The sequence below is a fragment of the Roseivirga sp. UBA838 genome, from assembly GCF_002296035.1.
Classification (GTDB): Bacteria; Bacteroidota; Bacteroidia; order Cytophagales; family Cyclobacteriaceae; genus Roseivirga; species Roseivirga thermotolerans.
On the sequence record NZ_DBHC01000032.1, the window covers coordinates 57,672 to 111,999 of the forward strand.

The 54,328-nt window shown below is 43.8% G+C and carries 49 protein-coding genes, 1 tRNA gene and 1 riboswitch (1 of these 51 running past the window's edge); of the genes, 22 read left to right on the forward strand and 28 right to left on the reverse strand.

All coding sequences use genetic code 11. From position 1 onward, the window contains the following. A protein-coding gene (locus B3O12_RS10740; protein WP_286756288.1) for a VPS10 domain-containing protein crosses the window boundary here: on the reverse strand, positions 1–2,719 show its 5' portion. The gene continues 401 nt to the left of window position 1, outside the view; 2,719 of the gene's 3,120 nt are visible here — the first part of the coding sequence; it begins with the start codon at positions 2,717–2,719; the stop codon falls past the left edge of the window. A 100-nt stretch (positions 2,720–2,819) separates the two neighbouring features. Here B3O12_RS10740 and B3O12_RS10745 point away from each other — a divergent pair, with 100 nt between their 5' ends. Both B3O12_RS10745 and B3O12_RS10750 read left to right on the forward strand, forming a co-directional pair. After that, complete coding sequence (locus B3O12_RS10745; RefSeq protein ID WP_286756290.1) at positions 2,820–3,326, forward strand: RidA family protein; 507 nt, start codon at positions 2,820–2,822, stop codon at positions 3,324–3,326. Between the two features lie 145 nt (positions 3,327–3,471). Further along, positions 3,472–5,274 carry a M61 family metallopeptidase gene (locus B3O12_RS10750; RefSeq protein WP_286756291.1) on the forward strand — a complete coding sequence of 601 codons (1,803 nt, stop codon included), beginning with the start codon at positions 3,472–3,474 and terminating at the stop codon, positions 5,272–5,274. A gap of 254 nt (positions 5,275–5,528) precedes the next feature. Here B3O12_RS10750 and clpB read toward each other — a convergent pair whose 3' ends face one another. Then, positions 5,529–8,144 (reverse strand): ATP-dependent chaperone ClpB, encoded by a 2,616-nt coding sequence (clpB, locus tag B3O12_RS10755; protein WP_286756292.1) that lies wholly within the window; start codon positions 8,142–8,144, stop codon positions 5,529–5,531. 153 nt (positions 8,145–8,297) lie between these two features. Here clpB and B3O12_RS10760 point away from each other — a divergent pair, with 153 nt between their 5' ends. Together B3O12_RS10760 and rlmN are read left to right on the forward strand one after the other, a co-directional pair. After that, positions 8,298–8,720, forward strand: a complete 423-nt coding sequence (locus B3O12_RS10760; RefSeq protein ID WP_286756293.1) for an acyl-CoA thioesterase — start codon at positions 8,298–8,300, stop codon at positions 8,718–8,720. 17 nt (positions 8,721–8,737) lie between these two features. Then, a complete protein-coding gene (gene rlmN, locus B3O12_RS10765; protein ID WP_286744210.1) occupies positions 8,738–9,784 on the forward strand; it encodes a 23S rRNA (adenine(2503)-C(2))-methyltransferase RlmN in 1,047 nt (348 codons plus the stop codon). Positions 9,785–9,903: 119 nt separating this feature from the next. Here rlmN and B3O12_RS10770 read toward each other — a convergent pair whose 3' ends face one another. The 4 genes from B3O12_RS10770 to B3O12_RS10785 are packed head-to-tail and all read right to left on the reverse strand — an operon-like array spanning position 9,904 to position 13,831. Beyond that, positions 9,904–10,812, reverse strand: coding sequence for a rhomboid family intramembrane serine protease (locus B3O12_RS10770; RefSeq protein WP_286756294.1), 909 nt, complete (start codon positions 10,810–10,812; stop codon positions 9,904–9,906). Position 10,813: 1 nt separating this feature from the next. Further along, a complete protein-coding gene (locus B3O12_RS10775; RefSeq protein ID WP_286756295.1) occupies positions 10,814–11,611 on the reverse strand; it encodes a rhomboid family intramembrane serine protease in 798 nt (265 codons plus the stop codon). Between the two features lie 5 nt (positions 11,612–11,616). Continuing rightward, positions 11,617–13,461 carry a DNA mismatch repair endonuclease MutL gene (gene mutL / locus B3O12_RS10780; RefSeq protein ID WP_286756296.1) on the reverse strand — a complete coding sequence of 615 codons (1,845 nt, stop codon included), beginning with the start codon at positions 13,459–13,461 and terminating at the stop codon, positions 11,617–11,619. A gap of 13 nt (positions 13,462–13,474) precedes the next feature. Further along, positions 13,475–13,831 carry a hypothetical protein gene (locus tag B3O12_RS10785; protein ID WP_189628520.1) on the reverse strand — a complete coding sequence of 119 codons (357 nt, stop codon included), beginning with the start codon at positions 13,829–13,831 and terminating at the stop codon, positions 13,475–13,477. An 82-nt stretch (positions 13,832–13,913) separates the two neighbouring features. Here B3O12_RS10785 and B3O12_RS10790 point away from each other — a divergent pair, with 82 nt between their 5' ends. From B3O12_RS10790 to B3O12_RS10800, 3 genes are read left to right on the forward strand one after another with little or no spacing between them, the layout of a single operon-like run. Beyond that, positions 13,914–16,832, forward strand: coding sequence for a glycoside hydrolase family 3 N-terminal domain-containing protein (locus tag B3O12_RS10790; protein ID WP_286744205.1), 2,919 nt, complete (start codon positions 13,914–13,916; stop codon positions 16,830–16,832). A 43-nt stretch (positions 16,833–16,875) separates the two neighbouring features. Then, positions 16,876–18,018 carry an N-acetyl-alpha-D-glucosaminyl L-malate synthase BshA gene (bshA, locus tag B3O12_RS10795; protein ID WP_189628522.1) on the forward strand — a complete coding sequence of 381 codons (1,143 nt, stop codon included), beginning with the start codon at positions 16,876–16,878 and terminating at the stop codon, positions 18,016–18,018. Continuing rightward, a complete protein-coding gene (locus tag B3O12_RS10800; RefSeq protein WP_286756297.1) occupies positions 18,015–18,800 on the forward strand; it encodes an NAD(P)H-binding protein in 786 nt (261 codons plus the stop codon). The genes bshA and B3O12_RS10800 overlap by 4 nt, the downstream gene beginning before the upstream one ends. Here the strand turns inward: B3O12_RS10800 and B3O12_RS10805 are convergent. The 6 genes from B3O12_RS10805 to B3O12_RS10830 form a co-directional block, all read right to left on the reverse strand. Further along, a complete protein-coding gene (locus B3O12_RS10805; protein ID WP_189628524.1) occupies positions 18,797–18,952 on the reverse strand; it encodes a hypothetical protein in 156 nt (51 codons plus the stop codon). The two genes, B3O12_RS10800 and B3O12_RS10805, sit on opposite strands and share 4 nt — an antisense overlap. Positions 18,953–19,104: 152 nt before the next feature. Continuing rightward, a complete protein-coding gene (locus B3O12_RS10810) occupies positions 19,105–19,527 on the reverse strand; it encodes a DUF1761 domain-containing protein (RefSeq protein WP_286756298.1) in 423 nt (140 codons plus the stop codon). 26 nt (positions 19,528–19,553) lie between these two features. Next, the gene (locus B3O12_RS10815) at positions 19,554–20,000 is read right to left on the reverse strand and encodes a hypothetical protein (protein ID WP_189628526.1); all 447 of its coding nucleotides are present in this window, start codon (positions 19,998–20,000) and stop codon (positions 19,554–19,556) included. 47 nt (positions 20,001–20,047) lie between these two features. Then, on the reverse strand, positions 20,048–20,941 hold the full coding sequence (locus B3O12_RS10820; protein WP_189628527.1) for a MerR family transcriptional regulator: 894 nt from the start codon (positions 20,939–20,941) through the stop codon (positions 20,048–20,050). Positions 20,942–21,014: 73 nt separating this feature from the next. Further along, positions 21,015–21,761: an energy transducer TonB gene (locus tag B3O12_RS10825; RefSeq protein ID WP_286756299.1), complete on the reverse strand. Its 747-nt coding sequence runs from the start codon at positions 21,759–21,761 to the stop codon at positions 21,015–21,017. Continuing rightward, complete coding sequence (locus tag B3O12_RS10830) at positions 21,758–22,321, reverse strand: RNA polymerase sigma factor (RefSeq protein WP_286744193.1); 564 nt, start codon at positions 22,319–22,321, stop codon at positions 21,758–21,760. The genes B3O12_RS10825 and B3O12_RS10830 overlap by 4 nt, the downstream gene beginning before the upstream one ends. 229 nt (positions 22,322–22,550) lie before the next feature. Between B3O12_RS10830 and B3O12_RS10835 the strand changes: the two genes are divergently transcribed. Further along, positions 22,551–23,648: a vWA domain-containing protein gene (locus B3O12_RS10835; protein WP_286756300.1), complete on the forward strand. Its 1,098-nt coding sequence runs from the start codon at positions 22,551–22,553 to the stop codon at positions 23,646–23,648. Position 23,649: 1 nt separating this feature from the next. After that, positions 23,650–25,173, forward strand: coding sequence for a magnesium chelatase (locus B3O12_RS10840; protein WP_286756301.1), 1,524 nt, complete (start codon positions 23,650–23,652; stop codon positions 25,171–25,173). A gap of 125 nt (positions 25,174–25,298) precedes the next feature. Here the strand turns inward: B3O12_RS10840 and B3O12_RS10845 are convergent, their stop codons facing one another. Next, the gene (locus tag B3O12_RS10845) at positions 25,299–26,693 is read right to left on the reverse strand and encodes a TlpA family protein disulfide reductase (protein WP_286756302.1); all 1,395 of its coding nucleotides are present in this window, start codon (positions 26,691–26,693) and stop codon (positions 25,299–25,301) included. A gap of 157 nt (positions 26,694–26,850) precedes the next feature. On the opposite strand from B3O12_RS10845, the gene B3O12_RS10850 reads away from it, so the two are divergent. Beyond that, a complete protein-coding gene (locus B3O12_RS10850) occupies positions 26,851–27,498 on the forward strand; it encodes a helix-turn-helix domain-containing protein (RefSeq protein WP_286756303.1) in 648 nt (215 codons plus the stop codon). 3 nt (positions 27,499–27,501) lie between these two features. Continuing rightward, positions 27,502–28,053 carry a YSC84-related protein gene (locus B3O12_RS10855; protein WP_286756304.1) on the forward strand — a complete coding sequence of 184 codons (552 nt, stop codon included), beginning with the start codon at positions 27,502–27,504 and terminating at the stop codon, positions 28,051–28,053. A gap of 117 nt (positions 28,054–28,170) precedes the next feature. On the opposite strand, the gene B3O12_RS10860 is transcribed toward B3O12_RS10855, so the two are convergent. The 4 genes from B3O12_RS10860 to B3O12_RS10875 are packed head-to-tail and all read right to left on the reverse strand — an operon-like array spanning position 28,171 to position 30,997. After that, positions 28,171–28,494 (reverse strand): heavy metal-binding domain-containing protein, encoded by a 324-nt coding sequence (locus tag B3O12_RS10860; protein WP_189628535.1) that lies wholly within the window; start codon positions 28,492–28,494, stop codon positions 28,171–28,173. 45 nt (positions 28,495–28,539) lie between these two features. After that, a complete protein-coding gene (locus tag B3O12_RS10865; protein ID WP_286744181.1) occupies positions 28,540–29,046 on the reverse strand; it encodes a cupin domain-containing protein in 507 nt (168 codons plus the stop codon). Positions 29,047–29,096: 50 nt separating this feature from the next. Further along, a complete protein-coding gene (locus B3O12_RS10870) occupies positions 29,097–30,110 on the reverse strand; it encodes a phosphotransferase enzyme family protein (RefSeq protein WP_286744179.1) in 1,014 nt (337 codons plus the stop codon). Further along, the gene (locus tag B3O12_RS10875; RefSeq protein WP_286756305.1) at positions 30,107–30,997 is read right to left on the reverse strand and encodes a nucleotidyltransferase family protein; all 891 of its coding nucleotides are present in this window, start codon (positions 30,995–30,997) and stop codon (positions 30,107–30,109) included. The genes B3O12_RS10870 and B3O12_RS10875 overlap by 4 nt, the downstream gene beginning before the upstream one ends. Positions 30,998–31,202: 205 nt before the next feature. On the opposite strand from B3O12_RS10875, the gene B3O12_RS10880 reads away from it, so the two are divergent. The 3 genes from B3O12_RS10880 to B3O12_RS10890 all read left to right on the forward strand — a co-directional run bounded on the left by B3O12_RS10880 (position 31,203) and on the right by B3O12_RS10890 (position 36,068). Continuing rightward, entirely contained in the window at positions 31,203–33,266 is a 2,064-nt protein-coding gene (locus B3O12_RS10880; protein ID WP_286744259.1) for a sodium:solute symporter family protein, read from the forward strand. A 748-nt stretch (positions 33,267–34,014) separates the two neighbouring features. Beyond that, positions 34,015–35,364: a PhoH family protein gene (locus tag B3O12_RS10885; RefSeq protein ID WP_189628539.1), complete on the forward strand. Its 1,350-nt coding sequence runs from the start codon at positions 34,015–34,017 to the stop codon at positions 35,362–35,364. 284 nt (positions 35,365–35,648) lie between these two features. Beyond that, positions 35,649–36,068, forward strand: coding sequence for a hypothetical protein (locus B3O12_RS10890; RefSeq protein ID WP_286744174.1), 420 nt, complete (start codon positions 35,649–35,651; stop codon positions 36,066–36,068). Between the two features lie 61 nt (positions 36,069–36,129). On the opposite strand, the gene B3O12_RS10895 is transcribed toward B3O12_RS10890, so the two are convergent. The 8 genes from B3O12_RS10895 to B3O12_RS10930 form a co-directional block, all read right to left on the reverse strand. Then, on the reverse strand, positions 36,130–37,416 hold the full coding sequence (locus B3O12_RS10895; protein WP_189628541.1) for a serine hydrolase domain-containing protein: 1,287 nt from the start codon (positions 37,414–37,416) through the stop codon (positions 36,130–36,132). Between the two features lie 106 nt (positions 37,417–37,522). Then, positions 37,523–38,293, reverse strand: coding sequence for a DUF547 domain-containing protein (locus B3O12_RS10900; protein ID WP_286756306.1), 771 nt, complete (start codon positions 38,291–38,293; stop codon positions 37,523–37,525). Between the two features lie 124 nt (positions 38,294–38,417). Continuing rightward, positions 38,418–39,122 carry a diphthine--ammonia ligase gene (locus B3O12_RS10905; RefSeq protein ID WP_286756307.1) on the reverse strand — a complete coding sequence of 235 codons (705 nt, stop codon included), beginning with the start codon at positions 39,120–39,122 and terminating at the stop codon, positions 38,418–38,420. 12 nt (positions 39,123–39,134) lie between these two features. Next, entirely contained in the window at positions 39,135–39,794 is a 660-nt protein-coding gene (locus tag B3O12_RS10910) for a hypothetical protein (RefSeq protein WP_286756308.1), read from the reverse strand. A gap of 9 nt (positions 39,795–39,803) precedes the next feature. Continuing rightward, positions 39,804–41,675 (reverse strand): TonB-dependent receptor plug domain-containing protein, encoded by a 1,872-nt coding sequence (locus B3O12_RS10915; protein ID WP_286756310.1) that lies wholly within the window; start codon positions 41,673–41,675, stop codon positions 39,804–39,806. Next, positions 41,662–42,672: an ABC transporter ATP-binding protein gene (locus B3O12_RS10920; RefSeq protein ID WP_286756311.1), complete on the reverse strand. Its 1,011-nt coding sequence runs from the start codon at positions 42,670–42,672 to the stop codon at positions 41,662–41,664. The genes B3O12_RS10915 and B3O12_RS10920 overlap by 14 nt, the downstream gene beginning before the upstream one ends. Then, a complete protein-coding gene (locus B3O12_RS10925; RefSeq protein ID WP_229838489.1) occupies positions 42,672–43,724 on the reverse strand; it encodes a FecCD family ABC transporter permease in 1,053 nt (350 codons plus the stop codon). The genes B3O12_RS10920 and B3O12_RS10925 overlap by 1 nt, the downstream gene beginning before the upstream one ends. A 17-nt stretch (positions 43,725–43,741) precedes the next feature. Then, on the reverse strand, positions 43,742–44,941 hold the full coding sequence (locus B3O12_RS10930) for an ABC transporter substrate-binding protein (protein ID WP_286756313.1): 1,200 nt from the start codon (positions 44,939–44,941) through the stop codon (positions 43,742–43,744). A 28-nt stretch (positions 44,942–44,969) separates the two neighbouring features. Next, a riboswitch (cobalamin riboswitch) is annotated at positions 44,970–45,168 on the reverse strand. Between the two features lie 26 nt (positions 45,169–45,194). Between B3O12_RS10930 and B3O12_RS10935 the strand changes: the two genes are divergently transcribed. Further along, positions 45,195–45,842: an FKBP-type peptidyl-prolyl cis-trans isomerase gene (locus tag B3O12_RS10935; RefSeq protein ID WP_286744156.1), complete on the forward strand. Its 648-nt coding sequence runs from the start codon at positions 45,195–45,197 to the stop codon at positions 45,840–45,842. A gap of 6 nt (positions 45,843–45,848) precedes the next feature. Here the strand turns inward: B3O12_RS10935 and B3O12_RS10940 are convergent, their stop codons facing one another. From B3O12_RS10940 to hflX, 3 genes are all read right to left on the reverse strand, one after another. Continuing rightward, positions 45,849–46,130, reverse strand: a complete 282-nt coding sequence (locus B3O12_RS10940) for a hypothetical protein (RefSeq protein WP_286756314.1) — start codon at positions 46,128–46,130, stop codon at positions 45,849–45,851. Positions 46,131–46,411: 281 nt separating this feature from the next. Beyond that, positions 46,412–46,483: transfer RNA gene (locus B3O12_RS10945), tRNA-Arg, on the reverse strand. Positions 46,484–46,552: 69 nt separating this feature from the next. Further along, positions 46,553–47,749: a GTPase HflX gene (hflX, locus tag B3O12_RS10950; RefSeq protein WP_286756315.1), complete on the reverse strand. Its 1,197-nt coding sequence runs from the start codon at positions 47,747–47,749 to the stop codon at positions 46,553–46,555. A 154-nt stretch (positions 47,750–47,903) separates the two neighbouring features. Here hflX and rfbC point away from each other — a divergent pair, with 154 nt between their 5' ends. The 7 genes from rfbC to B3O12_RS10985 all read left to right on the forward strand — a co-directional run bounded on the left by rfbC (position 47,904) and on the right by B3O12_RS10985 (position 54,134). Continuing rightward, complete coding sequence (rfbC, locus tag B3O12_RS10955; RefSeq protein ID WP_189628552.1) at positions 47,904–48,449, forward strand: dTDP-4-dehydrorhamnose 3,5-epimerase; 546 nt, start codon at positions 47,904–47,906, stop codon at positions 48,447–48,449. Continuing rightward, on the forward strand, positions 48,446–49,183 hold the full coding sequence (locus B3O12_RS10960; RefSeq protein WP_286756316.1) for a tyrosine-protein phosphatase: 738 nt from the start codon (positions 48,446–48,448) through the stop codon (positions 49,181–49,183). Before rfbC ends, B3O12_RS10960 begins: the two co-directional genes overlap by 4 nt. A gap of 1 nt (position 49,184) precedes the next feature. Next, on the forward strand, positions 49,185–50,171 hold the full coding sequence (locus B3O12_RS10965; RefSeq protein ID WP_286756317.1) for an NAD-dependent epimerase/dehydratase family protein: 987 nt from the start codon (positions 49,185–49,187) through the stop codon (positions 50,169–50,171). 104 nt (positions 50,172–50,275) lie between these two features. Continuing rightward, positions 50,276–51,679 carry a tetratricopeptide repeat protein gene (locus B3O12_RS10970; protein ID WP_189628555.1) on the forward strand — a complete coding sequence of 468 codons (1,404 nt, stop codon included), beginning with the start codon at positions 50,276–50,278 and terminating at the stop codon, positions 51,677–51,679. Further along, positions 51,680–52,447 (forward strand): phosphosulfolactate synthase, encoded by a 768-nt coding sequence (locus B3O12_RS10975; RefSeq protein ID WP_189628556.1) that lies wholly within the window; start codon positions 51,680–51,682, stop codon positions 52,445–52,447. Positions 52,448–52,450: 3 nt separating this feature from the next. After that, positions 52,451–53,389 carry a DUF368 domain-containing protein gene (locus tag B3O12_RS10980; protein WP_286744141.1) on the forward strand — a complete coding sequence of 313 codons (939 nt, stop codon included), beginning with the start codon at positions 52,451–52,453 and terminating at the stop codon, positions 53,387–53,389. A gap of 1 nt (position 53,390) precedes the next feature. Continuing rightward, positions 53,391–54,134 carry a shikimate dehydrogenase family protein gene (locus tag B3O12_RS10985; protein ID WP_286756318.1) on the forward strand — a complete coding sequence of 248 codons (744 nt, stop codon included), beginning with the start codon at positions 53,391–53,393 and terminating at the stop codon, positions 54,132–54,134. Positions 54,135–54,328: the final 194 nt, after the last annotated feature.

Here is a 54,328-nt window from a genome sequence, read left to right on the forward strand (position 1 = left end):
GCAGTTTGTCAATTTTTTCTCTCAAACTATTCAAAAGGCGTTGTTGCTCGCCATACTGGGCGGGGGTTGCTTCCCATCTTGGATCAGGCTCAACCACCAGCTCTTTTTTCACCACCTCACCTCCGTAGGTCATCACCATGGTATACTTACCCGGTGCCACCCGATGACCTCCTGCTCCAAGCCCCATAAACACCCCTTCTACTCCTTCCGGATTCAACACTGAAAGATTCCAGTTAAGCCGATTCATGCCCGATTTTTTACGGAGCTTCTCCTGATTTTTATCGGCATTGCTGGCGAAAGTTCTTACCACATTGCCTTCTGCATCGCTAAACTCAACCTGCAAATCGACAGTATCCTTATTGTCTCTGATATAGTACATAATAGAGAAGCCCGGATAAGGATTTTGGCCTATGCTGGCATTTCCTGTTCTGAAGGCATTGTCTCGAATGGCATTTTCCGGCTGATAGACGTAGAAGTCTGCACTTTTTGCCTTATCTAACTCATACAAAGGATTGAGATCGTCAAGCACCCAAAAAGCCCTGCCTTGGGTAGCCACAATCATGTCATTTTCTCTAATCATCAAATCTGTAATTGGAACAACCGGCAAGTTTAATTGAAACTTGCTCCAACTCAGCCCCCCATCGAAAGAGACATAAAGGCCTGTTTCTGTTCCTGCATATAGTAAGTCCTTTTTGTTAGGATCTTCACGAACAACACGCACGTGAGCATCTGGTTCAATACCTTTCACAAGCCGGGTCCAGGAAACTCCATAATCGGTAGACTTGAATATGTGTGGGGTGAAGTCATTGAACTTGTATCGGTTATAGGCAACATATACTGTTCCCGGTTCGTGAGGCGATACTTCAATCTGGTTGACCATACCTTCTTCTACATTCGGTATGCTAATGTTCTTCCAGTTCTTACCTCCGTCTGTGGTCACATATAAAAGGCCATCATCTGCCCCTGTGTAGATTACATCTGGTGTATGAGGAGACTCCGCCACATAATATATGGTGTGGTAAATTTCTCCACCGGCACCCTCATTGGTAATTGGCCCACCTCCCCAGCTGATGTGGGTGGAATCATTTTTGGTAAGATCTGGGCTTATTTCCTCCCAGGTAATTCCTCGGTTACTGGTTTTTAGTAGTTTATTTCCGGCATGATAAATAACACCCGGGTTGTGCCTGGAGGCAATGATGGGCGCATTCCAATTGAATCTGTACTTAATATCGGCCGGATTGGTACCTAAGCCCTGAAAAGGGTAGGCCATAACATCTTTGGTTTGCCTGGTTTTGGCATTCCACTCATCGATAATGCCCTGGTAACAACCTGAATAAACATACTTAGGGTCGTCCGGATCGAAAGCTGAATATGCGCTCTCGCATCCACCAACTGCAAAGAAATCATTATTAGTAATACCTCCGCCATCTACACGAGAGGCAATGGATACGGAGCTATTGTCTTGCTGCCCACCATATATTCTATATGGAAACTGGTTATCTACATTTACTCTATAAAACTGGGCAGTGGGCTGATTGCTTTGGGTAGACCAATTTTTTCCTCCATCAATGGAAACATTAGCACCACCATCGTTGGCGTTGACCATGTATTGAGGGTGTATGGGGTTAACCCATAATTGATGGTTGTCTCCATGGGGAGTATTGAGATTCACAAAAGTTCTACCATTGTCGGTAGACTGTACTAGTGGTGCATTCATTATATACACACTTTCTTCATCGGTAGGGTGCGCCAAAATGTGCATATAGTACCACGATCGGGCTCTTAACAATCGGTCGGGATTAATCAGTCGCCAGCTTTTACCTCCGTTGTCCGATCGGTACAAGCCACCATTATCGGCTTCAATAATAGCCCACACTTTATTGGGGTTGGCTCGTGAAACAGAAACTCCAATTTTGCCCATAATGCCTTTGGGAAGACCTTCGGTAAGTTTGCTCCAAGTAAGCCCCCCATCGGTAGACTTATAAATACCGCTGCCCGGCCCCCCGCTTTGCACTTTCCAGGGAAATCTTCTATGATCCCAATAAGCTGCATAAATAATTCTTGGGTTGGTCATGTCCATACTCAGGTCGCTAACACCCGAATTGGCATCTACATAATGTACTTTAGTCCAGGTTTTACCACCATCTGCCGAACGATAAATACCTCTGTCTTCTGTTGCCCCATATGGGCTGCCCTGCGCTCCAACAATTACTAAATCAGGATTTCTCGGGTCTACTACAATTTTTGAAATATGCAGGGTCTTCTCCAGCCCCATGTGTGTCCAGGTCTTTCCACCATCGGTAGATTTATACACCCCATCTCCATGGGAGGTCATAACACCTCTTACGGGAGCCTCACCCATTCCCACATAAACCACATTAGGGTCTGATTCTGCCACCGTAATAGCGCCAACCGAGGCAGTATTGAAAAATCCATCAGATACATTGAACCAGCTTTCACCAGCATTTTCAGTTTTCCAAACGCCACCCGTAGCACCCATAAAGTAGGTCATGGGGTCTTGAACAACTCCTGCTACGGCAGTTGCTCGCCCACCTCTAAAGGGACCAACCAAGCGAAACTCCATAGCGTTGTAGAGCTCAGATGCATACATTGGACCATCGGGTTCCGTTTTGTTCTTTTTTCTTTTCTGAGCCTGTCCATTAGTAGACAAACACAAGAGGCAAGCAATTAGCCACAAGAGAGGGCGTAAGGTTTTCATGATGAGTTTGTTTAAGGTTGAGCGTTTAAGTTAAGGATAGCGCTTCACATTTACCAAGCAGAAATTGCTGGCTTGTCTTTGTATATTGGTAAAAAAACTCATGAGGCTTAAAATCCTATTTCCACTCATTCTCAGCTTTGTTCTACTAGGCTGCTCTTCTCCACAACAGCAAACGTTATCTACTTCGGTCGAACGTTTTGAGCGCGAAGGATCTTCTATCTTAAAAGGTGTGAAAGTACCGGCAGGAGCCGATATGTATTTTGCCAGCGGTATTGTGGCCAACCCAAAAGATGCCAGCCTACCCAATGGCGATCCCAACAGGTTTGGCGACACCTACGAGCAAAGTGTGAGTGCTTTAAAGCGAATTGAAGCATATTTAGGCGAAGAGGGCCTAAGCCTGAAAGACGTGGTTGCTATGAAAGTTTATGTAGCACCCGATCCGCAGAATGACCACAAACCAGACTTTGACGGTTGGTTTAAGGCTTATGCCGAATTCTTCAACAATGAGAGCAACCCCAACAAAGTGGCTCGGTCGACCATTGGGGTATATACTTTGGTGAACCCGGATATGTTGATCGAAATTGAGGTGAGGGCGGTTTACCCTTAATGCCTTTCGTCACCCTGAGTTTATTTAAGGGGTTTAGAACGAGATGCTGAAACAAGCCTTCATATCGTCAGACAAGTTCTGCATAACGTTATCAACTAAAATTCTATTTTAGCAAACCCAATATCCAGTTCAAGACAAAAATAAAATGAAAAAACTACTGCTTACCACTTTTCTAATTTCCTGCTTCACCAACTTCCTGTTGTCTCAGACCTACAACTTGTACGAAATTTCTTTTGACAACCGGGTTCATCATGAAGCCAGAATAAAGGCCAAATTTTTAAAGCTGGAGAATAAGGTTCTGGAAGTACGTATGAGCCGCAGCTCTCCCGGGCGTTATGCGGTGCATGAGTTTGCCAAGAACGTCTATTCCGTAAGGGCCACAGACAGTAAAGGCAATGAACTACCGGTAACAAGACCCAATCCACATCAATGGAATGTATCGGGTCATGATGGTACAGTTATTTTTGAATACACCCTTTATGCCAACCGGGCAGGTGGTACCTACTCAGGCATTGATGAAACTCATGCTCATCTAAACATTCCGGCTACGTTTGTTTGGGCAAGAAATATTCGCCATCGTCCGGTCCGGGTAAAATTCAATCTGCCCGAAGGTTCTAACTGGAAGGTAGCGACCCAAATGAAGGATCTGGGCAATAATACCTTTGAAGCAAAGGATACATATTACTTTATGGACAGCCCTGTAGAAGCTGCAGATCTTCATATGCGTGAGCGCAAAATAGATGGTCAAAATATCAGGTTAGCTTTGCACACTACTGCTACTGCTCAAGAAGTAGATGCTTATTTTGAAGAAGTAATGAAGATAGTGGAACAACAAAAAGCTGTATTCGGTGAGCTTCCGAGGTTCGATTACGGTGAATATACTTTCCTTTCTTGCTATGTTCCCAATGCCAGTGGCGATGGCATGGAACACCGAAACTCTACCTTTGTAGTGAGTAGCAAACCCCACGATCGCCCATTGGGCAACACCTCTATGGGAACTATGTCTCACGAGTTTTTTCATGCCTGGAATGTGGAGCGCATTCGCCCTGCCTCGCTGGAGCCCTTTGATTTTGAAGATGCCAACATGAGTGGCGAACTTTGGTTTGCTGAGGGTTTCACCAGCTATTACACCAACCTTTTCCGAGCCCGGTCGGGCAACATGAGTGCCGAAGACTATGTAAACGGACTGGGAGGCGCGGTCAACTATGTGATGAATGCTCCGGGTAGAAAGTATTTTAACCCTATTGAAATGAGTTATAGAGCTCCTTTTGTGGATGCCGCTTCTTCTATAGACCCAGATAATAATGCCAATATTTTTATTTCATATTACACCTATGGTTCTGTACTTGGCTTGGCCTTAGACATGATGCTAAGAACCCAAGACAATGGCAAATCGCTCGATGGCTACATGAGGCATGTGTGGCAAACTCATGGTAAAACAGAGATAGGTTACAGCGTGCGAGACCTGGAAGCACGCCTGGAGGAATATGCTGGAGAGGTATTTGCTAAAAGCTTTTTTGCCCAATACATCTTTAAAAGCGAAATGCCGGACTACGCTGGTCTCTTCCATAAAATGGGAGTTATTTTCGAAGACCCCAACCCGAACAGCCCAACGCTTGGTGCCTTCGTACGAGTGAACAATGGTGTTGGTCGTATGGTACAAAATGCCATAGTAGGTAGCCCAATGTACGAGGCCGGTATTGAGAGCGAGGATGAGATAATTAGTATTGATGGCAAGCCTCTGGCCGATTTTAAAGGACGAAATATTGATGAACTAATTGGAGACAGAAAGCCGGGAGATGTGGTAGAGGTAGAAATAGACCGATGGGGTAAGCGAATGACAAAAAAAGTGACACTTGCCGCAGATAAAAACTTGCGCACCCGATGGGATAATAATGCCGATGCCGCTGCTCAAAAAAGAAGAGAGGAGTGGTTAAAGGCTAAATAGTACAGAGTATTGGGTACAAAGTACCCGGGACAAAGGCTCTGGAGTAATTCAGAGCTTTTTTTGTTATCCAATAATCTCCGCAGAAAATAAAAAAGCCGTCTGACCGCTCCAAGCGGCCGGACGGCTTCATTTAACTTCCATTGCAGAAGTAACGGGTCATTATGATGTTGTTCATGTTGAGCGAAGCCGAAGCATCAGCCAAATACCACCTGGCCGATCCCTCTGTTACACTCAGGATAGAAAAAGAGCGGACCCTAAAGCTCCTCCACCTTCTCAATATTTACAAACTCAATTTCCTTATCGGGGTTGAGTTCAACACTCACTACCGAATCTTTGGTAATCTTGCCGGCTAATATCTGCTTACTCAGTTCATTCAACACTTTTCGCTGAATCACTCGTTTCAATGGCCTGGCACCAAACTGTGGATCCCAACCAAGTTCTCCCAGATAATCAAGTACTTCATCAGTCGCCTCAATTTCAACTCCATTTTCATGCAACTGTTTTTGAATGAGTCCGAACTGGATTCTAACAATCTGACGGATATTGTCTTTGTTCAGTGGCATAAACATAATGGTCTCATCGATCCTGTTGAGGAACTCCGGTCTCACTGATTTCTTCAGTAAGTCGAACACCTGAAGCTTGGTTTCATCGATAATGTCCAGCACATTCTCTTCATTAATCCTTTCAAAGTTTTCCTGAATAAGACCTGAACCAATATTGGTAGTCATAATGATGATGGTATTCTTAAAGTTCGCCACACGGCCTTTGTTATCCGTCAATCTTCCATCATCTAGCACCTGCAAAAGAATGTTGAAAGCGTCCGGGTGAGCTTTTTCAATCTCATCGAGCAGAATGACAGAGTATGGCTTTCTGCGCACGGCCTCTGTGAGCTGACCACCTTCATCGTAGCCCACATAGCCCGGAGGTGCTCCAATCAATCGCGATACGGCATGGCGCTCCTGATACTCTGACATATCGATTCGCACCATATTGTTCTCATCGTTGAACAGGTATTCCGCCAGTGCTTTGGCCAGCTCCGTTTTACCAACCCCTGTTGTGCCGAGAAATATAAAGGAACCAATCGGGCGTTTAGGGTCTTGCAATCCGGCACGGCTTCTTCGCACTGCATCAGACAGAGCGGCAATCGCCTCTTTCTGACCGGCTACTCTTTTGCCCAGTTCTTCCTCCAGGTGCAGTAATTTATCGCGCTCAGATTGAAGCATCTTAGAAACCGGAATGCCAGTCCACTTGGCAACTACTTCCGCAATATCTTCAGAATCTACCTCCTCTTTGAGCAGAGATTTTTCACCCTGCATTTCTTTCATCTTTTGTTTATACTCCTCGAGCTTTCGTTCGGCCTCAGTAATTTTACCATAGCGTATCTCGGCTACTCTGCCAAAGTCTCCTTCACGTTCGGCTTTCTCAGCTTCAGACTTATACCTGTCTATATTCTCTTTTTCGGCCCTAATACCAACAATCACTTCTTTCTCATTCTCCCACTTGGCCTTGAGGCTATCGCGCTTTTCTGAAAGTTCGGCTATCTCTTTCGAGAGCACAGATTCTTTGTCTTTATTCTTCTCTCTGCGAATAGCCTCCCGCTCAATTTCCAACTGCATAATCTTGCGGTTCAGTTCATCCAGTTCTTCAGGAAGCGAGTCAATCTCAATTCTCAGTTTAGAGGCGGCCTCGTCCATCAGGTCAATGGCCTTATCCGGAAGAAATCGGTCTGAAATATATCTGCTGGAAAGTTCCACCGCAGCGATCACCGCATCGTCCTGAATTCTCACCCCATGGTGAACCTCATATTTCTCTTTAATGCCTCGCAAGATAGAAATGGCGTCTTCCTGGTTGGGTTCATCTACAATTACCGACTGAAACCTTCGCTCAAGAGCCTTGTCTTTTTCGATATATTTCTGGTACTCTTTGAGTGTTGTGGCCCCAATAGCATGGAGTTCTCCCCTGGCCAAGGCGGGTTTTAACAAGTTGGCGGCATCCATGGCCCCTTCACCACCGCCTCCGGCACCAATCAAAGTATGAATCTCATCGATAAAAAGAATAATCTCTCCATCAGAATCCTGCACTTCCTTGATCACCGCTTTGAGCCTTTCTTCAAACTCTCCTTTATACTTGGCTCCTGCCACCAACAAACCCATATCCAGAGAAATCAGGGTTTTGCTTTTCAGATTTTCAGGCACGTCACCATCTACTATGCGCTGAGCCATACCTTCTACAATGGCGGTTTTACCAACTCCGGGTTCGCCCAGTAAAATAGGGTTGTTTTTGGTGCGTCTGGAAAGAATCTGCAGCACTCTTCTTATTTCCTCATCGCGGCCAATCACCGGATCGATTTTTCCGGAACGCGCCAATTCGTTCAAATTCTTAGAATACCTATTGAGTGACTGATATTTGGCTTCGGCATTAGGGTCTGTTACCGAATTGCCACCCCTCAGCTCTTTAATAGCCGCAACCAAGTGCTTTTCTGCAAAACCAAGCTCCTTGAGTAGAATACCTACTTTTTCCTTCCCTTTGAGCAAGCCAAGCATAATGTGCTCAATAGCTACAAACTCATCGCCAAACTCCTTCAAATGATCCAAAGCCTTAGTCAAAGCAGCGTGGGCATCGCTCGATAAGTAAGGCTGTTGACCACTCACTTTCGGGTAGCTATTAATTATCTCCTCAAGCCGAGCATCCAACTGCCCCTTGTTTATGCCTAACTTCTTTAATAAGAATGATACTACATTCTCATCGGTTAGCAGTATGGCCTTCAGAAGATGGCCTGGCTCAATGGCCTGCTGTTGATTTCCGCTGGCTATCTCTGCTGCCTTCTGAATGGCTTCCTGCGATTTGATTGTATATTTCTTAAAATCCATTGTTCTATTTTTTTCTCCTCCATGAGCATCTATGCTCGTGGGCACTGCATCAAATGATAATCCAAGCCAATAAATCGGAAATTATGACCGAAAAAATGGCCCCAAAGGCTCTAATTCGGCCATATTGTCTTAGATTCGCAGCAAAATAGTACTATGGCCCGAGTTAAAATTGAGCTACCCGACCGCTTCATTTTCAAGACCTCTATTCTGGTAAGAATTTCTGATATAAACTATGGCGGCCATTTGGGCAACGACAGAATATTGGCCATGATGCAAGAGGCTCGCTATCAATTCTTCAACTCTTTGGGTTATAAAGACGAGAAAAGTATTGAAGGCATGGGCACTATTCAGGCCGATGCGGCTGTGGTCTATAAAGGAGAGGCCTTTCATGGCGACCAAATAGACATCCAATTGGCTATTGACAACATTACAAGAAAGAGTTTTGATGTGTACTACCACCTTTGGTGTGGTGAGAAAGAAATTGCGCAAGCAAAAACGGGTATTGTAATGTTCGACTATGACCAGGGTAAGGTGTGTAATATACCCGAGGGCTTTCTGGCTAAGATTCAAAACTAGAGTGCTACCTTTGTAGCATGCAAACTCCCGCTAAGAAGCAAGACATACGCAAACTAAGCCTGGAAGAAATTCAAGACTTCTTTGTTTCTATTGGCGAAAAACCATTTCGTGCCAAGCAGGTATATGAATGGCTTTGGAAGAAATCGGCCAAAGATTTTGACCAAATGACCAACATTTCGCTTTCTATCCGGGAGCTACTCAAGGAGCGGTTCGAAATAAAGCATATTAAGGTAGATCAGATGCAGCGCAGTGCTGACGGCACCATTAAAAATGCTGTAAAACTGCACGATGACCTGATTGTTGAATCGGTACTTATTCCTACAGAAACCAGAATTACCGCCTGCATCTCTTCTCAGGTAGGCTGCAGCCTCGACTGTAACTTCTGTGCCACGGCCAGGCTAAAGAGAATGCGCAACCTGAGTGCCGATGAGATATACGACCAGGTGGTGGCCATTAAAGAAGAAGGAGAGCTGTACTTCGACCGTCCCCTGACCAACATTGTGTATATGGGCATGGGCGAGCCCCTGCTCAACTATAAAAATGTGCTGGAATCTATAGAAAAGATTACCTCTCCGGAGGGTCTGGGCATGTCTCCAAGAAGAATTACGCTTTCTACAGTTGGCATTCCAAAAATGATCAAGCAGTTGGCCGATGATGAAGTACGGTTTAACCTGGCGGTTTCATTGCACTCGGCCATTGATGAAACTCGTACGCGCATGATGCCTATTAATGAAAAAAGCAATTTGGCCGAGCTGGCCGAATCGCTTCAATACTGGTACAGTAAAACCAAGCGCAAAGTAACCTTTGAGTATGTGGTTTGGAAAAACATTAATGATGACGAAAAGCATGCCCGCGCTTTGGCAAAGTACTGCGGCAAAGTGGCTTCTAAGGTAAACATCATTGAGTATAACCCGATTGATGATGGAGAGTTTCAACAAGCAGACCCGGCCAGCCTGGACATGTACAAACGGGTTTTGGAAGAGAAGGGAATCGTTGTAAATGTGCGCAGAAGCCGTGGAAAAGACATTGATGCGGCCTGTGGACAATTGGCAAATAAGAGTTAGAAGCAGGAAATCCTGAAGCTCTACCTGGGAGGATGGTCTTTAGAAATTAGATAAACCAACGGTCAACCTATATCAGAACAAGACAAAGACTTCGATACCCGTTAGCCGATAACTATTAACTAGTCTTTGCTGGCATTAAAAAGCTTCTGTTTCTCTTCTTTGGTTAGAGCATCGTAGCCTTTTTCAGAGATTTTATCCAGAATAGCATCTATTTCTTCCTGTGCACTTTTAGACTTAGCCTTCTTCTCTGATTTACCCGAGGTTTTAGAGCTTGTACTTCGTCTGGTGTTTTTGTAGCTCACCTTAATTTTTGGCTGCGGTTTGAAGAGACTCTTCACCCATACCATAAAACTCACAATTGGCCTGCTCCAGTCATTGCCTCTTTGCAACTGCCTAACGCTTATATAACCTACCAGTGCGCCCCCTAAGTGAGCTATTTCTCCCCCTGCATTCGAACCGGTGCTTTGTATAAATGAAAGTAGAACTATTGCTGCCGCAATGTATTTTAGGCGAACGGGCCCGAGAAGCAACAAGTGAACAGTATAGTCGGGGTAAAATGTGGCCGCACCAACCACTATTGCAATAACTCCTGCAGAAGCTCCCAGTAGATAGGAGCTGTCTACCACACTCTCAAAATATGGAAGAAAATTATAGGCGACTAGGTACAGAACACCTCCGCCAATACCGCCCCAAACATATAGACCTAGTAATTTATTCTGACCTATGTACTCACTTATGATTCTACCGAACCAGTACATACACAGCATATTCCAAAGAATGTGAAAAAACTGTTTGTGGAAGAAAAAGTAACTAATTATGGCCCAGGGTTGTCTCCACAATTCATCGGTATTGGAGGGTAACATAAGGTGGTTCGATATTGCAAAGTAAGCTGATCGCTCTCCGACCAAGGTGAGCAATATCCCAAGCACCCCTACACCCACAAAAATCACCACATTAATGATGATAATCTGGTTAAGAATATTGCCCGACCTGAAGGCAATCTTAAAATCGTCTAAAATGCTATTCATGTTAGTAGAAATCTCTCCTCTGCTTTTTCCAATACCTCACCATAAAGAAGGCAATCAGTGCTCCTCCGATATGGGCCAAGTGAGCCACGTTGTCGCCCGGAGCCCGCTGTAACTCTGCAAAAACTTCGTAAAGAATATAGACAGTGACCAAATACTTGGCCTTGATGGGAAACGGTATAAACAATAAGAAAAGTTCGGTATTAGGAAAGAATAGGGCAAATGCAGCCAAAATTCCGAAAACCGCACCCGAGGCGCCTACCATATTGTATTGACCGTAGAGTCTGTAAAGTTGCTCGGCAAGTGAAACCGATTGCCTCTCCAATTGTTGAGAGTTCGGGTTTCTTGAGTAATCATCTACAAACTCATAAATCTGAGGATTAAGGTTGTCTCCATGATCAATCAGTAGCCTATTAAAATCATCCGGGTTTGGATTTAGAATATAAGCATTGACATCTCTGTGCACAGCACTGACTTCTACATAATTTACCGCAGTATAAAAAAGCCCGGCACCTATACCGGTAACCATATAGAGTATTAAAAATTTCTTAGCCCCTAAAAACTGCTCTAACAATGGCCCAAAGATGAACAAAGCAAACATGTTACCGAAGATGTGCATGATACTCTCGGTACTATGCAGAAACATGTAAGTAACAAACTGAAAGGGCTTAAATTCTGGTGCCGAAATGTAATACAAGCCAAAATAATCGCCTAGGTCAATCTTAAAAAACCCTTGAATAAGAGCTATTCCTATATTAATAATCAGTAAATTCTTTACCAGAGGTGTAAGTCTTCCAAACATAAGTTCTAGTTAAAAAACTGGTCTATCTTATCTAATTCCAGAATGAACGTTGTCTTTCTGCCATCGGGAGAATAATTAGGGCTTTTGCAGGCAAAGAGCTGGTCTATTATAGAGCTCATCTCTTCGGCACTGAGAGTACTACCTACCTTAATAGATGAACGCTTAGCAATAGCCCGGGCTATATTCTCATCATTTGATATACTCAATTCCGACTGGTTTAGTTTAAACTGCTCTATAAAGCCTTCGAACAACGCCTTTTCATTCACCGATTTTAAATCGGCCGGAACTCCATTTATTACTATGGAGTGGTCTCCAAAGTCGGCAAATTCAAAGCCAATCGCATTCAACTCTGCCTGAATGTCATGTACCAAGGCAAAGTCGGCCGCATTGAGCTTAAGGGTTTGCGGAAAAAGCGCCTGTTGTGACGCCCCGTTTCTTCTGGATATGTGATCTAAAAACTTTTCGTATAAAATGCGCTCATGGGCGGGTTGTTGGGCTATGAGCATAAGCCCCGATTTTACCTGAGTGGCAATATACTTTTTATGTATCTGAAAATAAGACTTCTCCGGTTTAGCCACAGGCGTACGCTCCGAAATCGAGTTGGCCGCACTGCCCAGAGTTATCGTACTTTGAGTCTCCGGGTGTATTTCCATTTGGCGGTTACTTTCCTCCTGTTGAGAAATTTCCGTTTTCAAACCTTCATAGAGCTTTTCCCAATGGCTGGCATTGGTCTTGCGCTCAAAGGTTTTGAACTGTGCATAGTCCCTCTCAGCGGCCTTCCCACTTTGTTCAGGAGGAGAATTTTGGGGCCGAAAGCTTGCAAAATTCACATCGTGTGAGAAGTCAATAGCCGGGGCAATGTTGTGGGTTCCCAACGCCTGCTTAACTGCCGCCCTCACCACAGCATAGACGGTGCGCTCATCGTCAAACTTAATTTCTGTTTTGGTAGGGTGTACATTAATATCGATATGCCTGGGGTCTATTTCAATAAATAGCGTATAAAACGGAAAGCTACCTTCGGGCAATAACTGCTCAAAGGCTGTCATTACGGCATGGTTGAGATAGTTGCTTTTAATAAAGCGGTTATTAACAAAGAAGAACTGCTCTCCTCTTGTTTTCCTGGCAAATTCGGGTTTGCCCACATAGCCATGTACTCTCAGTAAGTCGGTGGTCTCCTCACAAGCAGCCATTTGGTCTTGATATTTTTTGCCGAATATGCCCACCACCCTTTTACTAAGCTTTCCTGCCGGCAGTTTATACACCTCCATATCGTTCTGATACAACGACATGGCCACCTCGGGGTTGGCCAAGGCTACGCGCTGAAACTCATCGACAATATGCCGCATTTCGACCGCATTCGACTTGAGAAAATTTCTACGGGCCGGCACATTAAAAAAGAGGTTTTTCACGCAGGTAGAAGTACCCACAGGCGTAGAAACCGGTTCCTGTTTTTTGATTTCAGAGGCTTCTATCTGTATGAGGGTACCCAGTTCATCTTCTTGTCTTCTGGTTTTGAGCTCTACCTGACCCACGGCAGCTATCGATGCCATAGCCTCTCCCCTAAAACCCATGGTTTTAATAGCAAAAAGATCTTCGGTAGAGCGGATTTTTGAGGTAGCATGACGTTCAAAACACATGCGCGCATCAATGTGCGACATACCCACACCATTGTCTACTACCTGAATAAGCGCTTTTCCTGATTCCTTTATGATGAGCTTAATATCTGTTGCCTTGGCATCAATGGCATTCTCCAACAGTTCCTTCACTACAGAAGCAGGTCGCTGAACAACCTCTCCGGCAGCTATCTGATTGGCTATGTTATCAGGAAGTAATTTAATTATGTCGGACATCTATCGCAGGGCGTTATCGCTTAAAACGCCTCCAAAGATAGAACGGAATGGTTAGTAAGACCAGATAAAAGATTTCTATACCCACATAAACGTAGCCGGCAATCATCATCACCAATATTACCATTATGAGCAGACGGAGCATTACCGTTTGGTCTACACCACTGCCGGTGGCATGCTTCATGTTTTTGCGAAAAGAACCTTCTATTTTCGATTTATAGCCCGGATCTATGGTTTCAGTATCGCTCAAACCCATCTCCGCTTTTATGCGGGCGGTACGGTTCTCGATGTCCTCTTTAATAGGATCGTAGTAACGCGGTTCGATGTGAAACCTCTGATATCTGGCTTTTTTGAAGAGTCCTGGTAAGTTCATTATAATCAATACTGCCCCCTCAGCGTTCTGTTAATACGTAAAAATATAGTTTATTTGTTCTTACTAAAAGCCTAACGCCTTCATGTTTAAAAAAGTTATTCTACACCTTTTTGTTTGTAGCCTCTCTGTAAGTGCGCTTTCGGCACAAAAATTTTATCATACCATAGACACTGTAGCACAACAGGCCTGGGCCGATAGTGTATTTCAGTCGCTTAGCCCGGAAGAACGCATTGGGCAGTTATTTATGGTAGCGGCCTATTCCAACAGAGATCAAAAGCACGTAGAAGAAATACGCGGGCTCATTGAAGAGTACAACATTGGCGGACTTATCTTCTTTCAAGGAGGCCCATACCGTCAGGCTAAACTTAGCAATGAGTACCAGGCACTGGCCAAGGTACCACTGGCAGTAGCCATGGATGCAGAATGGGGTGTTGGTATGCGACTGGACAGTGTGTATGACTTTCCTAAACAAATGACACTTGGTGCTATTCGGGACAGAAAGTGGATTTACGAAATGGGTAAAGAAGTAGCCAATCAGTTCAAAATCATGAACATGCACATCAATTTTGCTCCGGTGGTAGACGTCAATGTAAACCCCAAAAACCCGGTAATTGGCTATAGATCTTTTGGCGAGACTAAAGAAGAAGTGGCCCTCAGAGGCATTGAGTACATGAAAGGCCTGCAACACCATGGTATTATGGCCAATGCCAAGCACTTTCCCGGCCATGGCGATACGGAGGTAGACTCTCATTATGATTTGCCGGTGATCACCCATTCGAAAAACCGAATGAGCGAAACTGAACTCTATCCTTTCAAAGCCCTTATGAACGACAGTCTAATGAGCGTAATGGTAGCTCATTTGCAAGTTCCTGCCTACGATAGTTCGGAAAACACACCCACTACTCTTTCTAAAAATGTGGTAACCGACCTGCTAAAGGGGGAGCTTGGCTTTGAAGGCCTGGCATTTACCGATGCCATGAACATGCAAGGGGTAGCTAAATATTACGATGCAGGCGAAGCCGATGTAAAGGCTCTTCAGGCCGGAAACGATGTAATTCTGTTTCCTCTCGATGTACCCAAAGCCATAAAGCAAATACAAAAAGCCTTGAAAAAGGGCACCCTCACTCAGGCCATGCTCGATGAGAGGGTAATGAAAATACTTAAAGCCAAGTATTGGTTTGGCTTAAATGAGTATAAGCCCATTGATACAGCTAACCTTAGCAAACGCATAAATAACGATTATGCCATTGCTCTGAACAAATTGCTCTATCAAAAAGCCATAACAGTTGTAGACAATAGCGATTTACTCATACCCACTATAAGCGTAGACAAAAAGTCGTTTGCCAGCATAAGTATTGGAGAAACTAATGCCGATGTTTTCCAGAACATGCTGAACAGGTACACAAAGGTTACCCCTTTGAGTTTTGACTCGCTCAGCAACCAGGCCCTAGACTCGGCTGCCCAATTTAGCCAGGTAATTATCGCCTATCAGGGCATAACCAACTCGCCACGCAACCAACATGGTGTAGACACTCAGACAGTAGAATGGATAAAGGCCTTACAGAAAAAGACCAATGTAATTGTGGTGGTAATGGGCAATGCCTACTCCCTCCAATATTTTGAAGGGGTTAAAAACCTGATTTGTACCTATGAAAACAATGATATTACGCAACAAGTAGCCCCACAAATAATTTTTGGTGCTTTGCGGGCAGAGGGCAAGCTACCCATTACGGCAGGCTCCAGCTTTAAAGCAGGTACTGGCATCGAAACACTCACCACCGGCCGGTTGAGCTATGGCCTTCCGGAAGAAGCAGGCATGAGTTGGGACTCACTGCGCAAAATTGACGGCTTGATTGAGCAAGCTATTAAAAACAAGGCCACTCCGGGGGCTCAACTACTCATTGCCCGAAAGGGTAAGGTGGTTTATGAAAAACAGTACGGTTTTCAAACCTACAACGAAGAGCGGCCTGTTGACCAGCATACCATCTACGATATTGCCTCAGTAACCAAGGTGGCCGCCACTACCCAAATCTTAATGCGTCTATACGATGAAAAGAAGCTGGACATTAATAAACCGCTGGGTTACTATTTGAAAGAACTAAAAGGCACCAATAAAGAAGGGCTTATTATACGAGACGTTCTTGCCCATCAGGCCGGCCTTAAACCCTACATCCCCTTTTGGGAGAAAACGGTTACCAAAGGACAGCTCAATACCGATTATTTTACGGATGCCCGGGGACCAAGCCATAACTATCGTATACAGGAACACAATCTGCCCGTTTCGCTCAACGACTCCATTTGGAAATGGACCGTAGAATCGAGCCTGCGCGAGCTCCCCAAAAAGAAAAAGAAATACGACTACCTCTATTCTGACCTGGGTTATACCCTCATTTTTCGCCTTGTGGAAAAGTTAATCGATGAGCCGGTAGAAGACTACCTCATGCGCGAGTTTTATGCCCCTTTGGGAATGAGCCGTACTATGTACCAACCCCGAAGCAAGGGGTATTATAAAGATGTAGCCCCTACGGAAGTAGACTCTTATTTTAGAAACACCATAGTTTGTGGCGATGTGCACGACCAAAACGCCACATTAATGGGTGGCATTGCAGGCCATGCAGGCCTCTTTAGTACGGCAAACGACCTGGCCATCTTGTTGCAAATGAACTTGCAAATGGGATATTATGCCGGCAAAAAATACTTTGAGCCCTGGACTATACCCATCTTCACCACTCCTCAAAGTGTAGAAAACCGCAGAGGCATGGGTTGGGACAAACCCATAACGGGTACAGAAGAAGGCCCTACCAGCAAATTTGCCTCTGCAAGTACCTTTGGTCATACAGGCTTTACCGGTGCTGCCATTTGGGCCGATCCGGCCGAAGAATTGGTTTTTGTCTTTCTGTGCAACAGAACATATCCGGACAGCTCTAATTTTAAACTGATAGAAGAAAATATACGCACCAGAATACAAGACATGGTCTATCAATCCATTTTGGAACCTTAGGCACACTTTGTGAGTTTAACCACCAACTGCTTAGAGAAACTTAATGAAAATCGGAATTGTATGTTACCCCACCTTTGGTGGTAGCGGGGTTGTAGCTACTGAACTGGGCAAAGGGCTGGCTAAAAAAGGGCATGAAGTACACTTCATTACCTACTCTCAACCCACTCGCCTTGATTTTTTCAACGAAAACCTGTTTTACCACGAGGTAAATATTCGTTCTTATCCACTCTTCAAATACCCCCCTTATGAGCTGGCTCTAGCCAGTAAGATGGTAGATGTGGTAAAATTCGAAAAACTGGATTTACTTCATGTGCACTACGCTATTCCGCACGCCTCGGCTGCCGTTTTGGCAAAGCAGATATTAAAATCTGAAGGCATTGAAATTCCCATAGTCACTACCTTACACGGGACCGACATAACCCTGGTGGGTAAAGACCCTTCTTATGAACCGGTGGTTACATACAGCATAAACCTCTCTGATGGTGTAACTGCGGTTTCTGACGACCTAAAAAAAGACACCTACAAACACTTTAATATTCAGCGAGAAATTAAGGTAATCCCCAACTTCATCGATCTGGAAAAATTTCAGCGGCAGCGAAAAGATCATTTTAAAATGGCCATTTGCCCCAACGGAGAGAAGTTGATTGTGCACACATCCAACTTCAGAAAAGTAAAACGGGTTGATGATGTGGTGAGAATATTTAAAAAAGTATCCGAAACCGTTCCGGCTCGCTTGCTACTAGTGGGCGATGGGCCGGAAAGAGGCCATATAGAAGGGCTTTGTCGCGAACTCGGAATTTACGATGAAGTACGGTTTTTAGGAAAACTAGAGGCGGTAGAAGAAGTACTTTCTGTAGCCGACTTATTTTTAATGCCTTCTGAAAAAGAAAGCTTTGGTTTAGCAGCTCTCGAAGCCATGGCCTGTCAGGTTCCTGTTATTTCTTCTAATGCCGGAGGAATTCCTGAGTTGAACATAAACGGTCAAACGGGCTTTACCTCTAACATTGGCAACATAGAAGAAATGACCCAAAATGCCTTGCACGTGTTGAGCGAAGAACACCTGGAAACGTTTAAGCGAAATGCTTTAGAAAGAGCTAAAGAGTTCGACATTGTGAAAATACTCCCTATCTATGAAGAGTATTATAGTCACATTGCATCCACCGTGTTTTCTGCGGCAGGCCAATGAAGATAGGCATTATAGGTTGTGGTTGGCTGGGGCTTCCACTGGCAAAGCACCTGGTGGCCTCAGGCCACTCGGTAACAGGCAGCACTACCAGCCAAAACAAACTCCCGATACTGGCAGCAGAGGACATAGAACCTGTCTTGTTAAAGCTTGACCCTATGCCAGTAGGCGAACATTTTCAGAAGCTGCTATTGGCTGATGCCCTCATTATTAATATTCCTCCGGGGAGAAAAAAGAATCCTCCTCACTTCTATGAGGAGCAGATAAAGTACCTGAAATACATGCTGGCCAATAGCCCGGTTGAGCAAGTACTGTTTATTAGCTCAACCTCCTTTTATCCAAACACCAACGGTACCGTAAGTACCCGCACAGCCCCAGACTTTGCAAGAGGCTCTTCTCTGGCCGTAGTCCAGGCCGAAAAACAAATACAACAAATTGGACAACGCCTAACTATTCTTAGATGTGGGGGCTTAATGGGAGATGATAGAATTCCGGGTAAGTGGTTTGCAGGGAAGCACACCACCGGTAGAGATACTCCGGTAAACTACGTGCACCAACAAGACGTAATTCGAGTAGTTACGGCTATACTGAACAAAAGCATTTCCCACGACCCTATAATGAATCTGGTTTCTCCCGAGCATCCAACCCGAAGGCAGGTTCACGAAGCCATGGCTCGCAAATACAATTTTGCACCACCTGTTTGGGAAGAACCGCATACAATACCTTTCAAAAGGGTGGAGAGTAATTTCAGCAATTTTGGTTTAAAATCGCCTTTGGAGTTTTAAGCAGCTTCTATCAGCTTCAAAAAAGCCTCCCCTTTCTTTAACTGCTGACAAGCCTTAATTTGATTGAGCCTCCTCTTAATTTGTTCGTACCGATCGAACTCTTGAATAGCTTCCTGAAAACCTCTTTGGTACACCTTGGGGGAAAGTACCATTCTTTTACCATTGACTGCCATCGTTTCTTAACTAGAATAAGCTGCTGAAAGTTTTCCTAGGCACTCAACGAAAGATTGGCAAAAAAAGGTTCAAAAGGGAAATATAAAATAAAGGCCACCTGCAATTCATCCGTTACAGATGGCCAAAGTACTTATTGCCAGGCCGCCAGTATAACACCAACTATGGTATAAGCCACAATATGATAGCCTGAATCGATAAACATAAGGGCAGCCGACTTTTGAGCAAATAAATAGTTCATACAAATAGTGGGCAATAGAAAGAAAACACCCGTCATAGCGCCATACATAGCACCGGTAGAAACGGTCATCGGGTTGTTAGGGTCTGTGCCAAAACCAAAAAAGAATATGGCCATACCCACAGAAATTATGAGGGCCAAAACAAACGAGATTCCAAAGGTTTTGCCCATGTTGGCATTCTTTAGTTCCTCTTCAGAAAGGCCAACGCCTTTTTGCCAGGCCTTACCGAAAATTGGGCCATACCAGATAGCCCCCAAGGCGAAAAATGCAACGGCCGCTACTACAACAGCCAGCCAATTAATAGCAGATAAATCCATAATGATATGATTTAGTTAAAGATGATTCACTTTTTAATTTGAACACCCGAGTAAAAGTCGTCTGACTTACCATCGGTGTCCCAATCCAGGAAGCCTTCAAACAGCCCCTTCCCATCTTTCCACTCAAAATAATAGCTGGTCGTTAAGCCTTGAGAGGTTAAAAAAAGCGAATCACCTTTCAATGCCCACTGACCAGAGGTTTTCTGCAATAAAGTACCATCCAATTCGGTGTAAACCGACTCATAGGTTCCATCTGCCTTGTAAGTTGTGCGTATTGGTTGAATCTGAAGAATCTCTTCCCATTGACCGGCCGGCACAGAAAAAATTGAATCAGGTGTTCCGTCCAGCGCATCGATATCCACTCGCAACGACTCATTGTACCATTCGCCCAATAAGTATTCTTCACGGTTGTTGCTCGAACAGGCTGCTAGAACCAATGCCAGCAACCCTAGAAATTTTGACCTTTGACCCATTTCTAAAAATTTAGGGAATATACGGATTTCAGCCGATTATACCCTATTTAGTCCGTTAGCATTTCAATTAAGTCGTTCGCTTCAAGAATTAGCAGAACATTCTTTGGGTACTCCAACTCTTCCATAAAGTAGGGATTCCCGCTAATGAGAATTTGCTTATCGCCAAACTTCTCGGAGAGTTCATAAATATAAGCCTGAGTATCTAGTTTAGATGCCGGGGCTTTTACAAACGTAAATAGCACATCCGGCTTTGTGATCTGAGCCACCTGCTGCAAATCTTTGAATGGAATATCGGCCCCGAGATAGATACACTGCTTGCCCCTGTTTTTTAGAATGTATGTAAAAAGTAGAATGAGCAAGTCGCTAAATTCCGATTTGGGCAAAAACAGCAAATACTTCTCAGAAGACTTAGAGCGCACAATCAGAGAGTCTATGGCCACTATAATTTTCTGCCTTATGAGCTGGTATATAAAGTGTTCCTGGGCTGTAGAAACTTCTCCAATTCGCCACATCACACCAATTCTTTTGAGAAACGGATATATCACCTTAATGAGCACCTCTTCAAAACTGCGCTGTAAAAGGCTACTACTCATTATTTTTTCGAAACGTTGCTCATCTAACTCCAACATGGCCAAAACCAATTCATTGACGGCCGCATTCAGCATGTTATCTTCTTTGGAGTTTAGCCCCTTCCCGGCTACTTCTTTCAAATGCGCATTAAACTCGGCTCCGGTCATGGCGCAGATTTGCGAAATTCTAAATCCATGTTCGAGCAGGAGAGTTACATTGAGCAGGTACTTGAGCTGGTCTTCATCGTAATAGCGAATATTGGTTTCCGTGCGTTTGGGGGTAAGCAATTGATAGCGCTGCTCCCAAATACGTATGGTATGGGCTTTTATGCCTGAAAATTTTTCTAAATCCTTGATTGAGTACTTGATCATAGGTAGCTCCCAAGTGACAATATAGACAGAAGTCTACCTATTTATCAAGAAAATGGTAGGTTAGAGAAGCCTTCTACTTAATTTCAAACTTAATGTCGATCTGAAAAAAGCCCTCCTGGGGTTTACCGTTGTAGCTGGCCGGCCTCCATTTTTTATAGGATCTAATTACGCGTATGGCCTCAGAATCAAAAGCTTTACCCAGCGACTCCAACACTTTGAAGTTTTCCGTCTGTCCTTCTTCATTCACTTTAAAAAGAAGTTTCACATAACCCTGAATGGAATCTCCCAAGTGCTGAATAGGATACTTCAGCTGGCTATGGATATGGCTCATTAGTGCATCGGTATCTGGCAAAGGGCTAGCCCTAATCAGTATGTTCTTATCCACCAAATGATTGTCGTTCTGTGTAGGGCTTTGTCTGGGTATTTTTTTATTGCTTCGTGTATTAGTTGCAGCAGGCACTGATGATATGGTATCGGCCAAAACAGAAGGCTGAACTCCCGAACTATCGACAACCACTGGTTCTTCGGTAGCTACCGTATCTGCAGGGATCACAAAAGGCGTTTCGGTCATTATCTCCGGTTCGGGGGTTGTTTTTTGAAACAGCTCCGGATAAACCACATAGGTTGAAGTAGCCACTACAGCCACAGAAACCGTACTTACTACAGCCGATTTAACAGCTGCCGTACCTTTGAGTACTGCAGAAGTGATTTTAGCTCCGGCCAAAACCTTGGAGTTCGCCACCACCTTACCAAAGTTCATGGTGCTTTTAATTTCAGCCGGACTCGGCATCTTAGCCTTACTTACAAACTTGTACTTCATCGTGTACCTTGTCTAAATAACTTTTTCATTCGCTTCAACACCCTGTAAGTTCTGGTTTTGGCATTGCCTTCCGTGATATCCAAAATAAAGGCAATCTCCGCAAAGCTCTTTCCTTCAAAAAACCTCATTTCCACAAGTTCAAGATCTTTGGGTTTAAGTTTTTCCAGAATATCGGGCAACAGGGTAAGCCAGAGTTCTTTGTCGTTTTCTTCCAGCTCTATTTCAAAAGCAATATCATGCGTGGTGTAATTCTCCAGGCTCACCATCCTATTTTTCTGCTTAGCCCTAAAGTAGTCGTAACAACAGTTAATGGCTATTCGGGTAATCCAGGCAGAAAACGGATAGCCTTTATATTCGAACTTGTGAATATTGGCCAAGGTCTTGCTAAAAGCCTCCGAGGTAATTTCGCCAGTTAGCTCCACATCCTGAACCCTGGCAAAAACCAACCGAAAAATCTGCTCATAGTACTTCTCATACAAGGGCTTAAAGTAGGCCTTGTCTTCCTTCGACTTCTCTATCAGCTCTATTTCAGTAAGCTCAGAATATTTTGTTTTGGTCAATGTCTCGATCAGGGTAGTAGAGTCTTCGTTTGAGATTTTGCTAGAATAACGCCCGCGCCATTAAAAGAAACAGTCGGTAAATAACTAATTGAGGTTGGTATTGCAGCCCCATGTTAGTAATATATGTTCAAGTTAAACCAAAAATGTAAGAGTGGCGTTGTGTAAGAACTCGAAACCGGAGCAGCACCCCTGTGGCTGCTCAAACAACCAATAGCGAATACTAAAACTCATGAAGGGATATCGGTTCTCAAAATACATTCCTCAAAAAGCTCAGGGAGAATCTGCTTTCGATAATCTGCTGAATATTTTTCTGCAGCTAGTCAGTATTACCGGTGGCGATGTGGCTGAAGCTCTGGCCTGGTTGACCAACCTGGACAAACAGTACAACCTGACGGATGGCCAATATGGAATTGGTGATTTTATTGAAGACCTGAAAGACAAGGGATATATTACCGAAGAAAATCAGGAGGGTAAGTTTAAGGTAACCGGAAAAACCGGACAACAGATTCGAAAATCGGCCTTGGAAGAGATCTTTGGTAAGCTTAAAAAATCGGGCAAGGGGCAACATAAAACTAACTTTTCGGGTACTGGTGATGAACTAGGCACGGACAGAAGGCCCTTTGAGTTTGGCGACTCACTTCAGCAAATTGCCATGACCGATTCCCTGAAAAACGCGCAGATCAACCATGGGTTCGGAGACTTTTTAATGACCGAAAACGATCTGGAGGTAGTAGAAACAGAGTATAAAACGCAGACATCTACCGTACTGATGATCGATATCTCTCACTCCATGATCCTTTATGGAGAAGATCGTATTACGCCCGCTAAAAAAACAGCCATGGCACTGGCCGAACTGATTACCACCAAGTATCCAAAAGATACGCTCGATGTAATAGTATTTGGTAACGATGCCTGGCAAATAGACATTAAAGACCTGCCCTACCTGCAAGTAGGGCCTTACCATACCAATACAATTGCCGGCCTTGAGCTGGCCATGGATATTTTGAGGAGAAGGAAAAACGCCAATAAGCAGATTTTTATGATTACCGATGGCAAGCCTACTTGCATGAAGGTGGGTATTAAGTATTACAAAAATGCTTTTGGCTTAGACCCAAAAATTTTAAACAAAACCCTAAACCTGGCTACGCAATGCCGAAGGTTACACATTCCTGTTACCACCTTTATGATTGCTTCAGACCCATATCTGAAAGAATTTGTACAGGAGTTTACCAAAACTAACAACGGCAACGCCTACTACAGCAGCCTGAAAGGTTTAGGACATTTGATTTTCGAAGACTACAAACGCAACCGTAGAAAAAATTTCTAGCATGAACTACAAAGCATTGACCCCAGATAAATTACTGAAAATAAAGACCCTGGGCGAATTGAAGGCCGCTGGCTACCGCAGCCAGTCGGTGAAAGAAGAGTTAAGAGATAACCTGATTGACAAGCTGAGAAAAAAGGAGCCTACGTTCGAGGGCATTTGGGGCTATGAAGACACCGTAATCCCGGATATTCAACGGGCAATTCTCTCCATGCACAACATGAACCTTCTGGGTCTCAGAGGGCAAGCTAAAACACGCATTGCCCGACAAATGACTGAACTTCTCAATGAATACATTCCCGTAATAAAAGGAGCTGAACTGAACGATGACCCACTAATGCCCATTAGTAAGTTTGGCCGTGAGCAGGTGCTGGCCAACGGAGACAACACCGAGATAGACTGGTTACACAGATCCGAACGATATGCCGAAAAGCTAGCCACTCCTGATGTATCCATTGCCGACTTAATTGGAGATGTCGACCCTATTAAAGCGGCCTCTCTCAAACTCCCTTATTCTGATGAGCGCGTGATTCATTACGGACTGGTGCCGCGTTCGCACCGGTGCATATTTGTGATTAACGAATTGCCCGATCTTCAGGCTAGAATTCAGGTGGCCCTTTTCAATATTCTGCAAGAAGGAGATATACAAATTCGAGGGTTTAAATTACGTCTGCCTCTGGATATTCAGTTTGTGTTTACAGCCAACCCTGAAGATTACACCAACCGAGGCAGCATAGTAACACCCTTAAAAGATAGAATTGATAGTCAGATTATTACACACTACCCAAAATCGAGAGACATAGGCAAGCAAATTACCGTACAAGAGGCGCGCATAAAGGCTCTTCAGAAAGAAATAGTGGTGGTAAACGAGCTGTCGCAAGACCTTATCGAACAGGTGGCCATTGAGGCCAGAAGCAGCGAATACGTAGACGAAAAAAGTGGCGTTTCGGCAAGACTCACTATTTCTGCCTACGAAAACCTAATTAGTGCTGCCGAACGAAGGGCTCTCCTAAACAATGAGCCACAGACTTATGTAAGGGTTTCTGACTTCATAGGCATTATACCGGCCATAACAGGAAAGGTAGAACTTGTTTATGAAGGAGAACAAGAGGGAGCAGGCCTGGTGGCTCATAGCCTGGTGGGTAAAGCCGTTCGCACTTTGTTTACAGATTATTTTCCTAAACCGGACGATAAAAACAAGGAACAAAAAAGTAATCCGTACAAGAGCATTATCGACTGGTTTGGAGAAGGTTACACACTAGACCTTCCCCATGATTTGAACCAACCAGAGTACGCAAAAGCCCTAAAGGCAATACCCGGCCTGCAGGAATTGGTAAAGAAACATCACCCTAAGGCAAACAAGCATGAACAACTTTTTCTAATGGAATTTGTGCTGCATGGTTTGGCCGAGTACAGTAAACTCAGCAAGTCTCCATTGGATACCGGCACACGATTCAAAGACCTGCTCAGCAGCATGTTTTCAATGCCCGATTTTGATGACTTTGACGAGGACGAAAACGATAACTAAGGCATTGGCATAAAACGAGGCTGCCTCAAAAGCTTCAAGACTCGTTATTCTGAACTTGTCTACCAACAGGCAAGCAAGTTGAGGATGACGCTCACATGGCTTTTGAGGTAGCCTCTTTCTTTTATTTACGGAGACATGGCCTTGTCTAATCCCACTCCTCTTAGCTGTTGAATTTCATTGTAGATAATATCTCCTGACGATGGCCGCGAAGCCTGGGAGTTAAAAATCCTTCCCTCTTTGTCTACAAGTATATACCTCGGAATGCCCTTGATTTTGTACAGGTCAGTGATAGACGTATCCCAACCCTCACCGCCAAAGAGGTTAACACCTTTGTCAATCTCATACTTTACTACATCTTTCTCCCACTTTTCCTTAGCTTTTGGGTCATCGATAGAGACATACAGCCAAACCACATCATCGGCATCTTTCAAGCGCTCTTTTAGTTTCTTGGAGCTGGGAAACTCGGCAATGCAAGGCCCACACCAGGTAGCCCAAACATCTATATACACCACTTTCCCTTTAAAATCGCTCAATGAAACCTCTTTGCCCTCTATGGAGGTATATGTAAAATCGGGAGCCGGCTGCCCCTTTCTGAGTGGCTCCCATGAAGCATAGAGAGGAATAATTTCATCAGCCACTTCTCCATTGGGATAATTGGCCAGAAACTCCTCTTTAACCTCCCAGGCCCCATCAATACCCAACGACATCAGCAATTGACTTACATAAGAGCCCAATATGTATTCTTTAAACTTAGGCGGAATTTCTGCATTATCGCGAGTGCGTTCGTAGAGTTTTACCCAGTTGGATTGGTCGCTATACCAAGGCACCTCCTCTGTCCCAAGATCGGCAGCGCTGTGAGTAACATACCCGGAAATAAGATTACCAAAAGTCAATGACACCACTGCGCCATCGTCCATTTTAAAGGCCTGTTCATATCGGTCTTCTATAGGAGCTTTAAATTCCGGATCCTCAGGTTTTTTAATTCTGTAATTATAGTAACTCTCAAAAGAGCCAAGTTGCATAATATATCTGGCCCAGGCATCGGCCATCATTGCTGTTTTAAATTCACCTGTCACCTCAGTACTCTCCGCAATCAGGTTTTCCTTTTTGACCTTCACTTCGTGCATTGCCGATTGAAACTCTTCCCATGGCAGAGAATATATACCATGCTCCAGCTCTTTTTCAGCGACCGCCTTTTTCAACGAATCGTCCAGAAGACTCATCTGATCCATTAGTTTCATAAAAACAGCTCCATCGCCATCATAGCTAAAGTCAAATTCGTCTTCTTGCTTATTCACTTTCAAAACCAGGTCTTTGCCCGGCTCTAAATACAAAACCTTAAAAAACTCACCTCCCAGCACAACCATCTTAGGGCCCTTCAGAGGTATGGAAATGTGCTGTTCATTAGCTCCTTCCTCAAAATGAAACTTAATCTCCGGCTCGGCCATAAAGCTCGATGCCAGCCGCACATAGTATTCTTTTTTAGGGTCTGCTTCTTCTACCTGAATGATAAGTGTCATTTCATTCTTAGGTTTGTGCTGGCAGGCCGAAAAAATCAAAACGATCAGTATAAAAAATAGGTTTAGCTTAAACATAGGGATGTAATTGTGTGAAAACATTCTATAAGTTATTAATAATCAGGCACAAGAAAAACTCAAAAATCAAAATCCAAATGCTTTGAATCCAAAAGAATTGAGCATACTTGCCCGGCAGGGCGAAGGACAAAGTCTGGAGTTTAAAAAAAAGGCCAACCACCCCGATAAGATAGTGAGGGAGTTGGTAGCCTTTGCCAATTCTGCAGGAGGTGTATTGCTTTTGGGGGTAGATGACGATGGCACTCTCAGTGGAACGCGGGATATTGAGGGCGAGGCATTTGTGATTGAGAAGGCTATTAAAGAGCTCATCAGGCCTCAACTTCCGTATGAGGTATCGCTTGTTGCTCTCACCGAAAAAAAGGGAGTGGCCGTATTTAAAATTCCGGAAAGTCGGAAGAAACCTCATTTTGTAAGGGAGCACCCCGGCACACGAAAAGGAGTGGCTTATGTGCGGGTGAAAGATGAGAGCATAAAGGCTAGTCGTGAAATGCGTGAGATTATGCAAAGGAGGCTGCGCAACAAAGACATTCAATTTACCTATGGCGAGCAGGAAAAAGTTCTGCTCAACTATTTGGCCGAGCATGAACACGTTAGCCTGATTGATTTCGTTAGGTTGGTGCGCGTGCCTAAATTTGTAGCCTCCAGAACTCTGGTACGGCTGGTATTGGCCAATGTTATTGACATTGTTCCTACCCCAAAAGGAGATATTTATATGGCTAAAACAACTTAAATCATGAGAAAGATTACTGTTTTAATTCTGGTTGTAGGCTTTTTTTTCTCGGCCCTTAACACCTCTGTGGCGCAGAGGAGAAAAAAGGAAAAATACGATGTGAAAGCGGCTGCAACTACCATAGCTGATTTCAAGAAAGCCGATGCGGGCATTGCGGCCTTCTTCAATAACTCCTATGGCTACGCGGTGTTTCCCTCTATTGGCAAAGGAGCCATAGGGGTTGGAGGTGCAGCCGGTAAGGGAGTTGTCTATCGCAATGGTGAGGTTACCGGAGGGGTAAACATGACCCAAATTTCTATAGGTTTTCAGTTTGGCGGACAAGCCTACAGTGAGGTGATCTTTTTTGAAGATGCTGATGCCTATACTCGATTCATTGAAAACGAGCTGCAATTGGCCGCCCAGGCATCGGCTGTTGCACTAAAATCCGGAATAAGTGCGAATGCCAAATATACGGATGGGGTAGCCGTGTTCACTATGGCTAAAGGAGGTCTGATGTATGAAGCCTCTATTGGTGGACAGAAGTTTAAGTTTATTCCGCTCGATAAAATGAGATAAAATGGAGTCGTCCGACCGCTTTGAGAAGCAGAACGGCTCCATCCCAAAATAAAAGCCACTCTTTTCAGAGTGGCTTTACGGATAGAAAACACTTGTTAAACTAGACTATATCACAAGTTATTTTTCGTAAGTCACAGCCGTGCCGCTGGCGGTTACCATTAGCATGCTTGCGTTATGACCAATGGTCTCATAATCCAAATCAATGCCCACTACCGCATTGGCTCCTAAAGATTGAGCGTTGTATTGAAGCTCCTTAAGAGCCCCATCTTTTGCTTCTCTCAAAACCCGCTCGTAAGTGCCCGAACGCCCTCCTACCAAGTCCGTAATACTGGCAAAAATGTCTTTAAACAAGTTGGCACCTATTATGGCTTCGCCCGTTACTACTCCATGATATTTGGTAATGGTGTGTCCTTCTATAGAAGGGGTTGTAGATAAAATCATCTGTTAGCTATTTTGTTTACTTTCTGGGTTCTCTTTAGCAGAAAACTATGACTGATTATTCGTGAACCGGGCAATTAGGGTTTGATGCTGCGGATAAGCGGACGATAGTTCGGTGCGATCGGCCAATTCAAAATCTTCGAACTCAAAGCCGGGAGAAACAGTACAACCCACCAACACATAGTCTGCCTCTATGACCTCTGCTGCAAACCAGGTGCCACGCGGAATTACCAACTGAAAGCTTTGCGACCTCTCCAGGTCAGGCCCCAACACGTGCTCAGAGGTAGTGCCATCCTTATGAATAAAATGCACCTTTACTGATCCTCCGAAATGATAATGCCAGATTTCATCTGACGCCAACCGATGAAAGTTAGAAACACTTTCTACGGTCAATAAAAAATAAATAGACGTACCAAATACCCTCCCTGTTTTGTACCGGTCCGGAAGCTTAGTTTCATGGAGTTTTTCTTTAGATCGATAGGTTTCTGCAAAAAAACCTCCTTCGGGATGCTTTTCAAGATTGAGTTTTTCAATCCAATACTGCGCGTTTTTCATTTATACATGAGTTGAGAGGCTTGAAAGATGCTAAATGAAACGCAGATTTGCTAGGCCATAGAAGAGGCCATCAGTTCCAAAATGGTCAGTTGGTTTCGGGCTCTACTTAAGTTTTCCTTTTCGTGGCTCACTTTATAGTAAATATCTCCGTTGAGGTAGTCGGTTAAGAAACGAACAGCCATAATATAAGTCATATACAGACCACCAAAAGGAAGTGACTCTATCTCTATGGGTTTTAAAACCCCGCTGCACGCTTCCACAAAGGGGTTGACAATGGCATGAAAACGCTCCTTGCTAAAGGATAGACTTTCCAGGTTCTCCCTGTTTTCCGGCACATTAAAGAGCATAGACCTTAGCATATCTCCCAGGTCGAACAAGGCATATCCGGGGCCAACCGTATCGAGATCAACCACTTTTAAAAATCGGCTGTCGGGTTTAGAAAGCAGACAGTTGCCGGCCTTGGCATCATTATGACAAATCCTGAGGGGCAAGCCCTCATCCACCAGTTTATCGAAGCGGGCCGCAATCCAATTGAATTGTTGCACCTGCCCTACTTCGGCCAATACGCTTTCCAATCGCCCTGCTGCATTAGCTTCTACGGCAGCCTGCAATTGCCTCAAACGAAGGTGGAGGTCATGAAAATGCGGAATACTTTCTGTGTACTTTTCAAGGGGCTGGGAGCCAAACTGTGCGGTAAAGCATCCAAAACCCGTTGAAACCTCTCTCAACTCATTGGGTTGTAATTCATTGGGAGAATAGCTGTTGGGTACAAATTCCTGCAGGCGCCACCAGTGTTCCCCATCGAATTCATGATAGTTGCCTCCGGTTCCCCGCAAATGTTTAGCAAAAAGTTCGGGGGCATGGGCTAGTAGGGCCCTCAGGTTGCCTTCAATCACCTGTGGTGTTTTAAAAACGCTGGTATTTAAACGCTGGAGCAAATATGACTTACCTTCTGCCTGAACCAGAAAAGAGTCGTTAATGTGCCCCAAACCAAAAGGAGCAATCGAATCGACTGCTCCTTGTAAGGCAAAGTATTGTAAGCCCTTTAGGGCATTTTCCATCATTTTATTTCTTTCGGGTATAGTCCATCGGCAATCATCTTGTTGATTCCCGCAACCACGTGTTCCTTATCTTCCTTGTAGGTCACGCCTAACCAAGAGGCCGTAGTTGGCACCACCTTCACTACAGCCTTGCCCTCTTTCATTAAGTTACCAACCTCTACGGGCATAAAGCATTCGGCTTTTGGGTCTTCATTGTTTTGCTGCACAAACTCAATAAACTTTTCTTCGAAGAGGGGCAAAACCGAAGGAGGAAACCCAAAGAAATTCATAGATACATAGGTGTTGGGGCTTAATTCATGCCGCTGGCCACCCTCCTGGTAAGAAATAACTCCATTTTCTTTACCAATTGCCAACGTCTCTTTAATACCAATGAGATGCATATTATCATCGACCTGACACACTCCACGGTTTACGGTGCCATGATCTGAAAGTGTGTTTTCTAATTTATAACCCATTATGAGGTACTCATTGTCCTTGAGGTTTTTCATGGCGGCCACTACCTCAGCAAAAGACTCTTGCCCATAGTAATCATCGGCATTAATTACCACAAAAGGTTCATTGATGAGGTGCCTGGCAGCCAACACCGCATGAGTAGTTCCCCATGGCTTTTTCCGATTGGCCTCATAAGCTGCCGTGTGCTTAGTATATTCATTCTGAAAGGCGTACTCCATTTTTATCTTGCCTTTGAACCTTTCCTTATAGTGGTTTTCAAAAGCTTCTTTCAGATCTGTTCTTATAATAAACACTACTTTGGTAAAGCCTGCCTCAATGGCATCGTGTATGGAGTAATCCATTATGATTTCACCATTTGGGCCAATACCGTCTAGCTGTTTGTTTCCTCCATAACGGCTACCCATACCTGCTGCTAATACCACTAGTGTTAAATCCATAATGTGCTGTTAAAAATTTCTATTATTGTTGGTTCGAAAATGAACAAAAACTTCAGACAAATCAATTTAAGCTTTGATAAAATCTGTCGGGGTTTTAATAAAATGAAGTTAATCTTGTAAGTTGAACACCGCCCAAGAGGAATTGAGGGGGCATACTCAGGTATTCCTTGTTTCTCAAAAGGCCAACCACTTTTTATTTGCAGCTATGAATATTTCCACCATCGACTGGATCATTATTGTTCTTTTCTTTCTTGTCTTTTTGGCCATTGGTTTAAAGGTCTCTCGCAAAGCCGGTTCGTCTTCTAAAGAGTTCTTTTTATCGGGCCGTAATATGCCGTGGTGGTTGCTGGGTGTTTCTATGGTAGCCACAACATTTTCGGCCGATACGCCTAATCTGGTGACAGATATTGTAAGACAAAACGGTGTGGCCGGCAACTGGACCTGGTGGGCCTTCCTTATTACCGGTATGCTCACGGTATTCATTTATGCAAAACTGTGGCGTAAATCTGGGGTTCTCACAGACCTGGAGTTTTACGAAAAACGCTATTCCGGCAAAGAAGCTGCCTTTTTAAGAGGTTTCAGAGCCATCTATCTAGGTGTATTCTTTAATGTAATGATTATGGCCTCAGTGTCTTTGGCGGCCATTAAAATAGGAGAAGTTATGTTTGGGCTGGAGCCCTGGAAAACAGTGGTATATGCCTCGGTAATCACAGTAGCCTACAGTTCTCTTGGCGGGCTTCGTGGGGTAATACTCACAGATTTCCTGCAATTTTTAGTGGCTATGGTGGGCTCGGTGGCGGCAGCCATTTACATTGTTAACCTACCTGAAGTTGGCGGCCTAACTGCCTTGTTGGAAAAACCGGAGGTTGCTTCTAAGCTCAACTTAATTCCAAGTTTTTCGAATCGTGAGCTCTTCATTACCCTCTTAGTAATTCCGCTGGCGGTTCAATGGTGGAGCGTGTGGTATCCCGGAGCTGAACCTGGCGGAGGAGGCTATATTGCTCAAAGAATGCTTTCGTCAAAAAATGAAAAGCATGCCGTTTCGGCTACCTTTCTGTTCAACATAACGCACTATGCCCTTAGGCCATGGCCTTGGATATTGATTGCCTTGGCATCGATTCTCATATATCCAATGTCTCTTGATAATAATAGAATTAGTACTACTCCTATCAGTTCAGAAGCCCGAGCCTTTCTTGAAAAAGAAACTTCACCACAAGATATTGAGACCCTGATCAATAAAATTCATGAGAAGCAGGCTAAAACAGAGAATGTTAAACAAAAAGAGGATTATCAAAGGCTTTTATCTATAGTAGAAAGCAACAAGGAATCACTTGAAATTAAGTCACTAGCTTATGTTCATATAGGGAAAAACTTAAAAAAGAAAAAGGGAGAAGAATGGAGTGATCCGTTAAAAGATGAGCAACTAGTGCATCTACACTTGGCAAATCCAACAGTCGAAATTGGCAAATTAGGGCATGATTTGGGGTATTCAACCATGTTGCTAAAGCTTCCCAAAGGACTTTTGGGTATTGTCATTGCTTCGCTTATTGCGGCCTATATGTCTACTATTTCAACCCACCTCAACTGGGGCTCTTCATATGTAGCTTTCGACTTTTATCAGAGGTTTGTAAAACCGGATGCGACAGAAAAGGAACTGGTAAATGTAGGGCGTATTTCTACTGTGGTGCTTATGGTTCTGGCGGGCCTTTTTGCTTTGGTACTCACCAGTGCCTACGATGCCTTCCAGATTCTCTTATCCATTGGTGCCGGTACCGGTTCTATTTTTATTTTACGCTGGTTTTGGTGGAGAATTAATGCCTATTCAGAAATTGCAGGAATGGTGGTTTCATTTATCCTGGCTCTGTTATTTAAGTTTGGCCCTGAGTCTCTTACCTCTATTCCCAGCGAATACCAGTTGCTGCTTAGCGTAGGCATTACTACTCTTGCCTGGGTGAGTGTAACACTACTTACCAAACCCACCGATTACCAAACCTTGTTACAATTCTTCAATTTGGTAAAACCCTACGGTATTGGCTGGAACGGGCTGAAAAAACAAGCCTTTGATAGAGGTGAGAAACCTGCTGAGGGCACCGGTAAATTTAGCGTAGACCTTTTGGCAATCTTCCTGGGAATTATCATCGTATATGCTGCTCTCTTCTCGGTTGGCATGTTCATTTATGGCGAAACCCTGAATGCCGTAGTGCTATTGATCATTGCTCTGGCAGCTACCCTGTTGTTAAGAAATGCCTGGAAGAAACTGAGCTTCTAGCCTCCACGAGCTCCTTAGCAAGGGAGGGTTAAAAAAAACGATAAGACATGGGCCTCCTGTTTAAGTTTAAGTTTGATTGTAAAAGCTGCGGAAGAACCTCTAAGACAAAACTCAAGGTGAGATCGAAGTTCTTACTTGAGCAGGAATTGGGCGATAGGTTAGAGTTGGTTTGTTCAAAGTGCCGTGAGAAACAACCCGTTCGAATTAAGGCACTAAATGCTGTAATTGACCCTTTCTGGATGATTCTGTTCGTGAGCATATTCCTTCTTTCTGATTACCTTCTCGTGAGTTTCCTCTATGAAAATTATTGGAGACCAGATGTTCTCCTATTCAATAAATCCATCTCTCTATTGTTTTTTGGACTTCTATTACCCATTGTCTTACTGATTTTCATTTTAAAGAGAATCGCAAACTTCAAGGATTACTTAAACCGTCATAACTCAACCATCTCCTTGGTAAAGAAGACCATCAAATAACAGAATCAGAGATAATGAATTGAAGGAGTTTGACTACCACTCTCTAAGGTCTAATAATCAACAGATTGAGTTTGAGATGGAAAACGCTATCAAAGAAATTCAAAACTATATCTCGTCATGAGTCTGGCCTCACGCAGCCAGCAGGCTGCAGGTATACAGGCTGGACGAGGTCAAATTATTTCTATGTTAATAGTGATCGATATGCTTGTTTGCTCCGAATATTTACTAATTTAAAACAACGTTCTATTCATTGTTGATTTCCAAATTGTAGTATGCCGAGAGCGAAGAAGACCGACCGGAAGATATTTGTTTTAGACACCTCCGTTATCCTTTACGAACACATTGCCATCATGAATTTTGAGGAGCACGACATTGGGCTCCCCATTACCGTGCTTGAAGAACTGGATCAGTTTAAAAAGGGAAACGACACCAAAAACTTTGAAGCCCGCGAGTTTACTCGTTTGCTCGACAAGCTGGCTAAAGACAAGTCGCTCCAGGACTGGATTCCTCTAAATGGAAAAACCCGCGGCAGTTTTAAGGTAGTAATGGAGGCCGGAAGCGGTGAAAGTGCCCTCGATGCTAATGTGATTTTTGGAGAAAAAAAGAACGACCACCGAATACTCAATGCAGCTTTGCGGCTCAAGGAGGAACACCCGGACCGTAAGGTTATATTGGTATCTAAAGACATTAACCTGCGCATGAAAGCCAAGTCTATTGGCTTACCGGCCGAGGACTACGAAACCGGAAAAATTAAAAATGTCGATTCACTTCGCAAAGGCAAGATTGAAATTGAGAAGATCGACTCTGAACTCATCAATCATTTGTATGAAGATGGCACTTTAGCACCCAAAGAGGTTCTTAAATCTAAGAAGCCGCAGCCCAATCAGTATTTTATACTCAAGAGCGATAAAAACTCGGTATTGGCCTATTATAACTCAATGGAACAAACCATTGAGAAAGTAGATAAACGACCTGTATCCGGAATAAAGCCCAAAAATGCTGAGCAAACCTTTGCCATTCATGCCATTATGAACCCCGAAGTAAAACTCGTTACTATTCAGGGAGTGGCGGGTACCGGTAAAACGTTGCTTACCCTTGCCGGAGCCCTGGAACAGCGCAGAGAGTACAAACAAATATATCTGGCCAGACCCATAGTACCTTTGAGCAACAAAGATATAGGGTACCTGCCCGGAGACATTAAGTCTAAGCTGAACCCCTATATGGAGCCTCTTTGGGACAATCTAAAGTTTATTCAAAACCAGTATAAGGAAACGGACAAAGAGTTTAAGGCCATTACCGAAATGGTGAATAAGGAAAAGCTCTTGATTACCCCATTGGCTTATATTCGAGGTAGAAGCCTCTCGAATATCTTCTTTATAGTAGATGAGGCTCAAAATCTTACACCGCACGAAATCAAGACTATTATTACCCGGGCCGGTGAAAACACCAAAATTGTGTTTACCGGAGACGTTCATCAAATAGATACGCCCTATCTCGATTCTCAATCCAATGGGCTTTCATATCTGATTGACAGGGTACAAGACCACCCTTTATACGCTCATATTACACTTGAAAAAGGTGAGAGATCGGAGCTGGCCAACTTAGCGAATGAGTTACTCTAGGTTTATGAGGCTCTAAACAATCGGCTAAAAGGGTAGTTGGAATCTGAATAGTGCTGATTGCTCCTCTAAGCCGACCGTGTCCTTTTCAACACAAAAAACCTAATGCCGTCACCTACAATTAGCCGGCCCACCCGGACAGTTGTGTACTATTTTCAACCAAAGGGTGTACGATAATCGTACACAATTTTTCGTTCACAATCGTACAATCATTTATTAATTGTTGATTTTCAGTGACTTGCAAGTATTGGCACAGCGCTTGACTAAATAGTGGCATAGGTCAAAAAATGAAAAACAACATTAACAGTACGGTCATGAATAGCTCAAAGGTCAATACTCAAAATAACTCAAGAAGAACAATCAAGAACATCAGCTCACTAATTGCAATGGCTTTAGCCATGGTCACTCTGTTTCAGGCAAGTGCTGATAAGCCCGGTAAAGCAGACCTTAGAATGTCTGCACTGGAAAGCAGCACCTTGCTAGAAATTGAGGCTTCTTTCAATGAGGCAGAAGAGATGAGTCTGGAAGAAATTGTGTTGGAAGAACTTGCCTTAGAATCTACTGAAGGGGTGAAGGTTTTCGATAGCAATGGTGAACTTCTTGCCTCTGGCAATCCTACAACAGATTCTTCTTTGAGAGGCTTGGTAAACAAAGCTGACTACCTAGCCAGTTTTGGCAGCAAAAAATACTACCGCCTGGCGGAATAAAAAACACAGTTTTAGTTAGGGTTAATTTTGGTTGAAGCCAGTCTGCAAAGACTGGCTTTTCCTATTCTGATACCTCGAACAAATCGTGAGAGGGCCAGCTTTTCACTAGCTTTATTCCTTCCCGAATGGCCCATCGGCTGGTACCCGGAAAACTCCCTCTTCGTGGAGTAGTATTGGCCACAATTACCCATGAGTATCCTTTTTCATCGCGGGTAAGCAGGGCCGAGGTTCCGGAAAGTGTTCCGGTTCTCCACCAGTGCTCTCCTCTAGTACTTCTCCAGCCAAGTGGCTGGTTTATGCCCCCTACTCCATTGACCATCTTGTTAATCAGATCTTTGCTAAGAATGTCTTTGTATCTTCTTGAATAACCGTCTACCAACACCAGCACCCTCATTAAGTCTACCGAGTTGGCCAACCAGCCACCTGCAGGTCCAAGCATCTCAATATCATCGGCACCATAGGGCTTATACACCATTTTACCGGAGCCGGTAAATGACAGTTGTTGGTTGTCTACACTGTAGTCGTAATACTTTACCTCGTTTTTCTTACGGTCTTTCTCAAAGTTGCCTGCAATGGCCATGTTTTTAATACCGTTGGGCTCTAAAATATGGTCAATTACCCATTCTTCATAGTCATCGCCTGTTACTTCCTCTATAACCCTGCCCAAAAGACAATAACCAAAATTGGAATAGTCGAAGCGTGTGCCAGGCCTGTAAGGCAAATGTCTTGTGAGTACAAACCTTACCACATCATCGAACTCTATGGGGTAGCTCACCTTATCCATCTTGTGGATTTTATGGGGAATAAACATAGGGTCTCCGTAGGTGATGAGGCTCCAGCCCCCGGTATGATTGAGCAGGTGCTTTACTTTAATTTGATATACGTTCCGGTTCTGTATCTTATCGTAAGGTTTCCCCTTTAGAATTCCTTTTTCGCCAAACACATAGTCATCTAAGGAGAGTTTGCCTTCATCTACCAATTTGAGCACTGCAATGGCTGTAATAAGTTTGGAAACAGAACCTATTCTAAACCGGTGATAGGGCTCAACTTTTACTTTATTTTCTTTATCGGCATATCCAAAACCTTTGGCATATACCAGTCGTTCGTCTTTAACCAGTGCTACCGTGGCTCCTTCAATACGCAGGTTTCGCATAACCCGGTTTACCATAGAGTCCATTGGAGCGAGAGCAGGAAGGCTGGAGTGCTTATTAGTGAGAGGCACCCGGGCAGGTGCTTCAGTGATTGATTCAGGCTTATAAGGGGTATTGGGCTTTCTTTTTATTGCGGTGAACAGGAAAACCGCAACTAGTAAAAAGAGTGCTGAAATCAGCCATTTTTTGTTATGCATAGTTCGTTTCGACCTTTTCGAAAGCTACAATTATAAGAAATAAAAGCATGAAAAAAGACCGCAGGTCTTACGGTCTTTCTTAAACAATATATCACTCTACTTTCAACTATTTAATTTCATTTAGCGTCCAGTTATAATCCATATGATTTACATCGGCATCGGCATTTATTTTGGTCTTGGCGTATCGGTTTAAAAACTCTATCAGGCTTTGTCCTTTGGTAAAATCTCCTTTAAACCAGTTGAAAATTTGTGAGATAGTAACTTTGTCTTTAGCGATTTTGTTTCGCACCGAATCGTTGATGAACTGGCGAGCTTGTTCATCGAGTTGCCGGTCTATTTTTTCGGCCACAAAAGCTTCGTTTCTTAAGGGAGGGCAGGAAAAGGAAGCACAGTTCACTGCAAAGTGTATTCTTGGCTCTTCAAAGTCTTTTCTCAATATTTTGTGTTCTATTCTGTCCAGGCTAAAGTCTTCACCCCCAATTTGAAACCACTTTTTTGTCCACACTGTGTTTACGGTAGGTATGGCTAAGGTTGGGTTCAAATCTTTGATGCTTTCAATGGGGTAGTTGTCTACAATTAACTTCACCGTGAAGGCATTATAGGCGTTGATCCAATAGGCCAGTTTTTCTTTGTCGGTCCAGCTGGCAGATGGAGGATTGTTGCTTAGTTCCCGGGTATAGGCGTTGAGTTTATCTTTGTCTTTCAACATGCCCTTATAGTTTACAAAACCTTCTTTATTCACGTGTTTTTGAAGTAAGTCGGTCCACAGGGAGTGATTGGGCTTTTGTTCGTTGGCGCTGGCAAAACTATTCTGCTTACCGGTGCAGGCCATTAACAGTGTTATCACCAATAGAAGGAGTATATTCTTGTTTCTCATAACTCTCATTTGAAAGGATAACTGATATACGCAGTAAGTGGTTGCGACAGACTTAAATGCGACCAATAAAGTGTCGGCTTATTGACCTCTAAGCTACAATGAAAAACGGTTGCCTGACTGCATACTACAAGACAGGAACCAGCTCTTGAAAGTAATATGTAGCTTTTTCGCCTGTTTGTCGGTTTATGTCGTACGTTTTGGCCACTACCTCCTTCTTCTCGAAGGCAATGGGTTCTTTAAAAAGTGGGCCTTCAAATACAAAGGTGTGAAACTCTCCATTTTCTCCGCAAGGGTCTACGTTGGCGGGCAAATCATTCAGAAAGGATTCATTGAGCTCTCTGCCAACAAAAGAAGCATCAAGTTTGCGCCCGTCTACAGCTACCACGATTGTGAGAAAACCCAGACTCAGAAACTCACGGACTAGTGTAGGGGTATGATGTTGCCATAGAGGGAAATGAGCCTTCATGCCCTCCTCTTGCAATTTGTTTTCTCGATAGGTCTTTAAATCTTCTAAAAAAATGTCTCCAAAAACAGAAGTACTTATTCCCTCGGCTTTAAAAGCCTTGAGTTGCTGTTGCATGAGGGAATCATATTCATGCATAGTGGCTTGTGCCGATAATTCTACCATGCGAAGGGGTAGTCCTATGGCTTGGGCCTGAGTTTTCAATAGTTCATCTCTTACTCCATGCATAGAAATACGCCTGGTTTGAGCATTGACTGTAGTGAGTAAAGCACTTATGTTTAGTTGAGGGTCTTGCAAGGCACGGTAGAGAGCCAGGGCACTGTCTTTTCCTCCACTCCAATTAAAAAAGGCTTTTATCTGCTCCATGTCTCGGGTTGTTCAACTTATCTCTAAAAAGGCGTATCCATTATGGTATTCAACACCCCCTATGGTCAGCTCCATTTTACTGTTGTGCAAGGGGCCATTCACTACAAAGGTGTGATATTCTCCATTTTCCCCGCAGGCATCGATACCCAACTGCCCAAATTTATTCAGCAGCTTATGGTCTATGGTTTTACCCAGAATAGCATCGGCCCATTGTTCCTGGCACGAGACTATAAGGCATTGCATATTCAGTTCGAGCATTTGCAATACTAAATCTCTTCTGCCCTTTTTCCACAATGGTAAATAGGCCTGAAGCCCGGCCGCTTTAGAAACTTTTTCTTCCCAGCTTCTATGCTCCTCTATATCTATATCGCCATATACGGCATGGGTAAGATCATATTCGGATTTCACGGCTTGAAGCCCGGCCACAAACCTGCTCTCATAGTTTGTCCATTCTGTCTTAATAAAAGTTATAGGTAGCCCTATGTTCATGGCCTGCATTTGCAATAGCTCTCTGGGAATACCATGAGACCGCGAGCGTTTTCCTGATTCGTTGAGTACATTGAGCAATACTTTGGGGCAACCCCCTGAGGTGAGCGCTTTGCAGTAGGCAAGGTAGCTGTCCTTTCCTCCACTCCATGAGCAGAGGAAAGGCCAGCTAGGGTTGGACGACAATCGGCTCACTTAAAACCGAGCGGTTACTCCCAACGAAAAATTAACCGGACGGGTAGTGAACCCGTAGGTCCCCACAAAATCTTCGTCCAGAAGGTTGTATACTGCTCCCGATAGGAGAACATCTCCACCAAACAATTCATGAGAAATGTTGAGGTCCAACATATTGAATGCCTCTAGTTCTACTAAAAAAGGATCGGAGAAAATAGCCGCCTGACGTTCGCCAAAACGATTGTAAACTACACCAACTCTGGTTCCTTGCTGAAAACGGTAGGTAGCACTGAGTCCGTACTTCTGACTGGGTATTCTGTAAAACTGCGAGGGGTCTCCAAAATTGTAGTCGGCATAGTGAGCTGAAACTTGTAATGGCTCAATTACTTGCCAGGTAATATCTGCTTCAAAACCATCAATTTTACGCTCTCCCGTCACATTTTCATAACCACCGCCAATGTAGTTGCCCTGATTGTCGAAGCGAGAAACAAAATCGATAGCGTTCTCTTCCGTTCTGTTGAAGTACTCCGCATTGAGTGTGAATTTATCTGACAAATAGAGAGAGATACCAAACTCTAACGATTCGGTAGATTCGGCTTCAAGATTTGGGTTTCCATAAAAGTTGGCAAACAATTGAAACAGGCTGGGAGCAACAAAAGCTGTTGAGTAAGAACCAAAGAGCTTTAACTTGTTTTCCTGATCCAGATTGAAGGTATAAACAGGATTAATCATGTACACAAGGTTGCTTCCATATTCGCTGTTATTGTTTAAGCGAAGACCGGCATTGAGAGTAAGCCGTTCAGTGAGGTCGGCTGAAGCGTTAACGTAAGGGTCTATATTTGACTGGCCGGGCTGTTCATCACCATTCTCGAATTCGTAAGACTGATACTGCACTCCGGCAATGGTTTTTATTTTACCTGCAATTACATACTGGTTGCTTAAGTCCATTTGTAGGTTTTTTCCTTTTGCTACTGAAGGAAAGGCCGAAATAAACTCTCTTCTGATTCGGTTGAAGTTTGCTTTGAGACTTATGGTACCGCCATCGTACTTGTATTCCGGATGAACCCCAAAACTCACCTGTCTAATATCGAAACGATTGTCTCCATCAGAAAACGCTCCGTTGTCATACTCCGCTTCCATGTTTTCATAGGCCAGATTGGCCCCTAGCTTAAAGGATTCATTGAACTCATAGCCTAATCTGGTGCGGCCAGAATACCTGAAAAATCCGTCATTCCCAAACTCCAGATTGGGGTCATTATCCTCCGCAGCACTTATACCTTCGCTGGTTGAAATTCCCCCTGCGGCCAAATAACTAAGGTTCCCCTCTTTGCCCTGAACCGTAAGGTTGGAGTTTGCTGTACGGAAAGAACCTACATCGTGAGAAAGCGTAGCTTTTGGTGAGTCACCATTGGCCTCTTTTAGTTTAATATTAATCACACCCGCAGCAGCATTGGTACCATAAAGCGTACTGGCTCCTCCCTTGAGTACTTCTATGTATTCAATGGCGCTGGCATTGAGTAATCTGAGATCGTAGTCATTGGCAATTGAAGAGGCATCATTAATGGGCAACCCATCGATGAGCACTAGTGTATGGCGATTGCGGCCTCCTCTTATGCTATATTCCAGGTTGCTACCGGGAGTTCCAAAAACACCATTCACGTTGATCCCCGGAAGTGCATTAATGAGATCGGCTACGGTGCGGCCGGCCATGTGCTCAATATCTTTGGCAGTAATCTTATAAATTACTTTTCCGGATTTTTCGATTGGTGTCTCAAAACGATTGCCGGTTACCACAACCTCACCGAGGTCCTTGGCCTTGTTTTCCTGAGCAACCATGGTGTGGCCGGAAACTGCCAGTAGAGCGCCCAATCCGAGAATTTTAGTCCATTTCATTTCCATATAGATTATCTAGTTGTTTAAGTAGTTCTTCAATAGTTTTAAATGATTTTGCATCAAGAGTCCATGTCCATGTCTCTTTGTGCTTGTTTACTCTAATCACTATTTGGGCTTCGCCTTCGGCAATCTGATGACCTGCTCTTTGTAAGGCTCTCTTTGTCCAGGTAACACCGGGTTGAGTACCTTCTACCTTTATTTCCAGACCCGGTAAGACCAAAGGCTTTTCAAAACGTGCCAATTCATGATTAAAAACCAACCCTTCGCGGGCAAAGGCCTTTTCCAGCTTCCCTTTCAACACCAGGTCTTCGGGAGTACCTTCTTCTACCGAGTGGCTATGAACAAGCCATAGTCTGTCTGCATAACTAATAGCCGATTCGATGTCGTGTGTAGAAAGAAGAATTGCTTTATTGGCCTCTCTGGCCAGCGATTTGAGTAAATGAAAAATTTCTATTCGGTTAGGAGAGTCCAAATGAGCGGTGGGTTCGTCCAGAATAATCAGGTCGGTTTGCTGAGCCAATGCTCTGGCTATCATCACTTTTTGTCTTTCACCATCACTCAATTCGCCAATGTGCCTATCAGCAAAAGGTAGTGTTCCGGTCACCTCTAAAGCCCATCGAATTATTTTTTTGTCGCCTTCGGTAAGGTTGCCCATCCAACTGGTATATGGAAAGCGCCCAAGGGCAACCAGTGCATAGGAAGTGAGGTTACCAGGGCTAACCCTATCGGTAAGTACCAGCGCCAGTTGCCTGGCCAACTGTTTGGCCGACACCTCTAAAAGCCTTGCTCCGTTGAGCCAGGTTTCTCCTTCCAGCGGTTTTTGAATGTTGGCAATGGTTCTTATGAGCGTAGATTTGCCACTACCATTGGGACCCAAAAGGCAGGTAAGCTCTCCTCGGCCGAGCGTTAGATTCAGGTTTTCCAGAACCTTGCTTGTTTTTGCCTTGGAAGTATAGCCTACGCACAACTGCCGAGTACTTAGTATCTGCTCTTTCATTAAAAACTCGACTTTAGGTTTCTTCTTTTCACAATGATCCAGATGACTATTGGAGAACCAATCATAGCGGTGATTGCATTGACCGGTAGCACCGTAGAACTACCCGGCACCTGAGAAATAATGTCGCAAAGCAGCATAAGAATAGCACCAACCAATACACAACATGGCACCAGAACACGGTGGTCCGATGTGTTTAAGAAGCTTCTGGTTAAATGGGGAACCGCTATTCCTACAAAACCAATTGGTCCGCAAAAACCGGTTATAGCTCCTGCTAAAACACTGGTTACCGCAATAATGAGCATTCTGGAGATGCGCACATTAAGCCCCATACTTTGTGCATAGTCTTCTCCCAAAAGCAGCACATTGAGTGTTTTGGAAAGAAGAAAAGTGGCCACAATACCCAAAGCCACAATAAGGCTCAGAACACCAAGCTGGTGGTTAGTAACTCCTCCAAGACTACCGAAAGTCCAGAGTATATATTCCTGTATTTGTTCCGGATCGGAGAAGTACTGCCATATGCTTACTACCGCTATGGTAATGTTGGCCACCATGATACCGACAATGAGCATAACAACATTGTCACGAATTCTATAGGAGATGGCCAAAATGATGAGTAATACCAGAAAAGCACCTATGGATGCCGCCAGAACAACCAGCCAGCTTCCTCCGATACCGAGGGAACGAATGGCAAAAGCGGTAGTAGCACTGCCGGCCGCCAACATTATAGCCGCTACTCCCAGGCTGGCTCCTGCTGTTATTCCTAATACCGATGGTCCTGCCAGCGGATTTCTAAAGAGTGTCTGCATTTGAAGCCCACCAACCGAAAGCGCTGCTCCCACCAGCACTGCGGTGATTGTTCGTGGTAACCTGATTTTGAGGATAATATTTTGCCAGGCTTCATTGTCTACCTCAAACCCCAAAAGAATTCTCGCTACTTCAGTTACAGGTATAGACACTGAACCCAGAGCAAGATTGAGCAAAAAAAGACTTATCACTGCTGCCAGAAGCAGTAAGAAAGCCTTAAGGCTAACAAGGGGTTTGGAATACATCATAGGACTGGAAAAATTGACTAACGAAGTGGTGCGTAATAGACCAACTCATGGTTGGGTAGCAGCTGTGGATGAAAAATCTTTACGATATCCTTGAGTATGACGTGTGGCTGAACAATGCCTGACTCATAATAGTCGTTGCCTCCACCTTCTGTATATTTGCCATATACATTGTATACCTTGCCGGTTTTAAATGCTTTGAAGTCTGCATAGCGACTATCTCTTTGAAGCACCTCTCCGAGTGTTTTGGCATTGCTGGGCACCATCCAGTAGTCGGCTTTGAGACCATAGGCATATACCGTTTCAAAATCGAGCTTGATACTTCCCGTAGACTCATTGTTGCTCCACGGATAGGCTACCTTGGCGGTTTGCAACATTCTGTAGGTGAAGCTATTTCCTCCGGCTACATACCAGGCATCTCCGTTGGCAATTCCGGTAATGGTAAGGGGAGATTTTTCTACTTCATTCTCAACCAGGTTTAAGACTCTCTGGTACTCCTTTACTATTTCTTCAAAGTAGGCATTGGCCTCTTTCTCCCTGTTCAACAACACAGCCACCAGCTTTAACCATTCTGCCCTACCCAAAAGGTCTTTTTCCTGCCAATCGGCATTGAGTAACACGGGTATGCCCGCACTTTCTAACACCTGGTAGTTATCGTTCTGAGAGTTAGGATAACCCACTCCCAACAATGCCTGAATACCGGATGCAAGCACAATTTCTGTATTGAGCATGCCGGAAGGGGCTAGCTCTATGGCCTCTCCTTTGCTAACAAGCTGTTGAATCGTATTACTTGAAACATACTGCGCAGTTTCTACTCCTTTTAGGTGGTCCAAAGCATCTAGCACTTCAAACATGGCCAGATGGGTTGTTGAAAGTGACCCCAATTGCTGCACCGGAACCTCAAGGGTACGATTAGCCGCAAAGCCGGCTGGTGCCGGGGTGCCTCTCTGCACTAGGGCATAGACTATTGTATCGACAAAATCATTGTAGTGCCTAAAAAGCTGAAGCTCTTTCCAATGGCCATGGTATTGTACATCAAAGCCAATGGCATAGTCTATGGCTACTTTCTCAGGGAAATAATCTTTGTTCGGATCGAATGGGCCAGAAGCTTTAGAGTTCGAATCGTCCGAACCGCAGCTTAAGCATAACAGAAAAACGGCAAACCACGGCAAAGTATATACCGCCCTGCGGTGGTTCAGAATAGAGATCAGTTTTTTCATACTATAGGCTTTTCCTCAGAAAGCGTTTTAGTGAACATTCACAATGGCAGGTCTTCTGACTTTCCCTGTTTTGTCGGCCTTCCCATCCCGATATATCGAGAAAGTGGCGTTTTCAACAAAACCTAAAAATGGGATTACAGCAGCTGGGACTGTTCAGGACTCTCACCTGATTCCCTTTTAATTCATACCGAAACCTTCAGCATGAAACCCTTGCGGTAATGCAAAGGTAGAGAAATATATTTTAGATTTGGAAATGCGATTAGTTACCCCCCTTACCCTACTGCTGATTTTTCTTGCCCTTAGCCCGGCATTGGCCCAAAAAACCGTGGAGCACTACCCCAGTGGAGAAAAAAAATACCAGGGCCGGATGGCCGATGGTAAAAAAATAGGCACACATACCTATTGGTATGAGAATGGCCAAAAAAAGAAACAAGAAAAGTACAACGAAAATGGAGTGCTCGTAAGACTGCGCGAATGGAATGAAAATGGGGAGCTGACTAAAGATGAAAAACCTGAAGAACTAATGGCAAAAATGAGGGTTGAGCAGTTTGCCAAAATGAACTGGATTGAACTCCCAGAAGGTGTTTCCTTCTACAAAATAAAAGGAAACAACTCGCCAAAAACCAGTAGCGACCTTACCAATTATATAGTGCATTACGCAATCTATTTAGAAGATGGAAGTGAAATTGAAAGCTCGCTATATTCTAATACGCCCATTCCGGTTAACCTGGAAAAACACAACATGATTGACGGGTTTGTGATTGGCCTGAAGCACTTTAACGAAGGCGACAATGGTTTTATAAAAATACCCCATCGGTTAGCCTATGGTTCTGAAGGCACCAAAAACATACCCGCTTACTCCACCCTTGTCTTTCAGGTTATTGTAATGAAGGCCGAATAGCAGAAACTAAAAGCCTTTTGAGGTTTGCCAATCAGAAATACTAATTCGCGCTTCGGAGTAGAGGTCATACACCGCAATAGTTACCGAACTGCCGTAGTCCTGCCCCCAAAAAGGATGCTTGTTGATAAGGTCTCTTGACTCTACATATTCCGGATGATAGGTTGCCTCCAGATCGTCCCAAACAATAAGCATATACTCATAACTCAGTTTGCTTTCACGGCCCTGTTCCAGCCATAGCTCAAACTGGCTTTCATCGAGAGAGGCAGGGTATTCTTTGCTTTCGAACATGATTAAATTTTAAAACACCTTGAACAGACCGCCAAACATAAGCATTTAATTTGGCCTACAGATTCTTAAGATTTCTCTTACGATAGGGAAGTCTAAAATCAATCTTCATACTCCAAGAAATGAAAAGCTAACTAGAGTAATTCCCGCCCTTCTTAAAAAAAAACAGCCCGAAAAACATCAAGAACAACACAACGCCTTACTCTCTCTATGGCCGTAAGAGTTCATGCGCTTTTTATTTAACTTTTAGGAAACCCTCTTTATGAAAATCGTTTAAGAAAAAGTAGCCCTGCTAGGAATCGAACCTAGATCTAAAGTTTAGGAAACTTCTATTCTATCCATTGAACTACAGGGCCAAAAGGACTTCAATTTTCTGCAATAGACCATCAAATTCCAAGACAACAAGCAAGAAATTCAGAGTTTCCTTAGTACCTCGCGTCTTTAAGGTAGTTAGGAAAAATGGTAAAGTGTCGCTTCTTCACCTTTTCCATTAGCACCTCTCTAAACTCCTCTATATTCGTTTTGTTAACTGCAGAAATAAATACAGAAGCATCTTCCCCTTTAGCTATATAGGTGCGCTTCAATTCGTCTAGTGTAGGCGGAGGGTTATCCATTTCTTCCCTCATCTCCTCATCAATAGTTTTGAACTGATCTATTTTATTGAAAACCAAAATGGTGGGTTTATCTGCCGCACCAATATCTACCAGCGTTTGGTTAACCGTAGCCATCTGATCTTCGAAGCCGGGGTGCGAAACATCTACTACGTGCAATAGAATATCGGACTCCATTACCTCAGCCAAGGTAGACTTAAAAGACTCTATAAGATGTGTTGGTAGCTTTCTTATAAACCCAACGGTGTCGGACAAAAGGAATGGAATCTGATCAATAACCACCTTTCTCACTGTAGAGTCAACCGTAGCAAAGAGCTTATTCTCGGCCAATACATCGGCTTTGGTCATTAGCCTCATTAGGGTAGACTTCCCCACATTGGTATAGCCTACTAAAGCCACTCGTACAATGGTGCCTCTGGACTTGCGCTGCACCTCGTTTTGCTTTTCTATTTTCTCCAGTTTCTTTTTGAGAACAGCTATCTGATTTCGAATCATTCGCCTGTCAGTCTCAATTTCTTTTTCACCGGCTCCTCCTCTTGTTCCCGTACCTCCACGCTGCCTTTCAAGGTGAGTCCACATACGGGTAAGGCGGGGTAAAAGGTAGGTAGAACGAGCTAACTCCACTTGCGTTTTGGCCTGAGCCGTTTGAGCCCTTTCCAGAAAGATATCCAGTATGAGTAAGCTTCGGTCGTAGATTTTCACCTTCAGGTCTTTCTCCAGGTTCCGCAATTGCGATGGGGTAAGATCATCATCAAAAATCACTACCTGTACTTCTTCAGCAATCACGTAGGTTTTGATTTCTTCTAGCTTGCCTTTCCCGACAAACGAACGAATATCCGGTTTGTCCATCTTTTGAGTAAAAGACTTCACCACATTCAATCCTAGCGTTTCGGCCAAAAAAGCCAGTTCATCCAAATATTCTATAACGGTTTCTTCCGGCTGGTCCCTGTTCACCAGAGCTACCAGCACAGCTTTATCGTTTTCTTGCGGTCTTGTTTCGAATCCTCCCATAAATAATGCCGCAAGTTACCATTAATCGAATCATTTGTGAAACAGACCTTTAAAATCAGTCAGTGGTCGAAACAAAGGTTTAACTATAAAATTTGCACCTAACTTTATTTCTCTCTAAGCACATATTGAACATATTTGAATTGATAATTCCGTTATGAAGATTATAGAAACCGGCTTTGATGGCTTATACGAACTAGAACCTAATATTTTTGGCGACAAAAGGGGTTATTTTTTTGAATCGTACCGAAGAGAACTTTATCAGGAGCTGGGTATTCGGGAAGATTTTGTTCAGGACAATGAGTCATTTTCCGTAAAAGGCACCCTTCGGGGACTCCATTTTCAGAAGCCACCACATGCTCAGGCCAAGTTGGTTAGAGTTATTCATGGTAAGGTGTTAGACATTGCTCTGGACATTCGCAAAGACTCGCCTACTTATGGAAAGCATCACACGGTTTTACTTGAGGCCGAACGTCACAATATGTTCTTAATTCCTGCAGGGTTTGCCCACGGTTTTGTTGCGCTAGAAGACTCTGTCTTCTTTTACAAATGCTCCAACTATTACCACAAGGAGTCTGAAGGAGGCATTCTCTGGAATGACACATCCCTGGGAATTGACTGGGGAATCAGCAACCCTATAGTTTCAGAAAAGGATCAAGTTTTACCTAACTTTGCGGCCTATAAGCAAAGTCCTGCATTTTGAGCCTTTTTTCATTTTTGCGCAATAAGAAGTCTGCTCCCAACCTGGGCGGTATTACTACCGATGTGCACTCGCACCTCATTCCGGGCATAGATGATGGTATTCAAAGCATTGAAGAAGGCCTTGAAATTTTGCGTACTATGGAAGCTCTGGGATATAAAAAGGTGATTACCACCCCGCACACTATGTGGGGCACTTACGACAATACCCCAAAAAATATACGCTCAGGCCTTAAAACCATGCAAGAAGCTCTTGAGCAGGCAAATATCTCTATTGAACTTCAGGCGGCTTCTGAGTATTACCTGGACGAGCATTTTATGCAAAAGCTTTCGGCCGATGAAGAGCTGCTTACTTTTGGTAAAAACTATATACTGGTTGAAACCGGTTTTATAAATGAGCCCCCTGAGCTTAAAGAAGCAAGCTTTCATCTAACCATGAAAGGGTATAAAATGGTATTTGCTCATCCCGAGCGCTACCTCTATTTGCTAGAAAAACCACAGCTTATTGAGGAACTTTTAGATCGGGATATCATTTTTCAGTTGAACGCCATTTCTTTAACCGGCTGTTATTCTAAACCTGTTCAGAAACTAGCCGAACGACTTATTGATATGAAGGCTATACGAATGGTCGGAACCGATTGTCATCAAATAGGACACATAGAACTACTAAAAACAGCTAGCACTACCAAGTATTGGAAAAAGCTGCTCGAGTTAGACTTATTAAATCACCAGCTATAGAATGAAAGTATTTATAACGGGAGCTACCGGTTTGTTAGGAAGCTTTATATGCCGTGAGTTATTGCAAAAGGGGCACCAAATCAGAGCAGTAAAGCGTGCAACAAGTCAAATGACTCTGCTAGAAGATATTGCGGGGCAAATTGAATGGGTAATTGGCGATATGAACGACACCGTATTTCTGGAAAGCGCTCTTACCGGTATAGATGCTGTTATTCACGGAGCCGCCATTATATCTTTCGACAAGCGGTTTGAAAGCAAAATGTACGAAACCAACGTTTTGGGTACTGCAGATTTAGTCAACACTTGTCTCAAATTAAATGTAAAAAGATTTTTACACGTGAGCTCTGTAGCCGCCATTGGCCGAAAGCCCAATCAACGTGAGATTACAGAAAAGGATCGTTGGGAAGGCACCAAATATGATTCCATTTATGCCCGTTCCAAGCACCTCCAAGAGCTGGAAGTTTGGAGAGGAGCCCAGGAAGGGCTCGAGGTCAAGATAATTAACCCCTCAGTAGTTTTAGGCCCCGGTCTTTGGGGGCAGGGAGGCAGCACTTCGGTTTTTCATTATGCCTACAACGAAAAGGCCTTCCATCCGGCCGGACATGCCAATTTTGTTGATGTACGCGATGTAGCCGAAATAGCCGTTAAACTTTTGGAGTCTGACATTCACGGAGAACGGTTCATTCTCAATGCCGGGTCATTACCCTACAAAGAGTTTTTTGGCACCATTGCCAGAAGCTTCGGAAAGAAACCTCCGGCTAAAGAAGTGAAACCCTGGATGCTGCACGTGGCTGTAGCTCTTGAGTTTGTACGCTCAAGAATAACCGGAAAAGAAGCAATGATTACTAAAGACACGGCCATTTTGAGCAGAAGCAGATTCCATTTCAGTAATCAAAAAATAAAAAAGACACTGGGCGTAGAATTTAGATCTTTCGAAGAATCGGTAGACTGGACCATTGCCGAACTCAAAAATCGCTATCAACTGTAAATCAAATAGTTGAACGGTTATCCCAATGAATTCGGGAAAATTTTAATCGTTCTGTATGGATTAAATGTGCCGTAATTCGTAGTTTAAGTAAACCAATTGACGTAATGCAGGAAGACTATCCGAGTAGAGAAGAGGAACGTGGGTTGATTAGCAAGTTTGAGGAGCTTCTCAAAAACAAAGGTTTTCATTTCTTCGACATCGAAGAATATGAGACCATCATTCATTATTACCTGGAACGACTACAGTTTGGAAAAGGGCTAAAGGCCGGACGAATGGCCCTTCAACAATACCCCTTCAGTTTAGAGATTAGCATCTTAATTTCTCAATGCCTTGTGGGCAAAGAAAAATATGACGAGGCCCTTAAGGTAATTGAAGAAGCCGAAAACCTTCATCCCAACGACCCGGAATTGCTGACCGTAAAAGGCAACATTTACTCTATTTTGGGTGAGTTTGAGAAGGCCGTTGAAATTCTGCTTTCTACGCTCGATGGAGCAGAAGATAAAGCAGAAGTTTACTACAACATAGGGCTCACCTATCAAACCAATGGCAAATACGAAGTCGCCATTGATTTTTATAAACAAGCCATAGAGACAGACATCAACCACGAATCGGCACTCTACGAATTGGCATACTGCCTGGACGTTACAGGTAAACTGGAAGATAGCGTAGCCTACTATAAAGAGTTTATCGACAGAGACCCCTATTCGGCTTATGCCTGGTATAATCTGGGTATTGTTTATAATAAGCTAGAAAAGTTTGAAGAGGCCGTAAAGGCCTACGATTTTGCCCTGGTAATTGACGACACCTTCGCTTCTGCCTGGTTCAATCTGGGTAATTCATATATGAATCTGGAGCGTTACCAAGACGCACTGGAAGCTTATAAAAACACCCTCAGCAACGAGGGGCCATCTTCTGAGGTTTACTGTTGCATTGGGGCAGCCTACGAAAAAATGGAGCAATACGAATACGGAATTAAATATTACCGTAAAGCTTCTAAAATCGATCAGTTTTATGAAGATGCCTGGTATGGCATAGGCTGTTGCCTTTCGGCACAAGAAAAATACTTCGAGGCCATACACTTTTTAAACAAGGCCCTAAAGTTAGATCCAGAAAATGCTAACTACTGGATGGCCGTGGCCACTGCCGAGTATAACATTGGCAACGTAGTTTCGGCCATAGAGGCCTATCAGGAAGCGGCCATACTGGAGCCTGTAAATAATGAAATTTGGCTCGACTGGTCATTTATTCATTACGAGCAGGGCGAAATGAAAAAAGCTATCTCACTCATTGATAGAGCCTTGGAGGAGGTTCCTGACGATGCTGAGCTATTATACCGCATGGTGGTTTATCAAATCACGGCAGGTCATTACCGCGAAGCCTTTACTTATCTAGAAAATGCCTTAATTTTGGACTTCGAAAAACACGAAGTGCTCTTCGAATTTTTTCCTAAACTGGAAACGCAAAAAGCGTTATTCAAGATTATCGATCAATACAGAAGTAAGAATTAAATGCATTACTTTTTAACAGACGTGCCTGAAAGGGCACAAAAACCACGGGAGAAAGGTTTCACTATGGCTATGGACAAAGGCCTTAGCGTGAGACAGGCCGAGGATTTCATCAGCGTTTGCGGTGACTATGTAGATATTGTGAAGTTGGGCTGGGCCACCTCTTATGTGACACCTAATTTAGACGCTAAACTCAACGTATATAGAGAAGCAGGCATACCCTTCTATTTTGGAGGAACTCTGTTCGAAGCATTCATTGTGAGGAATCAATTTGATGATTACCGAAAAGTGCTCGACAAATACAATATGCCCTTTGCCGAAGTTTCTGATGGCTCCATTGAGCTGGACCATGATGTAAAATGCGAATACATAACCAAACTGGCAGAACAAGTAACCGTTCTCTCCGAAGTAGGCTCCAAGGATGCTGAAAAAATTATCCCTCCTTACAAGTGGATAGAACTGATGCAAAAAGAGCTGGATGCAGGAGCATGGAAGGTAATTGGCGAAGCCAGAGAAAGTGGCAATGTAGGCCTCTTTAGATCTACAGGCGAAGTAAGATCCGGCCTAGTACAGGAAATCCTTACCAAAATTCCTTTCGAAAAAATTATTTGGGAAGCACCTCAGAAAGCCCAACAGGTATATTTCATTAAACTAATGGGAGCCAACGTAAACCTCGGTAATATTGCTCCTGAGGAAGTTATCCCTTTAGAAACCCTGCGTTTGGGACTACGGGGCGACACGTTCGATCATTTTCTCGATCGCAAAGTTTAACCCATGAGCAAGCTCATAAATTACATTACCCTCTACCTCAAAGGACTAGCCATGGGGGGAGCAGATGTGGTTCCGGGAGTTTCCGGAGGCACCATAGCTTTCATCACAGGAATTTATGAGCAATTGCTCACTAGTATTAAAAGAGTGGATGCAACCGCGCTTGGCTACCTTAGACGGATGGACATTAAAGGGCTTTGGAAATACATAAACGGCTCTTTTTTGCTCACCCTGTTAGTTGGTATCTTCACCAGCGTAATCACCTTAGCCAAGGTTATTACGCATTTGCTTAGCGACAGTCCCATACAGGTATGGTCTTTCTTCTTCGGACTCATTGTTATTTCAGCCCTCATTATTCTGAGAGAAATAAAACAGTGGAGTTTTGGAGTGGCCATTGCCATCGTTATTGGTATTGGTATTGCCTATCTAATCACATCTTCTACCCCGGCTGAAACCCCTGAAGGAAAGTGGTTTTTATTCATAGCCGGTGCGGTGGCTATATGCGCCATGATTTTACCGGGAATTTCCGGATCATTTATTCTCTTGCTATTTGGCAAATATGAATACGTGCTCACGGCCATAAAGGAATTTAAGGTGGTAGACATTATCATCTTTGCCTTAGGTTGCATTGTTGGACTCCTAAGCTTTGCACGCCTGGTAAGCTGGCTTTTTAATAAGTTTCACAACATTACGGTAGGCGTACTATCAGGCTTTATGATTGGTTCTCTCTATAAAGTCTGGCCATGGAAAAAAGCCGTAGAAACTTATGTAGACAGGCACGGTGAGATTAAACCGCTCTATGAAATAAACGTAATGCCTAACGACTATCTGGCCCAAACCGGTATGGAACCTCACTTTGTTGAAGCTCTTGGCTTCGCAGCAGGTGGTTTTCTGCTTGTTTTGGCTATAGACAGAGTGGCAGCATATTTAAAACCCGGTAATTGATATGAAACGTTTTGGACTGATTGGCTATCCACTAGGTCATTCTTTCTCCAAAAAGTATTTCAGTGAAAAGTTTGAGAAAGAAGGCCTGCAAAACCTTGAGTATGAGCTCTACCCCATAGAGTCAATTGAAGAGTTGCCGGAACTTATCAAATCGGAGAAAGGGCTTTCCGGCTTAAATGTTACCATTCCTTATAAAGAGCAGGTAATTGCATATTTGGACGAAATAGACCCAAAAGCCGAGCGAATAGGCGCTGTCAATTGCATTAAAATTCAAGGGAAAAAACTGATAGGTTATAACACCGACTATAGCGGCTTTAAAGAGTCACTTGTCAAATTTGTAGGCCCTAACCCAATGCCTGAAAGAGCATTGATTCTGGGAACAGGCGGAGCATCTAAAGCAGTAAAAGCTGCTTTAGAAGACCTGGGCATCGAACACCAGTTTGTGTCCCGAAATCCTAAGGAAGGCCAATTGAGTTATGACCTTCTCAATACTCAATACTCCATACTCCATGCTGCGAAGCTCATTATTAACACCACCCCGCTGGGCATGGCCCCCAATACGGACACATTACCACCACTACCATACGAACAACTTACCAAAGAACACTTTCTATATGATCTGGTTTATAATCCGCTAAAAACTGCTTTTATGCAAAAAGGAATTGATGCCAAATGCTGGGTAAAAAACGGACTGGAAATGCTCCACGGACAGGCAGAAGCGGCTTGGGAGGTTTGGAATTCCTAAGTATCTTCTGCCATGAAGAGAGCCCTACTTCTTACTCTATTTGGATTTCTGATTGAAAAAAATTCGACATGCCAAGAGACAAAGTATGAACAATTGGCATTGAACTATTTTTTCGAGAATATTATTGAGGAAGAGAACTATCAACAATTCAGGCTATTAGCCACAAGCTATGTCCTCACAGCGTCTTTTAACAG

Coding starts and splice junctions, on each gene's coding strand:
- B3O12_RS10745 (WP_286756290.1), top strand. CDS start 2,820: ATGAGGCTTAAAATCCTATTTCCACTCATTCTCAGCTTTGTTCTACTA.
- B3O12_RS10750 (WP_286756291.1), top strand. CDS start 3,472: ATGAAAAAACTACTGCTTACCACTTTTCTAATTTCCTGCTTCACCAAC.
- clpB (WP_286756292.1), bottom strand. CDS start 8,144: ATGGATTTTAAGAAATATACAATCAAATCGCAGGAAGCCATTCAGAAG.
- B3O12_RS10760 (WP_286756293.1), top strand. CDS start 8,298: ATGGCCCGAGTTAAAATTGAGCTACCCGACCGCTTCATTTTCAAGACC.
- rlmN (WP_286744210.1), top strand. CDS start 8,738: ATGCAAACTCCCGCTAAGAAGCAAGACATACGCAAACTAAGCCTGGAA.
- B3O12_RS10770 (WP_286756294.1), bottom strand. CDS start 10,812: ATGAATAGCATTTTAGACGATTTTAAGATTGCCTTCAGGTCGGGCAAT.
- B3O12_RS10775 (WP_286756295.1), bottom strand. CDS start 11,611: ATGTTTGGAAGACTTACACCTCTGGTAAAGAATTTACTGATTATTAAT.
- mutL (WP_286756296.1), bottom strand. CDS start 13,461: ATGTCCGACATAATTAAATTACTTCCTGATAACATAGCCAATCAGATA.
- B3O12_RS10785 (WP_189628520.1), bottom strand. CDS start 13,831: ATGAACTTACCAGGACTCTTCAAAAAAGCCAGATATCAGAGGTTTCAC.
- B3O12_RS10790 (WP_286744205.1), top strand. CDS start 13,914: ATGTTTAAAAAAGTTATTCTACACCTTTTTGTTTGTAGCCTCTCTGTA.
- bshA (WP_189628522.1), top strand. CDS start 16,876: ATGAAAATCGGAATTGTATGTTACCCCACCTTTGGTGGTAGCGGGGTT.
- B3O12_RS10800 (WP_286756297.1), top strand. CDS start 18,015: ATGAAGATAGGCATTATAGGTTGTGGTTGGCTGGGGCTTCCACTGGCA.
- B3O12_RS10805 (WP_189628524.1), bottom strand. CDS start 18,952: ATGGTACTTTCCCCCAAGGTGTACCAAAGAGGTTTTCAGGAAGCTATT.
- B3O12_RS10810 (WP_286756298.1), bottom strand. CDS start 19,527: ATGGATTTATCTGCTATTAATTGGCTGGCTGTTGTAGTAGCGGCCGTT.
- B3O12_RS10815 (WP_189628526.1), bottom strand. CDS start 20,000: ATGGGTCAAAGGTCAAAATTTCTAGGGTTGCTGGCATTGGTTCTAGCA.
- B3O12_RS10820 (WP_189628527.1), bottom strand. CDS start 20,941: ATGATCAAGTACTCAATCAAGGATTTAGAAAAATTTTCAGGCATAAAA.
- B3O12_RS10825 (WP_286756299.1), bottom strand. CDS start 21,761: ATGAAGTACAAGTTTGTAAGTAAGGCTAAGATGCCGAGTCCGGCTGAA.
- B3O12_RS10835 (WP_286756300.1), top strand. CDS start 22,551: ATGAAGGGATATCGGTTCTCAAAATACATTCCTCAAAAAGCTCAGGGA.
- B3O12_RS10840 (WP_286756301.1), top strand. CDS start 23,650: ATGAACTACAAAGCATTGACCCCAGATAAATTACTGAAAATAAAGACC.
- B3O12_RS10845 (WP_286756302.1), bottom strand. CDS start 26,693: ATGACACTTATCATTCAGGTAGAAGAAGCAGACCCTAAAAAAGAATAC.
- B3O12_RS10855 (WP_286756304.1), top strand. CDS start 27,502: ATGAGAAAGATTACTGTTTTAATTCTGGTTGTAGGCTTTTTTTTCTCG.
- B3O12_RS10860 (WP_189628535.1), bottom strand. CDS start 28,494: ATGATTTTATCTACAACCCCTTCTATAGAAGGACACACCATTACCAAA.
- B3O12_RS10865 (WP_286744181.1), bottom strand. CDS start 29,046: ATGAAAAACGCGCAGTATTGGATTGAAAAACTCAATCTTGAAAAGCAT.
- B3O12_RS10870 (WP_286744179.1), bottom strand. CDS start 30,110: ATGATGGAAAATGCCCTAAAGGGCTTACAATACTTTGCCTTACAAGGA.
- B3O12_RS10875 (WP_286756305.1), bottom strand. CDS start 30,997: ATGGATTTAACACTAGTGGTATTAGCAGCAGGTATGGGTAGCCGTTAT.
- B3O12_RS10880 (WP_286744259.1), top strand. CDS start 31,203: ATGAATATTTCCACCATCGACTGGATCATTATTGTTCTTTTCTTTCTT.
- B3O12_RS10885 (WP_189628539.1), top strand. CDS start 34,015: ATGCCGAGAGCGAAGAAGACCGACCGGAAGATATTTGTTTTAGACACC.
- B3O12_RS10890 (WP_286744174.1), top strand. CDS start 35,649: ATGAAAAACAACATTAACAGTACGGTCATGAATAGCTCAAAGGTCAAT.
- B3O12_RS10895 (WP_189628541.1), bottom strand. CDS start 37,416: ATGCATAACAAAAAATGGCTGATTTCAGCACTCTTTTTACTAGTTGCG.
- B3O12_RS10900 (WP_286756306.1), bottom strand. CDS start 38,293: ATGAGAAACAAGAATATACTCCTTCTATTGGTGATAACACTGTTAATG.
- B3O12_RS10905 (WP_286756307.1), bottom strand. CDS start 39,122: ATGGAGCAGATAAAAGCCTTTTTTAATTGGAGTGGAGGAAAAGACAGT.
- B3O12_RS10915 (WP_286756310.1), bottom strand. CDS start 41,675: ATGAAATGGACTAAAATTCTCGGATTGGGCGCTCTACTGGCAGTTTCC.
- B3O12_RS10920 (WP_286756311.1), bottom strand. CDS start 42,672: ATGAAAGAGCAGATACTAAGTACTCGGCAGTTGTGCGTAGGCTATACT.
- B3O12_RS10925 (WP_229838489.1), bottom strand. CDS start 43,724: ATGATGTATTCCAAACCCCTTGTTAGCCTTAAGGCTTTCTTACTGCTT.
- B3O12_RS10930 (WP_286756313.1), bottom strand. CDS start 44,941: ATGAAAAAACTGATCTCTATTCTGAACCACCGCAGGGCGGTATATACT.
- B3O12_RS10935 (WP_286744156.1), top strand. CDS start 45,195: ATGCGATTAGTTACCCCCCTTACCCTACTGCTGATTTTTCTTGCCCTT.
- B3O12_RS10940 (WP_286756314.1), bottom strand. CDS start 46,130: ATGTTCGAAAGCAAAGAATACCCTGCCTCTCTCGATGAAAGCCAGTTT.
- hflX (WP_286756315.1), bottom strand. CDS start 47,749: ATGGGAGGATTCGAAACAAGACCGCAAGAAAACGATAAAGCTGTGCTG.
- rfbC (WP_189628552.1), top strand. CDS start 47,904: ATGAAGATTATAGAAACCGGCTTTGATGGCTTATACGAACTAGAACCT.
- B3O12_RS10965 (WP_286756317.1), top strand. CDS start 49,185: ATGAAAGTATTTATAACGGGAGCTACCGGTTTGTTAGGAAGCTTTATA.
- B3O12_RS10970 (WP_189628555.1), top strand. CDS start 50,276: ATGCAGGAAGACTATCCGAGTAGAGAAGAGGAACGTGGGTTGATTAGC.
- B3O12_RS10975 (WP_189628556.1), top strand. CDS start 51,680: ATGCATTACTTTTTAACAGACGTGCCTGAAAGGGCACAAAAACCACGG.
- B3O12_RS10980 (WP_286744141.1), top strand. CDS start 52,451: ATGAGCAAGCTCATAAATTACATTACCCTCTACCTCAAAGGACTAGCC.
- B3O12_RS10985 (WP_286756318.1), top strand. CDS start 53,391: ATGAAACGTTTTGGACTGATTGGCTATCCACTAGGTCATTCTTTCTCC.